General features: G+C 51.5%; 51 protein-coding genes and 1 pseudogene (1 of these 52 running past the window's edge). 22 read left to right on the top strand and 30 right to left on the bottom strand.

Annotated elements, in window-relative coordinates; translation table 11 throughout:
* Nucleotides 1-316 (bottom strand): annotated as a pseudogene (locus tag PsAD37_RS18015) (transposase); the annotation flags it as partial.
* 256 nt (nucleotides 317-572) lie between these two features.
* Between PsAD37_RS18015 and PsAD37_RS18020 the strand changes: the two are divergent.
* Both PsAD37_RS18020 and PsAD37_RS18025 read left to right on the top strand, forming a co-directional pair.
* The gene (locus PsAD37_RS18020; protein WP_063297341.1) at nucleotides 573-860 is read left to right on the top strand and encodes a hypothetical protein; all 288 of its coding nucleotides are present in this window, start codon (nucleotides 573-575) and stop codon (nucleotides 858-860) included.
* A 149-nt stretch (nucleotides 861-1,009) separates the two neighbouring features.
* Nucleotides 1,010-1,966 (top strand): ornithine cyclodeaminase family protein, encoded by a 957-nt coding sequence (locus PsAD37_RS18025; protein WP_063297342.1) that lies wholly within the window; start codon nucleotides 1,010-1,012, stop codon nucleotides 1,964-1,966.
* Nucleotides 1,967-1,987: 21 nt separating this feature from the next.
* Here the strand turns inward: PsAD37_RS18025 and PsAD37_RS18030 are convergent, their stop codons facing one another.
* Complete coding sequence (locus PsAD37_RS18030) at nucleotides 1,988-2,824, bottom strand: transglutaminase-like cysteine peptidase (RefSeq protein ID WP_208991949.1); 837 nt, start codon at nucleotides 2,822-2,824, stop codon at nucleotides 1,988-1,990.
* Nucleotides 2,825-2,830: 6 nt separating this feature from the next.
* The gene (locus tag PsAD37_RS18035; RefSeq protein WP_208991950.1) at nucleotides 2,831-4,213 is read right to left on the bottom strand and encodes an HlyD family type I secretion periplasmic adaptor subunit; all 1,383 of its coding nucleotides are present in this window, start codon (nucleotides 4,211-4,213) and stop codon (nucleotides 2,831-2,833) included.
* A gap of 132 nt (nucleotides 4,214-4,345) precedes the next feature.
* Between PsAD37_RS18035 and PsAD37_RS18040 the strand changes: the two genes are divergently transcribed.
* On the top strand, nucleotides 4,346-6,685 hold the full coding sequence (locus PsAD37_RS18040) for a type I secretion system permease/ATPase (RefSeq protein WP_063297345.1): 2,340 nt from the start codon (nucleotides 4,346-4,348) through the stop codon (nucleotides 6,683-6,685).
* 110 nt (nucleotides 6,686-6,795) lie between these two features.
* Here PsAD37_RS18040 and PsAD37_RS18045 read toward each other — a convergent pair whose 3' ends face one another.
* The gene (locus PsAD37_RS18045) at nucleotides 6,796-7,194 is read right to left on the bottom strand and encodes a hypothetical protein (protein ID WP_208991951.1); all 399 of its coding nucleotides are present in this window, start codon (nucleotides 7,192-7,194) and stop codon (nucleotides 6,796-6,798) included.
* A 13-nt stretch (nucleotides 7,195-7,207) separates the two neighbouring features.
* Entirely contained in the window at nucleotides 7,208-8,635 is a 1,428-nt protein-coding gene (locus PsAD37_RS18050) for a TolC family outer membrane protein (RefSeq protein WP_057462377.1), read from the bottom strand.
* Between the two features lie 305 nt (nucleotides 8,636-8,940).
* On the opposite strand from PsAD37_RS18050, the gene PsAD37_RS18055 reads away from it, so the two are divergent.
* A complete protein-coding gene (locus PsAD37_RS18055; protein ID WP_063297347.1) occupies nucleotides 8,941-13,368 on the top strand; it encodes a VCBS domain-containing protein in 4,428 nt (1,475 codons plus the stop codon).
* Nucleotides 13,369-13,428: 60 nt separating this feature from the next.
* On the opposite strand, the gene PsAD37_RS18060 is transcribed toward PsAD37_RS18055, so the two are convergent.
* From PsAD37_RS18060 to tpiA, 4 genes are all read right to left on the bottom strand, one after another.
* Entirely contained in the window at nucleotides 13,429-14,283 is an 855-nt protein-coding gene (locus tag PsAD37_RS18060; protein WP_208991952.1) for a VOC family protein, read from the bottom strand.
* Between the two features lie 23 nt (nucleotides 14,284-14,306).
* The gene (locus PsAD37_RS18065; protein ID WP_063297348.1) at nucleotides 14,307-15,935 is read right to left on the bottom strand and encodes a CTP synthase; all 1,629 of its coding nucleotides are present in this window, start codon (nucleotides 15,933-15,935) and stop codon (nucleotides 14,307-14,309) included.
* Nucleotides 15,936-16,114: 179 nt separating this feature from the next.
* Nucleotides 16,115-16,480: a preprotein translocase subunit SecG gene (gene secG, locus PsAD37_RS18070; RefSeq protein ID WP_063297349.1), complete on the bottom strand. Its 366-nt coding sequence runs from the start codon at nucleotides 16,478-16,480 to the stop codon at nucleotides 16,115-16,117.
* A gap of 122 nt (nucleotides 16,481-16,602) precedes the next feature.
* Entirely contained in the window at nucleotides 16,603-17,352 is a 750-nt protein-coding gene (gene tpiA, locus PsAD37_RS18075) for a triose-phosphate isomerase (RefSeq protein ID WP_063297350.1), read from the bottom strand.
* Between the two features lie 245 nt (nucleotides 17,353-17,597).
* On the opposite strand from tpiA, the gene PsAD37_RS18080 reads away from it, so the two are divergent.
* The 6 genes from PsAD37_RS18080 to lexA all read left to right on the top strand — a co-directional run bounded on the left by PsAD37_RS18080 (nucleotide 17,598) and on the right by lexA (nucleotide 24,216).
* Nucleotides 17,598-19,484, top strand: a complete 1,887-nt coding sequence (locus PsAD37_RS18080; protein ID WP_063297351.1) for a SurA N-terminal domain-containing protein — start codon at nucleotides 17,598-17,600, stop codon at nucleotides 19,482-19,484.
* 145 nt (nucleotides 19,485-19,629) lie between these two features.
* Entirely contained in the window at nucleotides 19,630-20,667 is a 1,038-nt protein-coding gene (trpD, locus tag PsAD37_RS18085) for an anthranilate phosphoribosyltransferase (protein ID WP_057465507.1), read from the top strand.
* A 13-nt stretch (nucleotides 20,668-20,680) separates the two neighbouring features.
* Nucleotides 20,681-21,472, top strand: a complete 792-nt coding sequence (gene trpC, locus PsAD37_RS18090) for an indole-3-glycerol phosphate synthase TrpC (RefSeq protein WP_063297352.1) — start codon at nucleotides 20,681-20,683, stop codon at nucleotides 21,470-21,472.
* Between the two features lie 57 nt (nucleotides 21,473-21,529).
* A complete protein-coding gene (moaC, locus tag PsAD37_RS18095) occupies nucleotides 21,530-22,033 on the top strand; it encodes a cyclic pyranopterin monophosphate synthase MoaC (protein ID WP_057465509.1) in 504 nt (167 codons plus the stop codon).
* Nucleotides 22,030-23,244: a gephyrin-like molybdotransferase Glp gene (glp, locus tag PsAD37_RS18100; RefSeq protein ID WP_063297353.1), complete on the top strand. Its 1,215-nt coding sequence runs from the start codon at nucleotides 22,030-22,032 to the stop codon at nucleotides 23,242-23,244. Before moaC ends, glp begins: the two co-directional genes overlap by 4 nt.
* 249 nt (nucleotides 23,245-23,493) lie before the next feature.
* Nucleotides 23,494-24,216 carry a transcriptional repressor LexA gene (gene lexA, locus PsAD37_RS18105; protein WP_057465511.1) on the top strand — a complete coding sequence of 241 codons (723 nt, stop codon included), beginning with the start codon at nucleotides 23,494-23,496 and terminating at the stop codon, nucleotides 24,214-24,216.
* Here lexA and PsAD37_RS18110 read toward each other — a convergent pair.
* Nucleotides 24,112-26,664 (bottom strand): ComEC/Rec2 family competence protein, encoded by a 2,553-nt coding sequence (locus PsAD37_RS18110; protein ID WP_063297354.1) that lies wholly within the window; start codon nucleotides 26,662-26,664, stop codon nucleotides 24,112-24,114. The genes lexA and PsAD37_RS18110 overlap by 105 nt on opposite strands.
* 125 nt (nucleotides 26,665-26,789) lie before the next feature.
* Here PsAD37_RS18110 and gltX point away from each other — a divergent pair, with 125 nt between their 5' ends.
* The 6 genes from gltX to PsAD37_RS18140 all read left to right on the top strand — a co-directional run bounded on the left by gltX (nucleotide 26,790) and on the right by PsAD37_RS18140 (nucleotide 32,475).
* Nucleotides 26,790-28,214: a glutamate--tRNA ligase gene (gene gltX / locus PsAD37_RS18115; protein WP_063297355.1), complete on the top strand. Its 1,425-nt coding sequence runs from the start codon at nucleotides 26,790-26,792 to the stop codon at nucleotides 28,212-28,214.
* A gap of 231 nt (nucleotides 28,215-28,445) precedes the next feature.
* Complete coding sequence (gene gltA, locus PsAD37_RS18120; protein WP_057465514.1) at nucleotides 28,446-29,738, top strand: citrate synthase; 1,293 nt, start codon at nucleotides 28,446-28,448, stop codon at nucleotides 29,736-29,738.
* A gap of 241 nt (nucleotides 29,739-29,979) precedes the next feature.
* Nucleotides 29,980-30,432 carry a hypothetical protein gene (locus tag PsAD37_RS18125; protein WP_208991953.1) on the top strand — a complete coding sequence of 151 codons (453 nt, stop codon included), beginning with the start codon at nucleotides 29,980-29,982 and terminating at the stop codon, nucleotides 30,430-30,432.
* 66 nt (nucleotides 30,433-30,498) lie between these two features.
* A complete protein-coding gene (locus tag PsAD37_RS18130; protein ID WP_063297356.1) occupies nucleotides 30,499-30,978 on the top strand; it encodes a hypothetical protein in 480 nt (159 codons plus the stop codon).
* 263 nt (nucleotides 30,979-31,241) lie between these two features.
* Nucleotides 31,242-31,727, top strand: a complete 486-nt coding sequence (locus PsAD37_RS18135; protein ID WP_063297357.1) for a hypothetical protein — start codon at nucleotides 31,242-31,244, stop codon at nucleotides 31,725-31,727.
* Nucleotides 31,728-31,989: 262 nt separating this feature from the next.
* Nucleotides 31,990-32,475, top strand: a complete 486-nt coding sequence (locus PsAD37_RS18140) for a hypothetical protein (RefSeq protein ID WP_063297358.1) — start codon at nucleotides 31,990-31,992, stop codon at nucleotides 32,473-32,475.
* On the opposite strand, the gene PsAD37_RS18145 is transcribed toward PsAD37_RS18140, so the two are convergent.
* On the bottom strand, nucleotides 32,476-32,961 hold the full coding sequence (locus PsAD37_RS18145; protein ID WP_063297359.1) for a GNAT family N-acetyltransferase: 486 nt from the start codon (nucleotides 32,959-32,961) through the stop codon (nucleotides 32,476-32,478). It abuts the gene before it with no gap.
* A 323-nt stretch (nucleotides 32,962-33,284) separates the two neighbouring features.
* Between PsAD37_RS18145 and PsAD37_RS18150 the strand changes: the two genes are divergently transcribed.
* The 5 genes from PsAD37_RS18150 to PsAD37_RS18170 are packed head-to-tail and all read left to right on the top strand — an operon-like array spanning nucleotide 33,285 to nucleotide 35,744.
* On the top strand, nucleotides 33,285-33,740 hold the full coding sequence (locus PsAD37_RS18150; RefSeq protein WP_063297360.1) for a hypothetical protein: 456 nt from the start codon (nucleotides 33,285-33,287) through the stop codon (nucleotides 33,738-33,740).
* A 12-nt stretch (nucleotides 33,741-33,752) separates the two neighbouring features.
* Nucleotides 33,753-34,262 carry a hypothetical protein gene (locus PsAD37_RS18155; RefSeq protein ID WP_063297361.1) on the top strand — a complete coding sequence of 170 codons (510 nt, stop codon included), beginning with the start codon at nucleotides 33,753-33,755 and terminating at the stop codon, nucleotides 34,260-34,262.
* Nucleotides 34,263-34,269: 7 nt separating this feature from the next.
* On the top strand, nucleotides 34,270-34,737 hold the full coding sequence (locus tag PsAD37_RS18160) for a hypothetical protein (protein ID WP_063297362.1): 468 nt from the start codon (nucleotides 34,270-34,272) through the stop codon (nucleotides 34,735-34,737).
* Nucleotides 34,738-34,784: 47 nt separating this feature from the next.
* Entirely contained in the window at nucleotides 34,785-35,240 is a 456-nt protein-coding gene (locus tag PsAD37_RS18165) for a hypothetical protein (RefSeq protein WP_063297379.1), read from the top strand.
* A gap of 54 nt (nucleotides 35,241-35,294) precedes the next feature.
* Nucleotides 35,295-35,744, top strand: a complete 450-nt coding sequence (locus PsAD37_RS18170; RefSeq protein WP_063297363.1) for a hypothetical protein — start codon at nucleotides 35,295-35,297, stop codon at nucleotides 35,742-35,744.
* A gap of 176 nt (nucleotides 35,745-35,920) precedes the next feature.
* Here PsAD37_RS18170 and lpxB read toward each other — a convergent pair whose 3' ends face one another.
* The 14 genes from lpxB to rpsB all read right to left on the bottom strand — a co-directional run bounded on the left by lpxB (nucleotide 35,921) and on the right by rpsB (nucleotide 50,530).
* Nucleotides 35,921-37,117, bottom strand: coding sequence for a lipid-A-disaccharide synthase (gene lpxB, locus PsAD37_RS18175; RefSeq protein WP_063297364.1), 1,197 nt, complete (start codon nucleotides 37,115-37,117; stop codon nucleotides 35,921-35,923).
* A 3-nt stretch (nucleotides 37,118-37,120) separates the two neighbouring features.
* On the bottom strand, nucleotides 37,121-37,987 hold the full coding sequence (locus tag PsAD37_RS18180) for an LpxI family protein (protein WP_208991954.1): 867 nt from the start codon (nucleotides 37,985-37,987) through the stop codon (nucleotides 37,121-37,123).
* A gap of 20 nt (nucleotides 37,988-38,007) precedes the next feature.
* A complete protein-coding gene (lpxA, locus tag PsAD37_RS18185) occupies nucleotides 38,008-38,808 on the bottom strand; it encodes an acyl-ACP--UDP-N-acetylglucosamine O-acyltransferase (protein WP_063297366.1) in 801 nt (266 codons plus the stop codon).
* An 8-nt stretch (nucleotides 38,809-38,816) separates the two neighbouring features.
* Nucleotides 38,817-39,293: a 3-hydroxyacyl-ACP dehydratase FabZ gene (fabZ, locus tag PsAD37_RS18190; RefSeq protein WP_063297367.1), complete on the bottom strand. Its 477-nt coding sequence runs from the start codon at nucleotides 39,291-39,293 to the stop codon at nucleotides 38,817-38,819.
* 123 nt (nucleotides 39,294-39,416) lie between these two features.
* Nucleotides 39,417-40,481: a UDP-3-O-(3-hydroxymyristoyl)glucosamine N-acyltransferase gene (gene lpxD, locus PsAD37_RS18195; protein WP_063297368.1), complete on the bottom strand. Its 1,065-nt coding sequence runs from the start codon at nucleotides 40,479-40,481 to the stop codon at nucleotides 39,417-39,419.
* A 65-nt stretch (nucleotides 40,482-40,546) separates the two neighbouring features.
* Entirely contained in the window at nucleotides 40,547-42,904 is a 2,358-nt protein-coding gene (bamA, locus tag PsAD37_RS18200) for an outer membrane protein assembly factor BamA (protein ID WP_063297369.1), read from the bottom strand.
* A 201-nt stretch (nucleotides 42,905-43,105) separates the two neighbouring features.
* Nucleotides 43,106-44,242, bottom strand: coding sequence for an RIP metalloprotease RseP (gene rseP / locus PsAD37_RS18205; RefSeq protein ID WP_063297370.1), 1,137 nt, complete (start codon nucleotides 44,240-44,242; stop codon nucleotides 43,106-43,108).
* A 39-nt stretch (nucleotides 44,243-44,281) separates the two neighbouring features.
* The gene (gene dxr, locus PsAD37_RS18210) at nucleotides 44,282-45,454 is read right to left on the bottom strand and encodes a 1-deoxy-D-xylulose-5-phosphate reductoisomerase (RefSeq protein WP_063297371.1); all 1,173 of its coding nucleotides are present in this window, start codon (nucleotides 45,452-45,454) and stop codon (nucleotides 44,282-44,284) included.
* A 56-nt stretch (nucleotides 45,455-45,510) separates the two neighbouring features.
* Entirely contained in the window at nucleotides 45,511-46,401 is an 891-nt protein-coding gene (locus PsAD37_RS18215; protein ID WP_063297372.1) for a phosphatidate cytidylyltransferase, read from the bottom strand.
* Complete coding sequence (locus PsAD37_RS18220) at nucleotides 46,401-47,174, bottom strand: isoprenyl transferase (RefSeq protein ID WP_057465532.1); 774 nt, start codon at nucleotides 47,172-47,174, stop codon at nucleotides 46,401-46,403. The genes PsAD37_RS18215 and PsAD37_RS18220 overlap by 1 nt, the downstream gene beginning before the upstream one ends.
* Nucleotides 47,175-47,197: 23 nt before the next feature.
* A complete protein-coding gene (gene frr / locus PsAD37_RS18225) occupies nucleotides 47,198-47,755 on the bottom strand; it encodes a ribosome recycling factor (RefSeq protein WP_057465533.1) in 558 nt (185 codons plus the stop codon).
* A gap of 98 nt (nucleotides 47,756-47,853) precedes the next feature.
* Nucleotides 47,854-48,573 (bottom strand): UMP kinase, encoded by a 720-nt coding sequence (pyrH, locus tag PsAD37_RS18230; RefSeq protein ID WP_057465535.1) that lies wholly within the window; start codon nucleotides 48,571-48,573, stop codon nucleotides 47,854-47,856.
* Between the two features lie 65 nt (nucleotides 48,574-48,638).
* Nucleotides 48,639-49,562, bottom strand: a complete 924-nt coding sequence (gene tsf / locus PsAD37_RS18235; protein WP_063289013.1) for a translation elongation factor Ts — start codon at nucleotides 49,560-49,562, stop codon at nucleotides 48,639-48,641.
* A 170-nt stretch (nucleotides 49,563-49,732) separates the two neighbouring features.
* Nucleotides 49,733-50,530, bottom strand: coding sequence for a 30S ribosomal protein S2 (rpsB, locus tag PsAD37_RS18240; RefSeq protein WP_057465538.1), 798 nt, complete (start codon nucleotides 50,528-50,530; stop codon nucleotides 49,733-49,735).
* A 357-nt stretch (nucleotides 50,531-50,887) separates the two neighbouring features.
* On the opposite strand from rpsB, the gene PsAD37_RS18245 reads away from it, so the two are divergent.
* On the top strand, nucleotides 50,888-51,574 hold the full coding sequence (locus PsAD37_RS18245) for a hypothetical protein (protein WP_063297373.1): 687 nt from the start codon (nucleotides 50,888-50,890) through the stop codon (nucleotides 51,572-51,574).
* Between the two features lie 105 nt (nucleotides 51,575-51,679).
* Here PsAD37_RS18245 and dnaE read toward each other — a convergent pair whose 3' ends face one another.
* The 5 genes from dnaE to PsAD37_RS18275 all read right to left on the bottom strand — a co-directional run.
* Nucleotides 51,680-55,114: a DNA polymerase III subunit alpha gene (gene dnaE / locus PsAD37_RS18250; protein WP_063297374.1), complete on the bottom strand. Its 3,435-nt coding sequence runs from the start codon at nucleotides 55,112-55,114 to the stop codon at nucleotides 51,680-51,682.
* A 505-nt stretch (nucleotides 55,115-55,619) separates the two neighbouring features.
* A complete protein-coding gene (locus PsAD37_RS18255) occupies nucleotides 55,620-56,618 on the bottom strand; it encodes a contractile injection system protein, VgrG/Pvc8 family (protein WP_057465540.1) in 999 nt (332 codons plus the stop codon).
* Between the two features lies 1 nt (nucleotide 56,619).
* Nucleotides 56,620-56,856 (bottom strand): hypothetical protein, encoded by a 237-nt coding sequence (locus tag PsAD37_RS18260; RefSeq protein ID WP_057465541.1) that lies wholly within the window; start codon nucleotides 56,854-56,856, stop codon nucleotides 56,620-56,622.
* Nucleotides 56,844-57,254 carry a phage tail protein gene (locus tag PsAD37_RS18265; RefSeq protein ID WP_057465543.1) on the bottom strand — a complete coding sequence of 137 codons (411 nt, stop codon included), beginning with the start codon at nucleotides 57,252-57,254 and terminating at the stop codon, nucleotides 56,844-56,846. Before PsAD37_RS18265 ends, PsAD37_RS18260 begins: the two co-directional genes overlap by 13 nt.
* 199 nt (nucleotides 57,255-57,453) lie before the next feature.
* Nucleotides 57,454-57,671: the end of a hypothetical protein gene (locus PsAD37_RS18275; protein WP_063297375.1), read on the bottom strand. The gene runs 625 nt beyond the window's last position; only the last 218 of its 843 coding nucleotides appear in the window; the start codon falls outside the window, past its right edge — the gene reads right to left on this strand; it ends in the stop codon at nucleotides 57,454-57,456.

Consider the following 57,671-nt stretch of genomic DNA (forward strand, 5'->3'; position numbering starts at 1 on the left):
CTCATTCGTCGGCCTCCCCATCGCCTGTCATGCTTTTTTAAAGAAGCTGCAGTTCAAGGGCCTGCTCTGCAAACACTTCTTTGAGGTCGCGAGCTTCTTTACGCAGCTGCTTAACCTCACCGGTGTTTGCCTGACGAGCTGTGTCACCGGCAAGCCGTTTCTTGCCAGTTTCAAGAAACTCTTTGGACCAGCTGTAATAGAGCCCTTCCTGCCTACACAACTCGGCAATGCTGTCCTCGCCGCGTAACCCGGCAAGTACAATGCGGATTTTGTCTTCAGTGGAATAGCGCTTGCGGGCCTTGCGCCGGATATCCATGACCGTGCGTTCTACAGCAACGCTTGCAGTCTTGGTATTCTGCCCCACATCTCACTCCTGTCGTCATGATCATGGGTCAAAACACTCCCTTATTCAATTCAATCGATCTGTCCATAAGGCGGCGACGGGGAACAGTTCGCGTTGTCAGCAAACGAGCAAGCCACTTGAGTTGAGAGGTTGCAGAGTTGAAAATGAGCTATCAAGAGTCGTCTGAGTTTCAAGACAGTCTTACCAAACCAAGCACCTGCCAAGCCTCTTGCGCAGCCAGATTGAACTGAAGCGCGCAAAACTGGAGCAAATGGGAACAACAGTGTTCTCACTGCCTCCATCTGAAGATCTGGCTGAAAAGACAGTTGATGCGATTGAAGAATTCTACCAGCAACTAGCCATGCCAATTCGTCTGTCCGATGCCAATATTACTGATCAAAACGACATCGACACGCTCATGCACATTATCGAGAGCCGCGATTTTTTTAAAGCCATCGGTGAGCATGGAAAAATTACGCCGAATGTGATCAAAGACATCGTGTACTCAGCACGCTGAGCCAAAAGACAGCCCACTGCACAAACGGCGAGCTTTTTTGTGCATACACCCCGTTTCTCGCGAAATCTCAAGTGACAAACACATTCGTCGCCCACTAGTCCTGTGAGATATCAGAGCATCTTTTCGCAAATTATAAGGGAGAAACGGATATGTTACAGTTATCCGATACCCAAACTAAAAACGCCCTGCCCTTCCGACCATTGGTCGAGGCCTTGAGAACAATGTTCAAAGAGGGCTGCGAGATGCCTGTTCGGCACCATCATACCATGGGCGTGCCAGATAAAGCTGATGCCACCTTGTTACTCATGCCTGCCTGGCAATCAGGCGCCTATTTTGGCGTAAAGCTCGCCAGTGTGTTTCCGAGTAATGCAGATATTGGGCTTCCTGCAGTCTCCGCCACTTATCTGCTTTCTGATGGCAAAACAGGCGCACAGCTTGCGTTGGTTGATGGCGGCGAACTTACGGCCCGCCGAACTGCAGCAGCCTCAGCACTTGCTGCAGACTACCTTGCTCGCAAGAACGCAACGAGCCTTACAATGGTCGGCACAGGCCGTCTCTCAGCAAACCTCATTGAGGCACATTGTTCAACAAGACAGATTGAAACTGTAACCCTCTGGGGCCGTAACTACGACAAGGCAAAGGATAATGCGCAGGACCTGAGCACAAAACTTGGCGTTAAGGTTGTCGCAGAGCAATCTCTTCCAAAAGCTGTTGAGCAAGCTGATATCGTTTCCGTTGCAACACTGTCCAATGCTCCCCTGATACAGGGTGAATGGCTGTCCGATGGATGTCATCTTGATCTTGTGGGCGGTTTCACTCCAAAAATGCGCGAAGCAGATGACGCTGCTATCTCCCGCTCACGCATTTTTGTCGACACTCGTGCAGGCGCAATGAAGGAAGCTGGAGACCTGACCATCCCGCTAGCAAACGGTACGTTGAAACCTGAAGATGTTCAGGCTGATCTTTATGACCTCACCAGAGGCGACAACATCGGCAGAGCAAGCGAAAATGAAATCACCTTCTTCAAATCTGTCGGTGCTGCATTGGAGGACTTGGCAGGAGCAATCCTCGCCTATGAGAACTCAAAAGAATTGCTAAACGCGTAGACAAATCTATGCTCAGCACAGTTATCCATTTCTGTGCTGAGCCCAAAACCGTTGCCGCATCTCTGCCGTTCTGAAGTGTGTAAAGTGTAAATCCCGCTGCATGGACACCAACGGCTGATAATGAAGCAGATCGATTTCCTTGGTCGCAACTGGCCTCAAACTATCCAGCACATAGCATGCACCTTGAAATTGAACCGTGGTCACAGCGTGTATGACCTTCCGCCTGCTATCCTTCACCACAACAAACCGCAGATCTGGTTCCTCATAGCCCAGCGCTAACAGACTGAAATATTTAGCAATCGCATAGTCCTCACAATCACCATGAAAGCCCAGAAACTGCAAAGGTGCACGCCAGACGTCCGCTTGCCCAGCGGCAATCGCCTGAGGATCATATCCAGCACTTTCATTGATATAAGAATTGAGCAGCGAAAGCTGTCGCAGTGACTTGCTGTGTCCCACACCACGAATAATGCGTGACCAATAGTCAACGGAACCTGCGCACCGCAGATTTCCAGCAAAACATTCCTTTAAGGAGGCCAATTGTTGGTCACATTCAGGCAAGACGACCTGCCATTTCCTGAAAGCCCTGCTATTGCCGCCATTAATTTCAACCGACCCAAACAACCCAAAGCTTTCCTGCTTTTTTGTGGCATTTGGACCCGTAAACCTCATCAGAGAGAACAGACGACGGCGGCGCACTTTATTTTGATAGCTAAACCGCAGATTATGGGCTTGCGCACTGGACATACTGGACACAATGCCAGTCAGAAATGCTGCTTTAACCACCATCCCTACAAAGCTTCGTCGCAAAAAACCGCGTTTCCTGCGGTGTTTGCCTCGGTATTCCGGAAGAGCCATAACGCATTACCGTTCTCTTAGCGCCTCCTCACGTGCACGATTGACTGGCTTAAGAATGTAAGAAAGCACACTCTTTTCTCCAGTGAGTATATCGACGGAGGCGACCATCCCTGGAAGGATGGGAAGACTCTTGTTGCGACTTTCTAACCCTGTTTGTTTGGTTTTGATAATTACGGAGTAAAATTGCTCACGAGTACTTTCATCGTAAACAGTGTCTGCAGAAATTCCTTCGACTTGCCCGTCCAAGCCGCCATAAATGGAAAAATCGTAAGCGCTGAGCTTAACAAGCGCTTGTTGCCCTTGATGAATAAAAGCAATGTCCTGAGGTTTGACCTTGGCCTCAACGAGCAAAACATCCTCAACGGGCACAATGGTCATAAGCTGCTGAGAAGGCGAAGCCACGCCGCCAATTGTACTCACATCAATCGTGTTGACGATGCCGTCCATGGGTGCGCGAATCTCTGCGCGATCAACCTTATCACCGGCCCCCTTGGAAGCTTCTGCAATAATGTCCAGTTGCGCTTGCACTTCGCTCAGCTCAGCGCGTGCTGTCTGTCGGAACTTGGTGTAAACACCTTCAATCTCCTGTTCGGCTTCCTCAACAGCCGCCTGCAATCGCCCCTCCGTGACCTGAAGCGTGTTGACCTGCCCTTCAAGATCGCCAATTTCACGCTGAAGCTTGAGCATGTCTGTACGGGGAATAATCTGCTTTTCGGCAAGCGGTGCTTTCAACTCTCGTTCTTCATTTGCAAGGCGCAGTAAATCAAGAACATTCCGTCTCTGGTTTTCTGAGGCTTCAAGTTCCGCCATACGCTGCGCAACACGCGAACGATTGATTGCGACTTGGCCCTCCAATCCTTCCAGATTGGCTTGAAAAAGAGACAGCTCAGACGCAACAATCTGCTCAGCATTTTCATGATAGTGATAACTATATGCCAGCTCCTCCCCACGCTCCGGCCAAACGGATTGGAACTCTAAACGTTCACGAGCAATTTCCAACGCCAGTTGTTTTGCGACCAGCTCACCCAGATTGGAAGAAAACCCCGTATCATCCAAACGGATCAGAATATCGCCTTTACTGACAAGATCGCCCGTCTTTACGAGCACCTCTTTAACGATCCCTCCTTCAAGGCTCTGAATGACCTGTATCTTTGCAGATGGAATGACACGCCCATCTCCACGTGTCACTTCTTCCAGTTGCGCCCAACCGGCCCAAAGGACGAACGAAATCAAAAGCAACCCGATCATCAGGACCAACAAGCGCGTGCGTGCAAACACGGCATTTTCCAATCCAACGGACACCTGAGCAGCTCCACGCGGAAGTCGCTTGGTTTCAACGCCTAGCCTCATCCAATTTGTGACCCGTTCCATCAGATGCAATAGGCGCAAAGATAATCCCCCTAGAAACTCCCCAACAAGTTCCAGAGGCACGCGACCAACCGGAATCAAGCTATCCTTACCAAAGGTAACCCTCCTTGGTTTTTCTGAATACTACGGGGATCTATTGCGGAGAATTGCAGATTGGAACTGACAAAAACGGCCAAGCCGAAAACAAGAAAAGAAAAGATACCGCCTTCCGTAAAAAAGGAAGACACAACGTCGACTGAAGTCGCTTCCTCACACAAAGAGAGTGTTACAGTTGTTGAAGCCACAGTTTCGGTTGCAACATCAGAAGAAAACCAAAAAGCAAAACAGGAACCTGAAAGCACAACACCTGTTAATGACACCAAATCAGATATTCACCCTACGGACTTGATCGACATCGACCCGTTACGGGGATGTCTCGAAATTTTGCTGGTTCAACATAACATGCCAGCAAACTCAGAGAACCTTATTGCAGGCCTGCCGCTAGAAAATGGTAAGCTCACCGCCGATTTGTTACAGAAGGCTCTCAAACGCGCAGGCTTTTCGACCAAGGCTTTCCGCCAGAAAATCACTGGTCTTTCTTCCCTTTTGTTTCCTGCCGTTCTGCTCCTTAAATCCGGCGGAGCATTGGTCATTCTAGAGAAGTACGATGAGAAATCCTATGCAGTCGCCCTCCCACATGCAGATGGCGGCGCCGTATTGGCGAAGCTGGATGAGCTCCAGGCGCTCTGCAGTGGAGAAATCATCGTTGCAAAACCGTTTTACAAACCAGAGGGCTCACAGGAACAAACAACGAAGGAAGACCGTTCCCATTGGTTCTTCGGTGGGATCCAAGCTGTTGCACGAGACTACGCCTTCGTTGCGCTTGCTGCAGCCTTCATCAACTTACTAGCACTGGCTTCACCACTCTTCACCATGAACGTATATGACCGTGTCTTACCCAACTCGGCCTTCCCTACACTTTGGGTTCTCACTCTTGGCGTAGCGGGCGCGTTACTATTTGACCTGCTGTTGAAGTCACTGCGTGCTTCCTTAATCTATTTTGCAGGCAAACGAGCTGATCTGATAATTTCCTCCAAACTGTTTGATCAGGCAATGCACTTGAAAATGGCGCATCGCCCTGCAAGCACTGCAGGCTTCCTCAACGAAATGCGTGAGTTCGAAACCATTCGCGAGTTCATGACATCAGCAACAATCGCAGCCATCACAGACCTTGCCTTCCTCGGCATGTTCCTTGGTCTGATCTGGTATATCGGCGGTCCCATGGTTTATCCGCTTCTTGCAGCAATCATGAGCGTGGTCACAATTGGACTGCTGATGCAGTTCCCTCTCAAAAGAGCCGTGGAAGCAACAGTTGCTGATGCTACGCTGCAAAATGCACTGCTGGTAGAAAATCTCTACGGCTTGGAAACAATCAAACTCCAACGCGCAGAAGGACAGCTTCTTGGCAAATGGGAGAGTGCCACAGCCGCAGCAGCCTCAGCGCAAAACAAAGTCAGATCGCTTTCTACCTGGGCTTTAAACCTAACGGGCTTTTTGCAGCAACTCACCACAGTCGCCCTTCTGGTCACAGGCGCATATCTGTTCTCAGAAAAGCTTATCTCCATGGGCGGGATTGTGGCCTGTGTGATCCTTGGGGGACGAGCTGTTGCCCCACTAGCAACACTTTCCAGCTTTCTCGCACGGTTCCAACAGGTCAAAGCCGCTTACAAAAGACTGGACGCCATCAATCAGTTACCACGAGAAACACCGTGGGCCTCCAGGCACCTGAGCAAAACAATTGATCACGCTCAGGTTTCGCTAAAGAATATGAGCTTCACCTATCCGCAGGCTGCAGAGCCAACATTGAAAAACCTGAACCTATCCATTTCCGCAGGAGAGCGCATCGCCATACTCGGCCCTGTCGGCTCTGGAAAATCCACTCTGGGCCGAATATTGAGCGGTCTTTATTCTCCAGAGTCAGGAAGTTACGCCATCGACAATTTGGATCATCAGCAATTTGCACCCACGGAACTGCGAAGATCCATATGTTACATCGGGCAGGATGCTAGCCTTTTCTCTGGATCCATCAGAGACAACATCAAATTAGGTCGCCCTGAAGCCTCAGATGCAGAGCTGGTCAAAGCAAGTGAGCTTTCCGGAGCATTGGAGTTTATCGATGCCCATCCGCACGGATTTGCCAGATTGATTGAGGAAGGTGGCCGTGATCTGTCATCCGGGCAAAGACAAAAGCTCATCCTGGCCAGAGCATTCATGGGCACCCCAAAACTACTGTATCTGGATGAACCAACAGGCATGATGGATGGCCAGACCGAACAGCAGTTCATCAATGCCCTCTCATCCTCGGTCACCCCGCAGCAAACCTTAATCATTGCTACACACCGCACAGCGCCACTTTCTCTGGTTGATAGGCTGATCATTCTGGATAAGGGCCGTATTCTCGCTGATGGCCCAAAGGAAAAAGTCATCCATATCCTTTCAAAAGGAACTGGATGAACTGAGGACTTAAAGTAGTTCGCATTTAAGTTGAAACATCTAAACTGCTTTAGTCTTTGTTTTTGCGTATCTTTATCCGAAAACCGGTTTCCACTTTTCGGAGATACTCTCTAGTACTCTCTCATGTATTCGCGAAAACAAAGACAGCGATTGACAGCTTCATCATCCCAAACCGCATCTTTCATGTAGCCAATGGCAACTCCACACCAGTCTCTTGTTTCCAACGCCCAATCAAATCGCAACTGCACGATTGAGCTGCGCTGCGCAGAGACAACAACGGTATTTGCCTCCTCAAAATAATCACGTACCCGAACAGAAATTTCGCTGTGCAGCTCCTCGGGGTGTCGCAGGTTGAAATTGTAGCACACACCACCGCGATAATAATCAGAGGTCGCAACGGCAAGGTCCGCGCTGACAGCATCTCCTGCCCATACCGAAAGAGACATGGCAGCCCCCCAGATGAGGAGTGCAGGACCGCTCATGCCCGTTGCAAATTTAAGTCTGCCCAAAAAATCCCCTCCCTCATTGTTTCGGTTTAGGCATGGCAACAGGTGTCCCACGCGCCCACTGAGCTGAAACGCCTGGCAACACTTTCCCCGGCAGCCAGCCCTCTGTTTCCTCATCATCCCGTACTTTACGATAGCCCGCTTCGGCTTGGGCAGGAGGTTGAACATCAAACGATTCCAGCAAACCGCCCATTGCTGCCAGCAATCGGTAGTTGGCAAAGGTTTGCGCATAGCGGGCAGAAATCTCGGAGACTTCAGTAAAAAAGACTGTGTTTTGTGTATCCAAAACATCCAGCAGAGTTCGTTGTCCAACGGTGAACTGGCCTTCATATGAAATGAGAAGCTGTTGTGATGCTGAAAGCTGTTTTTTGATGATTGCAAGCTGCTTGGAAAGCTCAACACGCCGGATCCAGGAAGCACGCGTTTCCCGCTCAACTTCACGAAAAGCCCGCGCCGTTCTCATCCGTGCCTCACCCGCCCGCTCAACCTGCTCAGCACGCCTGTTCTTCGTGATATTGCCATTAAAGAGGTTCCAACGCATGACAACCAGCGCTGTAGCCTGATTATTGACGCCAGGAAATCCGTTCAGGTTTTCACCAACACGCGAGGAAAGCTCCAGATCCAATCTTGGATAATAATCTGCCTCTGCAATCTTAATCTGCGCATTTGCAGCATCTACATCGGCTTTGCGCAACGCGATCAGTGGATTGTTCCGCCGTGCTACATTCAAAACATCAGGAAGCGTGCCAGGAATGCGTCGTGAAACACTGGGGACGCCCCCCAAGCGTCCTACAGGCTTGCCCACCACCTCAATAAATGTGGCTTCAGCAAGTTCAAGCTCTTCAACAACCTCCTGTAATGCAAGCCGTGCAGCAAACACCCTTTCACTTGCCTGCTGAACATCTGCAACGGAGACAACCCCGCGAGACAAACCTGCCCGCATATCCGAGGCAACTTTGGAGTGATAAGCAATATTGCGTTGAGCAGACTGTTTCACTTCAAAAAGACGGGAAACTTCCACATAGGCACGCACCGCACTCAGACCGATAAACTCAGACCGCTCCCAAACTCTGAAAGACGTGGCATCCAGACGAGCTCTCTGACGCTCAATCTCATAGGTCGTCGCAAATCCATCAAAAAGCTTTTGCCGACCTGTCGCTCTCACTTCATAAGGGCCATAAAAGAACTGATCCCGCTGACGGGTAAAACTGCGATCAGCCCATTCGGCACCCCCGCGAAACTCAAGATCAAGACGCGGCAACCATTCGCCTTTAGCTTGTTTCAGCTCAAAGCCAATCGCATTGCGGTCAAAAACCGCTTCTCCGATTTCAGGATTGCTATAGACAGTAAGGTTAACTGCATCTCTGAGAGACATCGCGTGGCCTGCTCCGCTCAACAAGCCAACGGCAGCAACGCCAAGAATAAGTGGCGCAAACAACTTCATACACACGCCCTCTACGCAATACTTGAGACAACCGGGCAACTGAAGCTTTAATTTACTTTATTTTAATATAATGTCATTCCTCACGCAATTAAGTGTAATAAATATCAATAACTCAAAAAGTAATAGCAACCTCAATTCAACAGACGCGGCCTCTAATATTGTCAGTTATGCGTATTGTATAATGTATATATAAATTTGAACTCCATTTGATTTAGAATTCGGCAGCACAATTTCAGCGAGACGTTGTCTTCTCACTCAGAAAAGGCGCGCTAACGTCCTGTTCCAGTTTGCAAAGGGAGCCTTGCATGCCGAATACCAAAACCGGTGAGCCTCAAGCGCTTCCAAGCAATCAAACAACGCCTGAACAGGCCCCAGGGCTGGAGAATGCATCTCAACAAGAGGCCAGTTCAACAACGTCAAATGTCAGCCAGCTCATTATCCAACTTCCTGATAACATTGAAACAACGTCAGAAACGCAGTTAGATGGCCAACCACGTGGCATGAACCTGCTTCTTAACGAAGTGGAATGGGATCCTGTCAGAGAAATTCTGCTGTTGCCATCAGGTTTGGAGCTTGCAGACATCCAGACCGCCAATGGCACCACCGAGATCACCCTGTCAGATGGCACACGTCTGATCATTGAAGGTCACAGCAACAATCCGCCTTCCATTGAGATTGAAAATCAACTCCTCACCGCGCAGGAAATTCAAACAGCATTTGCAGCTGCGCGAAACGCAGAACCAAGTGCTGGTCCAGAGACCTCATCGGGTGCACCAAGCGCTTCTGAGCCCTCAAGCGACAACCATGAGCCTCAGTCTCCGTTACCTGCCAACGATGAACTCATTGGCAGCGGAAATGACTTCGAGCCAATCTCAATCGTCGTCCAGCCAGCTTTCCCAATCACCCCACTTCTGTTGCCCTCAGAGCTCAATGAAGAGGTTCTCGAACGTGAATTTGGAGATGGCACATTCGAACCTGACCAGCAAACCACATCCACGCCAGACCTATCCAATCCGCGAGTGACACCTGCCTTTTTCGCAGGCAACACTGATGATGTGTACGAGTCCGGCCTCGCGTCTGGTACTGCAGCAGGACAGGCCGCCACTCAAACTGCTGGGCCGATGAACATCCAAAGCGGTTCCTCCCCGCTCCAGACGCTCGAAGTTTGCGATCCCATTCAAAATGTCTGGGTAGATGTCACCAATGGCGGCCAGGTCACAACCTCCCATGGGACCTACGCTATTACGGTTAATCCAGATGGAACCTACAACTGGACCTACACTCTCAGCACCTCAGGTGATCACAGCAACAGTGCGCAGCAAGACCTCCTGAAGGTCCGTGTGACCAATGAAGAAGGCAATCAGGCAACTGGTGACATCACCATCAATATCCTCGATGACACTCCTCTGATTGATATTGCGGACGCACCAGCCACCGTCGCAGAGGGCAACACGCTCGCTAGCACCTGGTCCCTTGCCTCAGGTGCTGATGGCGTCAACCATGTCACTATTTCAGTGCCCAGAGAAGCCAACCAGACCATCTCCCTTTCCAGCAACACCTCTGCCACGTTCACGCTGCCCAAAGGCATACTCACCATCAACTCGGATGGCACTTACTCCTTTGAAGCAGCGACCAATCTTGACCACGACGATCCACAAGAGCAAACCTTCACCATCACCGCAACAGATGCTGATGGAGACACCACGTCAGACACACAGACCATCACCATCATCGACGGCACATCACCAACACCACCAGACAACTTGCCCGGTGAAGCAGTAGATCTGATCCTCATCGTCAACGAAGCAGCACTCGATACAACGCAGGATCAAACTGATCTGGCAGCAAGCAACATCACTGGCTCAAATCCAACCAGCACTGCTGAGACAGACACCTCCAACACTCTGACGTTCACTGCGGGCTCTGATGACCTATCTACATTCATATTTGGTGATCCTTCAGGCATCACTATCACCAATGGAGATGCGGCCCTCAATATCAGTTGGGCAATCTCGAATGGTCAACTTATTGGTTCAATAAACGGCACCCCTGCTATCATTTTGGCATTGGATGCTTCAGCCATCCCAGCAGGTCAACAAGGCTCGGTAAAGGTCACAGCAACGCTGACAGATGCCTTTCCCCATGATGCAAGCGGAGATCCTATCAACATCAACGGCATCACCATAGACGCCTCAGACCATGACGGAGACATGGTCACAGCTGACATTCAGATCAACATCATTGACGATGCACCACAGCTGGACATTGCAGAAACACCAGCCTCAGTCGCAGAAGGCAACACCTTAAATGGCACGTGGTCGCTCACTTCCGGAGCAGATGGCATCACCCATGTCACTATCTCAGTGCCCGGAGAAGTCGACCAAACCATCTCTCTTTCCGGCAGCACATCTGCCACGTTCACCCTGCCCAAAGGCATACTCACCGTCAATCCAGACAGCACTTACTCCTTTGAAGCTGCTACCAATCTGGACAACGACGATCCACAAGAACAAAGCTTCACCATCACCGCAACAGATGCTGATGGAGACACCACGTCAGACACCCAGACCATCAAGATTACCGATGGCACGTCACCAACACCACCAGACAACCTGCCCGGTGAAACGGTAGATCTGATCCTCACGGTGAGCGAAGCAGCCCTTGATACAACGCAGGATCAAAATGATCTGGCAGCGGCTAATATCACCAGCTCTGATCCAACCAACACTACCGAGACAGATGTCTCAAATACACTCATCTTCACGGCTGGTTCTGATGACCTAACCGCATTCTCATTTGGTGATCCTTCAGGCATTACAATCACCAATGGAGAGGCGGCCCTCAATATCAGTTGGGTAATCTCGAATGGTCAGCTTATTGGTTCAATAAACGGCACCCCTGCTATCATTTTGGCATTGGATGCTTCAGCCATCCCAGCAGGTCAACAAGGCTCGATACAGGTCACAGCAACGCTGACAGATGCCTTTCCCCATGATGCAAGCGGAGATCCTATCAAGATCAACGGCATCACCATAGACGCCTCAGATCATGACGGAGACACGGTCACAGCTGACATTCAGGTCAACATCATTAACGATGCACCACAGCTGGACATCGCAGACACACCAGCCTCAGTCGCAGAGGGCAACACACTCAACGGTACGTGGTCGCTCACTTCCGGAGCTGATGGCGTTACTGACGTCACCGTTTCCATTTCTGGTGAGATCGACCAGACCGTCTCTCTATCTGGAAACACCCCTGCTATCTTTGACATGCCTAAGGGTATCCTCACCGTCAACCCGGATGGCACTTACTCCTTTGAAGCTGCTACCAATCTGGACAACAACGGTCCGCAAGAGCAAACCTTCACCATCACCGCAACGGATGCTGATGGAGACACCACGTCAGACACCCAGACTATCAAGATCACCGATGGCACAAATCCGTTCGGTGGCGACATTATCGCCTTAAGTCTTGATGAGAGTGCTTTGGGAGATCAGGTCGGTAACAATGAGCCGACAGGAGATGTAATTGGATCAAAACCAGCAAGCACAGCAGAAACACAAAGTGATACACTGAGTTTCACAGCTGGTTCTGATAATATCATAAGCTTCACGATTGGAGACACATCCAGTATCGAGGTCCGTGATGACAGCGGCGCTGTCGTCACCTCCATCAACTGGGCGCTTTCAGCTGATAAACAGACATTCACAGGCTCAATTAATGGCCAAAACATTATTCAATTGGCCCTGACAAGCGCATCCATTGCTGCAGGAACCACGGGTTCAGTTCAAGTAACTGCCACACTGCTTGCAGATTTTCCGCATGTGACCAACGGAACCAGCGATTTCACAATATTAGGTGTCCCGATTGTCGCAACGGATACAGACGGCAGCACTGCTCTGGGCATCACCAACATCTCAATCAAAGATGACAATCCAGACATCGACATCTCAGACACACAGAACGTCGTAACTGAGGGAGAGACAATCAGCGATACCTTCTCACTCAGCTCTGGTGCTGATGGATACGCGCAAGTGACTGTCTACACGGACGTAAACGACCAACACATCGTCAATCTGGCTCCTAACACACAAACCACGCTGAACACGCAGCAAGGTGAACTTACCATCCATTCCGATGGCACATGGGAGTTTACAGCCGACACGGGGCTGGACTTTCCCCAAAACCAAACACTGCAGTTTTTCATTTCAGTTGAAGATGGGGATGGCGATACAGATACGGACAGCCATCTCATTTCCATCAAGCAGGCAGCATCGCCCATACTTGGCACATCCGGGGATGATGTGCTGACAGGGACGCAAACCAGCGAGCTGATCAAAGGTCTCGACGGTGACGATCACATCTCCGGCATGGAAGGGCGAGACAAGATTGCAGGAATGGGTGGCAGGGACACACTTGAAGGTGGAGCCGACAGCGATACATTTGTGCTCGATCTCTCCAATCTCACAATTGCAGATCTCATCACTGACTACGATTCATCTGGAGATGATGCTGATCGGCTGGATGTGACAGAATTGATTGGATCAGAACAAGTCACGCAGCAAAATGTGGGAGACTACTTCCAGCTATCAGGAGGCGTTCTGAGTTTTGATCAGGATGGAGCTGGAACGACCCACAACATAGTACAGGTCATGGAGTTTTCGTCGCCTCCAGCTCAATTGGAGCTCATCGTGGATGAAAATCAGGCACCACTCATTGTCACTGCATAACTCACCAGGCTCAGCACAAATAAAAGCCCCGAAAGCGATAGCCTCGGAGTTTAAAAAGGATCAGCTGCAAATCACGGCAACACCGGCCATTCGTTCTGGCTCAATCACCCAGAAATCATTGGATTTGCGTCCACCAAGCGCTTCAGCATATTTACCAAAGCTCTCCAGATTCGCAGCCAAAAAGCCTAGGGCCACCAATTTAAGGCCTGCCCGATTAGCTGGAGCTTTAACCCCATAAAGGCTCTCATAGGCACTCGGAGAAAGAACTTTGACTACCCCGCGAGACGTTTCAATCTCGACACCAAGACTGGAGAGCCGTGCAGTACGCTCACCAATAAACGCCTTCAGGAATTCATGATGATCAGCAGGGTCGTCAGCAACAAAGATGACTTCGCTCAGATCGCGCACAGTGTTCGGGTGGGATTGATACTCTGCCTTCCAGAAGTTTTCTGGAAACTTGTTATGGCAAGTAAAAAAGCCAAGCTCCGTGCTGAGGGGATCTGCCGTAAACGTCAAATCAAAAGCAACCTGACGTTCTTCGCCCTCAGGAGAAACAGCAATCCGCTCAAAGGAGAATGGCGCATACTCAGGAAGACCGGCAGCAGTGTATGCTTCACGGTCGTCCGCCGCGCTCGTGCTATCCATCACGAACATGGAAGCACCTTCTCCCTTCAGCAGGAAATCGCGATTGAACACTCCGAAAGAGAAAACACCTTCACTTGGTTCTGTCAGTTCAGCGTTTTCGCCAATCGCCAAAACCTCAAGAAAACTGCCATTCAGCTGAACGAGGCGGTTTTCAGTACCCCAAGGATGACGCGCAGTTGGCGTCACCTTAAATCCGAGCTGTTCCCAAAGCCCTGCAGCATCCCGCAAAGAGTTTACAGCAAGAACAATATGGTCAATTCCCTTGGTCAAAGTATTTCCCCCAAAAGGTCCGATTAAACCAGACGGCTATTATCGCGCGCAGCACCTACAAAGGAGGAGAACAGCGGATGCGGTTCAAACGGGCGTGATTTCAGTTCTGGATGGTACTGAACACCAATGAACCAAGGATGGTCATCGATCTCTACCGTTTCAGGCAGAACACCATCTGGAGACGTACCGGCGAAAATCAGACCAGCTTCTTCAAGCTTCTCACGATACCCGATGTTCACTTCATAACGGTGACGGTGGCGTTCGGAGATTTCTGTGGAATCGTAGATCGCAGCAATCTTACTGTCAGCTTTCAGAACTGCATCATAAGCACCAAGACGCATGGTACCGCCCAGATCGCCTTCCGCCTGACGCTGCTCTTTCTCGTTACCGCGTGTCCATTCAGTCATCAAACCAACAACTGGCTCTTTGGCTGGACCAAACTCGGTAGAGCTCGCATCAGCAATACCTGCAAGGTTACGCGCGGCTTCAACAACAGCCATCTGCATACCAAAACAAATACCGAAGTAAGGAATGTTGTTCACACGCGCATAATGTGCAGCAGCAATCTTGCCTTCAGAGCCGCGCTCACCAAAACCACCAGGAACCAGAATACCGTTCACATTAGCAAGGAACTCGCTTGGGTCTTCCTTCTCAAATGTTTCAGATTCAATCCACTCAAGATTGACCTTCACGCCATTCGAGATTCCGCCATGTACAAGCGCTTCAATCAAGGACTTATATGCGTCTTTGAGAACAGTGTACTTGCCAACAATCGCAATGGTGACTTCACCCTCTGGATTGAACAGAGAATTGACGATGCTTTCCCAGCGGCAAAGATCTGGAGCCGGAGCACCTGTGATACCAAACGCATCCAGAACCTGCTCATCAAGGCCTTCCTTATGGTAGGCCAGCGGCACTTCATAAATGCTCTTCGCATCATATGCCGGAATAACAGCTTCTTCGCGTACGTTACAGAATTGGGAAAGCTTACGACGCTCATTCTCAGGGATCTGGCGATCACAGCGCACCATAAGAATGTCTGGCTGAATACCGATAGAACGCAGCTCTTTAACAGAGTGCTGTGTCGGCTTGGTCTTCATTTCACCAGCACTTGCAATGTAAGGCAGCAGTGTCAGGTGGATGTAAACAGCCTGTCCGCGCGGCAAATCATTGCCCAGCTGACGAATGGCTTCAAAGAACGGCAGTCCTTCGATGTCACCAACGGTGCCACCAATCTCACAAAGCACGAAATCATACCCTTCGTTGCCATCCAGCACGAAGTTCTTGATCGCGTCAGTCACATGAGGAATCACCTGCACGGTACCGCCAAGGTAATCACCGCGGCGTTCCTTCGCAATAATGTCCTGATAAATACGACCAGTGGTAATGTTGTCTTGCTTATTTGCCGGACGACCCGTGAAACGCTCGTAGTGGCCAAGATCCAGATCGGTCTCTGCGCCATCATCGGTCACATAACACTCACCATGCTGGTAAGGGCTCATAGTACCCGGATCAACGTTCAAATAAGGATCGAGCTTACGAAGTCGAACCTTGTATCCGCGCGCCTGTAAAGCCGCACCAAGAGCTGCGGAGGCAAGTCCCTTCCCAAGAGAAGAAACAACACCACCGGTGATGAATATGTACCGTGCCATGGATCGCTACCACGTTTGAAAGGGCGGAAATTATCAAAAAGGGAAGCACGCCGGGGTGGGTGCCTGATAATCCAATACCCTGGATAATTGAGTTATGTCTGAACGCACGAATGACGGACACTGCACAGGAGTGCGGTGCCGTCAGACGTATATTTCAACTGTTCCTGCTTTACAGCAGATTACTGAGCAGGTGGGACCTGCGGGCCAGATGGCTGACTTTGCTGCTGAAGCTGGTCAAGAAGACCATTGCCAGCGCCCTCTTCTGTTCCCTGTGTTGCTGAACCGGCAGGAACCTGATCAAGCAAAGAGCCTGGACGCTCGTCATAACGAGCCAACAGAGAAAGAGCGAGTGAAGTTGCAAAGAAGCAGACAGCTAGAATCGCAGTACCGCGAGTCAGCACATTAGCTGTGCCGCGGCTGCTCATCACACCGCCGCCGCCGCCGCCGCCAATACCCAATGCGCCGCCTTCAGAGCGCTGTAGTAGAACCAGTGCTACCAGCGCCACGACGACCATCAGGTGGATAACAATCAGAACGGTTTCCATAGGTATCCGTAGGTTTAATGAATTCGTTAGTCGGCCTTCTAACCGAATTTGCTGCGCCTTTCTACCCTAAAGGCGCAGCAAATTGGTGGACTGCTAAGAATATTATAAAAAACCGGCTATTATTAACCGCGATAAGCTTCGGCAATTCCAAGGAAATCCGTGGCTTTCAAGCTTGCGCCGCCAACCAGAGCACCGTCAACGTTTTCAACCGCAAGCAGCTCTTTTGCATTGGTAGGCTTAACAGAGCCACCATAAAGGATGCGCATTTTACCGCCAACATCACCACCAAATTGCTTGATGAGAGTCGCGCGAATAGAAGCATGAACCTCAGCAACGTCTGCTGGAGTTGGCGTCAATCCAGTGCCAATCGCCCAAACTGGCTCATAAGCAATTACAGTGTTTTCGGCAGTTGCGCCTGCTGGTACAGAACCCAGAACCTGCTTGGTAACCACGTCAAGCGTCGTACCCGCGCGGCGCTCGCTCTCAACTTCACCAACACAAACAATAGCAATAAGGTCAGCGCGGTAAGCAGCTTCAGCCTTCTCACAAACGTCCGCATCAGATTCGCCATGATCTTCGCGTCGCTCGGAGTGACCAACAATCACAAACTTGCCGCCAGCATCGCGGATCATTTCCGCAGAAATATCGCCAGTATGCGCACCGCTTTCTTTAGCGTGGCAGTTTTGTGCACCAATCGCAATTTTGTCTTGGGAAGCCAGCTGCGCAACCAGCAATGCAGGTGGGCAAATCAGAAGCTCTACATTTTCGGCAAGTGCTGAGTCGTATCCCGCGCCCATAGCTTCCAGCTCTACAGCTGAAGCCTTGGTACCATTCATTTTCCAGTTACCAGCAACAAGTGGCCGATTAGTCATATGATCTGTTCCCCAAATATGAATTCCAAATTCCCAAATGGAATGAGTGCTCACTAGCAGAAAAAACACTTAAGTCCCATAGCGGATTACCGCTAGTACGATGAACTTCGTATCTCCTGCCGAATCTCACAGCCTTTATGGCGTGTAAACTTGCCCCAGGGCGAAAGGAACACTATTATCCGGCGGCCTTGCATGTGTGCGCGGGGAGACTGTCCCTCGCCTTCAACAAGAGAACGGATAAAATTATGCTCGACGCGCTGCGTAATAGCGTAGGTTCCTGGTTTGCAAAACTGCTGATCGGCCTTCTGGTCCTCAGCTTTGCAGTTTGGGGGATCGCTGACGTCTTTACTGGAATCGGCTCCACACCTGTTGCCTCAGTTGGCGACAAAGAAATTTCGGCTCAGGATTTCCAACGAGCTTATTCACGCGAGCTCGACCAGCTGTCACGCCGCGTCGGCCAGCCTGTCACTCAGGAACAGGCCGCGGCATTTGGCGTACCAGCTCAGGTTCTGGGCCGCCTCATCGCCGAAGCTGCGCTTGATTATGAAGCATCACAGCTGCGCATCGGTGTATCTGATGAAGCTATTGTCAAAACAATTCAGGAAACACCGGCATTTCAGGGTGTAAATGGTTACGATCGTAATCGCTTGAGCCAGGTACTTTATAATCTGGGCATAAGCGAAGACGAATTCGTGATGCAGCAACAGCTCGTCGCAGAGCGTCAACAGCTTGCAGAAGCTGTTATCGGCGGCATCGTTGTGCCTAAAGCAATGCTCGAAGCCTTCGACAAATACGCAATGGAAGAGCGCACTGTTGAGTACCTCGTGCTGCCACAAAGCTCTTTGACAAATGTTCCAGCTCCGACTGACGAAGAACTGGCTACGTTCTTTGAAGAGAACAAAGGCAACTACAAAGCACCTGAATACCGCAGTGCCACTTTGATAGAGCTGACAGCAGACAAGATCGCAAAGCCGGAAAATGTGACTGAAGCGGAACTCGCTCAGGAATATGAGCGCACCAAAAACCGCTATCAGTCTCAGGAACAGCGCCGCATCTTCCAGATTTCCTTCCCAACCAAACAGGAAGCAGAAGCTGCTGTTGTTGAAATGGAGTCCGGCAAGACCTTTGAAGACCTCATGAATGAACGCGATCTGACCGAAAAAGACGTCGACCTCGGCCTCATGAACAAATCCGGCTTCCTTGACCAAAAAATTGCAGATGCAGCTTTTGCTCTCAAAGAAGGTCAGGCAAGCAACATGGTCGAAGGTCAGTTCACTAACGCGATTCTCTTTGCCAAAGAGGTCAAAGCAGCAGCAGTACAGCCTCTGGAAGACGTTAAAGACGAACTACGCGGTGTCGTTGCTCAGGCAAACGCAGCCGATGAAGTAGAAGACCTCTTCAACGAAGTCGAAGACGCACGCGCAGGCGGCAGCACCTTTGAAGAAATCGCTGAGCGCTTTGATCTGGCTCTGATCAACACACCTTCATTTGACGCTTCCGGTAAAAACGAAGCGGGCGAAACTGTTGATCTTCCACAAGCAAGCGCACTGACCACAGCAGTCTTTTCAACCGATGTTGGCGTTGAAAATAATCCGCTGGAAATCGGCCGTACAGGTCACCTGTGGTACGAAGTGAAAAATGTCACCCCTTCCCGCGACAGAGAACTCTCTGAAGTAAAAGAAGCCGTGACTGCTGACTGGACAGCCAACCGCACAGCGGAACTGCTGGAAGAAAAAGCCCAAGCTCTGATCGCAGAAGTCGAAGCAGGAAAGCCTCTTTCCGAAGTCGCAGCTGCCGAAGGTCTGACAACAGCCACATCCGCACCGTTCACCCGCAACGGCGGCATCGCGGAGCTTTCCGGCTCTGCTGTAACTGCAGCATTTTCCGGACCAAAAGGCACCGCCTCTCAGGTTCCTGGCAACAACGAAGACCGCATTCTTCTTGTCCTCACCGACACGACGTCTCCAGCTTTCATGACAGAATCTGAAAACGTGCAGCGCATTGACACTCAGCTGACAGGCGCACTGGAAAGCTCCTTGCTCAACCAGTTCATCTCTCAGCTGGAGCAAACAGAAGGTGTCCGAGTAAATCAGGCAGTCTTCAACCAGCTGACCGGACTGGATCGTCAGTAGACAAATCCTTGTCGAAAACAGGCCCGCCACATTTATAAGTGTGGCGGGCTTTTGTTTATCTCCTAGACAGCTCTCCGAAAGCTATCTAATAGTTAGCCCTTGTGTATGCTAAGGAATTACCTGAGAGATTGAGGGGGTTTTCGCCGTGAGCAATTTGAAAAATCTCATTGGAATTGTCGCTGACGGAAACACGTTGGACCGATCTCAGGCCCGCGAGGCCTTCGAGATCATCATGTCAGGCGCTGCAACTCCCGCACAGATCGGTGGCTTCCTCATGGCCTTGCGCTTGCGCGGCGAAACCATCGACGAAATTTCTGCAGCTGTAGAAACCATGCGCGCCAAAATGATCCCGGTGAAAGCACCAGATCACGCCATCGACATTGTTGGCACAGGTGGTGACGCATCCGGCTCCTATAACATTTCAACCTGCACAGCCATTGTTGTGGCGGGCTGCGGCGTGACCGTTGCAAAACATGGCAACCGGTCCCTGTCCTCCAAATCCGGTTCAGCAGAAGCACTTGCCGAGCTTGGCATCAACCTGGACCTGGATGCGAACGGCATCAGCCATTGCATTCATGAGGCCGGTATCGGCTTCATGTTTGCACCAAACCACCACAAGGCCATGCGCCATGTCGGCCCGGCCCGCATTGAGCTGGGCACCAGAACAATCTTCAACCTGCTAGGCCCGCTCGCCAACCCGGCAGGCGCAAAGCGCCAGATGACAGGCGTATTCGCACAGCAATGGGTTGAACCACTCGCCAACACCCTTCAGGAAATGGGCACCGAAAAAGCCTGGATCGTCAACGGCTCCGATGGAATGGACGAAATCACCACCACCGGAACCACCTTTGTCGCCGAACTGAAGAACGGAAACATCAACACCTTCACAGTGTCTCCTGAAGATGCGGGCCTGCCGCTTGCAAAGACAGAAGATCTGAAAGGCGGCGATCCAAAAGAAAATGCTCAGGCACTGCGCGAAGTGCTGCAAGGAGCAAAAAACGCTTACAGGGATATCGTCCTGCTCAATTCAGCGGCCTCCCTTATCGTCGCAGATAAGGTCTCCACCCTCGCTGAGGGTGTCCAGATGGCTGCGCATGCGATTGACCAAGGTGCAGCCCTTTCCCGACTGGACAAACTTGTTGAAGCCTCCGACGCTGCAACAGCTGCCAATATGAAACTCTAAGACCACGGATCCCATGTCAGATATCCTTAAGAAAATCGAAGCTTACAAACGTGAAGAAATTGCTGCTGCCAAAGCGCAAACTTCATTGGCTGATCTGAATGAGGCGATTAAAGCAGCAACACCAACACGCGGCTTTGCAGATGCTTTGAAAGCCAAGCATGCGAATGGTGAGTACGCCCTGATCGCAGAGGTAAAAAAAGCAAGTCCATCCAAGGGGTTGATCCGCGCTGACTTCAACCCGCCCGCACTCGCCAAAGCCTATGAAAACGGTGGTGCAGCATGCTTGTCCGTATTGACAGACACACCATCCTTTCAGGGCAAACCAGAATATCTCGTCACAGCTCGCGCTGAAGTCTCCCTGCCAGTTCTGCGCAAGGACTTCCTTTATGACACCTATCAGGTTCATGAAGCACGTGCATGGGGCGCTGACTGTATTTTGATCATTATGGCAGCTGTTGACGACCAACTGGCCAAAGAGTTGGAAGACGCCGCATTTGAACTGGGCATGGATGCGCTTATCGAAGTTCATGACGAAGCTGAGTTGGAACGCGCACTGAAGCTCTCCTCTCCGCTTGTTGGCATCAACAATCGCAATTTAAAAACCTTCGAGACATCTCTGGAAACCAGCGAGCGGCTCGCACCACTGATCCCGCAAGATCGGATCATCGTTGGCGAGAGCGGCCTGTTCACTCCGGAAGACCTCTCCCGAATGGAAAACTCCGGTATCTCCACCTTCCTCATCGGCGAAAGCCTGATGCGTCAGGAAGATGTGGAAACCGCAACCAAAGCTTTGCTTAAGCGCTAAAAATCAACTGCTTGGCAAAAGCAGACACCTGAACAAACTGTGTCCAGAGGCAAGACAATGTCAGAACTTTCTCCAAAACTCACTCACTTAGATGACAGCGGTGCGGCTCATATGGTCGACATTTCGGAGAAAGAGGTTACCTCACGCATTGCCCGTGCAGGCGGTCAGGTAAAAATGCAGCCTGAAACTCTGGACATGATCCTTTCAGGCAACGCCAAGAAAGGCGACGTGCTCGCAACAGCGCGCATTGCTGGCATCATGGCGGCCAAGAGAACTCACGAGCTGATCCCGTTGTGCCATCCTCTGGCGCTTTCCAAGGTTCAGGTGGACTTCACACCCAATCCTGAACTGCCGGGAATTGAGATCGAAGTCTTCGCAAAGGTATCCGGCCAGACTGGCATCGAGATGGAAGCACTTACAGCCGCCTCCGTTGCCTGCCTGACAATTTACGACATGGCAAAAGCCGTTGACCGTTCTATGGAGATCGGTGAAATCCGGTTGCTGGAGAAGAAGGGCGGCAAGTCCGGTCACTATCTGGCTGAGGAGGATAACTCCCAATGAGCTTGATCAGTATTGAAGAAGCGCTGGACCGCCTTCTAAAAGATGTGAGGCCAACCGGCACCGAGCAGCTTCCACTACTTGAAGCTGGAGAACGCATTCTGGCAGAAGATGTTGCTGCAACGAGAACGCAGCCTCCATTTTCGGCCTCAGCGATGGATGGATATGCTGTCAAAGCTGCTGATACGGTCGATCCAGAGACTGCTTTGAAGGTCATTGGAGAAGTAGCTGCCGGGCATAACTTCGATGGCACGCTGCAAGCCGGAGAAGCTCTGCGCATCTTTACAGGTGCACCTGTTCCAGCAGGCGTCGACGCGATTTTAATGCAGGAAAACGCCCGCCGTGACGGGGATAACCTGTTTTGCGAGGAAGCTGTTTCTGTTGGTAAGTCCATCCGTCCGGCAGGCCTCGACTTCAAAGAAGGTCAGGTCCTCCTGAAGGCAGGTGCCCCACTCGGCTTCCGCGAACTGTCTCTTGCAGGCGCCATGAACCACGCATCCCTTCCGGTACGCAAAAAGCCAGTCGTTGCGATCCTCGCAAATGGTGATGAACTCGTCGAACCGGGCCAGATACCCGGCCCGAATCAAATCATAGCGTCAAATCAGGTCGGCATTGCAGAGTTCGTCAGAAACTGCGGCGGAACGCCGATGATGCTCGGCATCGCCCCAGACCAGCCTGAGGAAATCGCAGCACGCGTGAAGCAGGCCATCCAAGCAAAAGCCGATGTACTGGTGACACTCGGCGGAGCCTCTGTTGGCGACCACGATCTCATTCAGGACGTACTGGGAGCTGAAGGCATGGAGCTTGGCTTCTGGCGCATCGCCATGCGCCCGGGCAAACCCCTCATGGCCGGCGCCCTAGGCCCAATGAAAGTCCTCGGCCTTCCTGGCAATCCAGTCTCCAGTCTTGTATGCGCACTCCTCTTCCTTGGCCCGCTTCTGGATAAGATGCTAGGCCGCACGGTCTCTGTGACAAATCAAGGCGTTACCAAAGCAACTTTGGCAGATGATTTGCCTGTAAATGATATGCGTCAGGACTACCTGCGCGCCAGTTTGGGTACAGACAAACACGGAGATCTGATAGCAACGCCGTTTGGCAAACAGGACTCTTCCATGCTTGCCTTGCTGACAAAAGCAGACGCCCTGATCATTCGCCCGCCACACGCACCAGCTGCAAAGGCAGGTGAAAAAGTGGACCTGCTCAAGCTACGCTGAATCCAGTCATCAGAAGTGGGCAACCCCTGCCCACTCACCCACCAGAAACCAAATCCCCCAGTTCTAGCAGGGCTTAACCTCAACAAACCCATTGCAGAACACAATGAGAACAGGTAGAGTACGTTCGTGTTTTGTCCTTCCAATCGCAGAAGTTGAAGTCTTTAAGCTTCTTGGAATTACAAAACCGCGATTGGTCAGGAATGGCCGCTCACTTTCAATCAGCGCCTTAGGAGCGAACGGGGATAAAAGATGCTTACACAGAAGCAACACGAGCTTTTGATGTTCATCCATCAACGCTTGAAGGAAGCCGGTGTTCCACCCTCCTTCGATGAGATGAAGGACGCGCTGGACCTCCGTTCCAAATCCGGCATTCACCGGCTGATCACAGCTCTGGAAGAGCGCGGCTTCATTCGCCGCTTGCCGAACAGAGCTCGTGCACTTGAAATCCTCAAACTGCCAGACTCTATTTCTCCGGGCCTGAAGCCTGCCGCCAAGGAAAAAGGCTTTGCACCTGAGGTGATTGAGGGCTCCCTGAGCAAGAAAGTAGCAACGCCGCCACCTCCACGCACCACATCACCAGACGAAGTGCCAACGCTGGAAATCCCGGTCATGGGCCGCATTGCTGCAGGCGTCCCAATCGAAGCAATCCAGACACAAAGCCATACCATCGCAATGCCTGCTGATCTGATGGGGCGTGGCGAGCATTATGCATTGGAAGTCAAAGGCGATTCCATGATCGATGCCGGTATCTTCGATGGAGATACCGTGTTGATCAAACGTGGTGACACGGCTGATAACGGCGAAATCGTTGTGGCGCTGATTGATGAAGAAGAAGCAACCTTGAAGCGCCTGCGCAAAAAAGGCGCCTCAGTCGCGTTGGAAGCGGCCAACCCCGCCTACGAAACTCGCATCTTCGGCCCGGGCCGCGTCCACGTTCAAGGCAAGATGATTGCGCTCTTCCGCCGCTATTAAGTCATTGGTTGCCTGAGGCAATTTTGGATTCCAAGGTCTGCGCTGAGCATCATATGCCCAGCGCACTTTTTTTATTCTTTCCCCGCCCTCAACATTAGCAGAAAGCCAGATGTAAGCTGAACCGCGCTCTCCGAAAACCTTCTGGTCAAGAACCAACTCAGCCCGACAAGCCGGAGGCGCCTGAGCCTGTGTGATGACGATGGTGGCAAGATGGCAGTCAGCCTCCAAAACTTCAGCTACTTTAGACTGTGCCAACAGGATCGGCGCAGAGCTTATCCTCCCTCCCTCCGCAGGCTGCTGAGGGAATATCTCAATCACACAGCCGCGCTCATCACAGGACCGATCTGAAGCCCTCACCTTGTGCTGCTTGAACGAACCCGCTGAAACCCCACCAGCGCGCAACAAGCTGTCAGCAGCAAACGACATACGTGAGGACGTCAGTAGAAACGCACCATCCTGCCCATAATAAGCAATGTGCTTGCCCGCATCCGCAATCATCAGATCAGGCGCCTTGCCACCGGCAAACATCAGGACACTCACCGTAAATGCCGGAAGCGAAAGCCATTTCAGGCGCAGTGGCATCACACACAGCACAACAATAGCAAAGATCACAAGCAGATAACCCGGGGCACTAGCAACCCCGAGACTGGTCAGCCCCTCACTGAGTGAGCTCACCCAGTAAGCGGCTTTCAGCACCAGCGCCAACCCAGCCTCCATCCCTTGCAGAAAGAACGCATCCGCACCAAACGGGATCGCCAACAGACTCAATAACCCAAGGGGCATAACCACAAAAGTCACCAATGGCATAGCAAGGATATTCCCCAGAACTCCATAAGGCGCAACCTGCTCAAAATGCATCGCCGCAACTGGCCCCGTGGCAGCACCTGCAATCAACGAGGTCAACGTACAAGCTAGAATCCACCTTAAGCTTACACGACTAACCTTATGAAACCATGAGACATTCCGTCTGCGCGAACTATCTCGATCACCGAGCAACCAATCCTTCCCAAGCATATAGGCTGAGAGCAAGGCGAGCACTGCAATGAAGGACATCTGAAACCCGGGAGCCAGAACTTCCTCCGGCCTCAGGCTTAAAAGAACAAGGCAAGCCAGCGCCAGACCACGCAGACTGAAGGCCCGCCGACCAAGCAGACCCGCGCATAAAATCATCGCCGCCATCAAAAAAGCCCGCTGCGTTGCCACAGAAGCTCCTGACAAACCAAGATAAACAATCGCCGCAATCAGTGCTGCCACGCTGGCATAAACGTGAATATGTCCTTTCAGCGCAAGCGACTGGCTGAGGGATAGGATCAGACGGGCACCAAGGAAGACCAGAGAGGTCACAAGACCCATATGCATACCGGAGATGGCGAGGACATGAGCAAGTCCGGCATTGCGTAACGCATCCTTGTCAGCGGTGGCAAGGTAGTCTCGCTTGCCCACCAGAAGCGCAACAGCAAACGCACTTTCCGCGCTGTTATCCAACACCCGCCGGATCCGCTGCGCAATTCCGCTACGTACACGCTCTATCCCTTGCAGAAAACTTGTACCCTCTACGGGTGCCACAACAACCGGCTTGGAAAGCGCGTAGCCAACCGCACCAATCCCACTGAAAAACGCAGTTCGGGCAAAGTCATACCCACCGGGGCGCACCGCACCTCCAGGCGGCAACAACCGAGCCTTCAGCTGCATCCTGTCCCCCATCACGGGTGCCTCTTTCATCCCCTTGATGCTGATCCGGATGCGATAAGAAAGAGGAGTTACGCTCTTCTGCGAAAGTGTTGTCACATCTGCAAAAATGACGGAGTAAGCCCCTTTGCCAGAATGCTTCACTCCAGCAACCACACCCTCCACTTTACGTGTAACCGGACGCTCCAGCGGGTCGCCGCGCGCATACTCCACGCGCAAATCAGCAAGGAAGAACCCGGCTAAAAAGAACAAAAGCGCGGTTAGACCAACCGTCAATCGCCCGCCCCTCCAACGTTGAAAAGCAAATAATACCAATAAGATAAAAGGAATTCCGCTTAAAACGCTATAAGGTTCCGCGGGGAGCGAGAAATAAACCAGCACACCAGCTAAATGGCAAAGCGCATACCAGAGGATGCCATGCCCCTTGTTCCAATCCTGCACGAGCGCAGAGCGGGCATAAGTCATGACAGCTGACCAATCCGGCCTCAGCACGAAACGCAGCAACTCACGTGTCTTTTGGACCACATCACAAAGCCTAAGGCGCTGTTTCTCTTCAGCAAACCTCGTGCTTGCGTTGCTATGTGCGTTTCTTGCGTTGACTTGCGTTTTTGTGCGTTGCTGTGTGGCTCGCCCAGCAAGCGCCGTATCGGTCTCAAACAGCACAGAAGAAAACTTATCCTCCTCAAGGCAAAGCTCACCTATTCTGGGAGCACAGCCACCAGATTGCGTCTTGTCTGAGGATGATTGCCCCTCGCGCACCCTTAAGTCCCTTTCTGCCACTTGGGAACTTTTCAATGCTATGGTACACAGCCCGCAGAGGTACGGCGCCCCGCCGTAATTACCCCAAACTATTCGAAGTAACTTGAAACTTTTCCGGAACACCTATGACTAAACCTGTTGTGACGCGCTTCGCGCCTTCTCCTACTGGCTACCTGCATATTGGCGGCGCCCGTACAGCCCTGTTCAACTGGCTTCTGGCAAAACACAGCGGCGGTAAAATGCTGCTGCGTATCGAAGACACCGATCGCTCCCGCTCCACCGAGGAAGCCGTAGATGCGCTGCTGGACGGTCTGTCCTGGCTGGGCATGGACTGGGACGGCGAGCCGATCTCCCAGTATGGCCGCGTTGACCGCCACCGCGAAGTTGCTGAGCAGATGGTCAAGGACAGCACTGCGTACTACTGCTACTGCTCCCCGGAAGAAGTGAACGAGATGCGCGAGAAGGCCCGCGCAGAAGGTCGCCCGCCGCGTTATGACGGCACTTGGCGTGATCGTGACCCATCTGAAGCACCGGAAGGCATCGCACCGGCTATTCGCCTGAAAGCACCGCTCGAAGGTGACACCATCGTGGAAGATCAGGTTCAGGGCACCGTCAAGTTCGCCAATAAGGATCTGGACGACCTGATCCTCGTGCGCTCTGATGGCAACCCAACCTACATGCTGGCTGTTGTGGTAGACGACCACGACATGGGCGTCACCCACATCGTACGTGGCGATGACCACCTGACCAACGCAGCGCGCCAGTCCCTAATCTATAAGGCTCTGAACTGGGATGTCCCGGTCATGGCGCACATTCCGCTGATCTACGGACCAGATGGCGCAAAGCTCTCCAAGCGCCACGGAGCAGTTGGTGCAGAAGCGTACCGGGCTATGGGCTACCTGCCATCCGCCATGCGCAACTATCTGGCACGCCTCGGCTGGTCCCACGGCGATGACGAGATCTTCTCTACCGATCAGATGATCGAGTGGTTCGGTCTGGACGCTGTAGGCAAATCCCCGTCCCGTTTCGACTTCAAGAAGCTGGAAAACCTGAACGCTCACTACATGCGCTCAGAAAATGAGGAGGAGCTGCTCGGCCACTTCCTCACCTATCTGATGGACGTGGAAGGCGGCGCAGACGTTATGGCGTGGATTGCGGGCGACGGAAATCAGGACAAACTGGTTGAAGCTCTGCCTGGCCTGAAAGAGCGCGCAAAGACCCTTGTCGAACTGCTGGAATCTGCTCGTTACCTCTGGGTTCAGCGTCCGCTGGATCTGGATGCAAAGGCTGAAAAGATCCTCTCTGACGAGGCACGTGCTGTTCTTGGCAAGGTTCTGGTTGCTCTGGAAGCACTGGACGAGTGGACCGTGGAAAGCACCGAGGCTGCCGTTAAGGCAGTTGCTGAAACAGAAGAGCTGAAACTCGGCAAAGTTGCTCAGCCATTGCGCGCTGCACTCACTGGTCGTGGCACATCCCCAGGCATCTTTGACGTGCTCAAAGTGCTCGGAAAAGACGAATCCTGCGCACGCATTCGTGATCTTTCAGCTTAATTCGCTGAATTCTAAAAGAAACTACCGCTGCAAATACTAGTCATTCGTAGCGGTAGTTACACTTATAGCTAAAAGCATTGGTTGCGGGCGCTTGCCCCATCGCGGCAAATGATATAGGCAGTTCCACGACAACACTCTCCTCCGGGCGGAAACGTCAGATCATGCAGTGTATTCATTTGTACACAAATGAAGCAAGTCGCATGAGGAGATACAAAATGGGGGTTGCCTGATATGAGCGACAAAACAGCGAAACTGACTATTGGAGACAACAGCTGGGACTTTAACGTCCACTCTGGCTCCATGGGCCCTGATGTTCTGGACATCGGTTCGCTTTATAAGCAAACTGATCACTTCACACTGGACCCTGGTTTCACATCAACTGCCTCATGCGAATCCAAGATCACTTACATCGACGGTGACGCAGGCGTTCTGCTTTACCGCGGTTACCCGATTGAACAGCTCGCCGAACACGGCGACTTTTTGGAAAGCTGCTATCTGCTGCTGTACGGCGAACTGCCAACACGCGCAGAGAAGGACGATTTTGTTCATCGTGTAACCTACCACACCATGATCCATGATCAGATGAGCTCTTTCTTCAAGGGTTATCGTCGTGACGCTCACCCAATGGCAGTCATGACCGGTACCGTTGGAGCTCTCTCTTCCTTCTATCATGACAGCACCGACATCTCCGATCCACACCTGCGCATGGTTGCATCCCTGCGCATGATCGCAAAGATGCCGACCATTGCTGCAATGGCCTACAAATACCACGTTGGTCAGCCATTCGTTTACCCAAGAAACGATCTGGACTACGCATCCAACTTCCTACACATGTGCTTCGCAGTTCCATGTGAGGAATATAAAGTAAATCCGGTTCTGGCACGCGCCATGGACCGTATCTTCATCCTGCACGCTGACCACGAGCAGAACGCTTCCACATCCACCGTACGTCTTGCTGGTTCTTCAGGCGCAAACCCATTTGCATGTATTGCAGCTGGCATTGCATGTCTGTGGGGTCCATCTCATGGCGGTGCGAATGAGGCAGCTCTGAACATGCTTTCCGAAATCGGTTCTGTTGACCGTATTCCTGAGTATGTGGCACGTGCAAAAGACAAGAATGATCCGTTCCGCCTCATGGGCTTCGGTCACCGCGTCTACAAAAACTACGACCCACGCGCACGCATCATGCAGAAAACCTGTCATGAAGTGCTTGCAGAGCTGGGCCACCAGGACGATCCGCTTCTTGAAGTGGCAATGGAACTGGAAAAAGTTGCCCTCACCGATCCTTACTTCGTTGAGAAGAAGCTCTATCCAAACATTGACTTCTACTCCGGCATCACCCTGCGTGCTCTGGGCTTCCCAACCACCATGTTCACCGTGCTCTTCGCACTGGCTCGTACAGTAGGTTGGATCGCACAGTGGAAGGAAATGATTGAAGATCCTTCCCAGCGTATCGGTCGTCCACGCCAGCTGTACACCGGCTATTCCGAGCGTGACTATCAGCCAATCGACCAGCGTCGTTAAAAACATTTCCCCGAAAGCGGACACCGCTGTTCGGGAAATGCAGCAAAGCTGATTGAGCTGAGAAGTTAAACTTCAGAAAAAGGAGGCATTTTGCCTCCTTTTTTATTTGAAAAGCACCATTTGCTTTCAGCACCCACAAACCATGAGGCGGCTTAATCCTGTTCATGCCTCACCACATCCCTATCCTTGATGCTTGACCAAGTGCCCAGCACTGCCACCGGCATCAGAAAAGGATGTATTGATGCGTCTTGCCCCCCTCCCTGTTTTTGCAGCCTTCACGCTCCTCTCTGCCGGTCTGGCAAGCTATTCCTCAGCAAACACCGAAACCGCACAAGCTTCCCGGGACGTTGCCTTCTCAAACCTGAGCATGCAGGACGGCACATCAGACAATTCCATCTGCGTTGAGCGTTATGGTGACGGGTACACAGTCTCCCCCTCCAAAGAAGCCCCCAAACGCACCTACATCAGCGACAAGGGACACACCGTAACGCTGGTGGATAGAAACGAGATTTTAGGACAAGGCATTTTTGCTGAACATGACCGGTTCATGATGACATTCCCCGGCAATGAAGGTGAAGAGATTGAGGTCACTCAATTCGTGACCGGCCTGATCGGCGGCGACAACTACAGTGGCGTATTCACAGACGGCACATGCACCGGAAAGGTTTCTGTTGGCCCATTGGAATACAAATAAAGACAGCTCATAGCTGCTGCGCTGGCACAAGAAGTTAGGCAAAACAGATTTGAAACGGGAGCACATATGCACCTTACTAAACTGCAACAGTCCGGCGTTGTCCTCGTCCTTGGAATGCTCGGATCAGCCAGCAGTCAAATCATCCTCCGCGAGAACAGTGCCAATCCGTTCACCGACATGAAGCGCGTCTCCCCGTCAAGACAAGTTTCAGTTCATGGCCTGACTGTTCTGACAGATGACGTGGGGATTGAGCTTTGCAAAGAACGTTATGGCGACGGCTACATCCTTTATCCCACCCCAAATGGAGGACAGAAACAGTTTGTCTCCGATAAAGGTCACACGCTCACCATCTACGCCCGAAGTGAGCTGCGCGAAGAAAGCATTTATGCTGAACACTCACAAATGCTCATCACTTTCTCCAATGATCCTGATGTGGAAGTCGAAGTCACCGTATTCATAACCGGCTTCGTGAACTCCAGACTATTCAGCGGCGTCTTTTCAGATGGCACCTGCGCCGGGCACTTTTCCATCACAGACACCAAGTGATCACTCAATAAACGTAGTGGATTAGAAACTGACTAAATCTGGACACCGCACAATACGCATTTTTCATTCTAGAGAACATCAAGTTGGGCGCAGAACAGTTACATTAAGCTAGCAGGACCATTCTTTGAGGCGCATCAGTCCTGAAAAGCAAGATGTGGCAGCACCTCATAAAGAAGTCATTGTGTGCAACAGCAAGTCGCAACGCGATCAACAGGAGCTCTGAGAACAAAATCAGACACAACAGATCCGAAGTGAGAGAATACATGCACTTTCCAAAACTGAAACAGTCTGGAGTAGTCTTCATCCTCAACCTTGCAATGCTGGGGGTAGCCAGCAGCCAAGTCATCCTCCGCGAGCACAGAGCAAATCCGTTTACCGACATGAAACGCGTGTCCCCATCACGGCACATTCTGGTCGACAACCTGACAGTCCTGACAGATGCCGTGGGCATCGAGTTCTGCAAGGAACGTTATCGCAACGGGACCACGGTTTACCCCGACCCAGACGGACGACACGGACAGTTTATCAGCCAAGAGAACGACAAGCTCACTCTCTACGATCGCAGTGAGCTGCGTCAGGACGGCATTTATACTGAACACTCGCAACTGGTCATCACCTTTAAGAACGATCCGGATGTAGAAGTCAAGGTCACCGTGTTCATAACAGGCTTCGTGAACTCTAAGATGTTCAGCGGCGTCTTCTCTGATGGCATTTGCACCGGACACTTTTCCGTTGTCGAAGCCAAGTGATCCTGCAAAACGTTGCTTCGAGAAATTGACTAAACCCAGACAATCACGCGAAACACATTCTTCATCTTAAAGAAAATCAAATTGAACCCAGAGCATTTACATTAACGCAGCAGGACTATTCTCTGCGGGTCGTGAGGCCTGAACAGCAACGAGTGGAAGCTCCCCATGAAGAAGATTTTCTGTGCAGCAGCAAGCCTCAGTCCTGTCGTCGACAGATCCGGGACGAGAGGTCAGGCACAGCAGGTCTGAAATGGGAGTAGACATGCGCCTTACAAAACTGAAACAGTCCGGTGTAGCTCTCATCCTCACCATTGGAATGCTGGGGCAAGCCAACGGTCAGGTTACCCACCGCGACAACCGGGGCAATCCCTTCATCGACCTGAAACGCCTTTCTGTATCACGGCAAATCGCCATCCAGAACCTAACAGTCCTGACTGATGCAGTTGGGGTCGAGTTCTGTAAAGAACGCTATGGCAACGGATACATTGTCTATCCCGATCCAAACGGACGGCGCGGGCAGTTTGTCAGCGACAAAGGGCACAAGTTCTCCCTCTACGCCCGCAGCGAGTTACGCGGTGACGGCATTTATGCCGAACACTCGCAAGTCCTCATCACGTTCCCCAATGATCCGGATGAAGAAGTTGAGAACACCCAGTTCATAACCGGCTTCGTGAACTCCAAAATATTCACCGGTGTCTTTTCAGATGGCATCTGCTCCGGAAGGTTTTCTGTCATCGACGCCAAGTGATCACTTCGGGACCGGCGCAGTTTCCGCAGTCAGCTCAAGGCATTTACTGACAGAACCCTCGTTTGTCTTATAGGTGCGAAAGCCAACCGCCTCATAATAACCCAGTCCTTCCGGATTGGAGGCACCAATCGTGGCGTCAATTTTCTCAAGCCCGGCTTGTCTGGCAGCATCAAACGTTTCAGCAAACAAGGCACGCCCGACACCGCGACGCCCAGCACTCGGGCGCACATGGGTGCCAATAATGCCCCAACCCGCCGTCACGCCATAAGTGTTGCCCTCTGATGCCCGTTTCAGGATCTGCAGCCCAAGCAGAGTCCCATCCACATCTTCAACCACAGAACAGCGGACTTTATCTGCATGAGCAATGTAGTGAGAGATCACATAGGCCTCATCACTCGGCAAACTGCGCTTTCCCAACGCAGCAAGCTCCTGCAAAAAAACGCTGATTTCTTCAGCATCGGCCAGAACCGCGTCTCTGACTTTCATAAAAACCTCAAAATCTGTAGCTGGCCTGCACACCCCTGCTCATACCAAACACGACAGGCAAAAAAAGAACGATGCATCAATGCAATTAAGAACATAGCCTATCATAAGCCCCGGATTTTCCAGCCCCCGCACTCCGTAAATCTTCAGTTTTCACGGATGTTTATGCATAGTGCATTAGAAACTGGCTAAATCCAGCAACATCCCCCAAACCCATTCTTCATCCTAAAGAAAATCGAAGCTCAGCAAAAACATCTACGTTAACGCAGCAGGACTACTCTTTGCGCGGTTTTAAGCCAGAAAAATAACAAATGCGGTGGCACCCTATGAAAAAACTTCTCTGTGCAGCAGCGAGCCTTGGCGCAATTGCTTATATCAGCAGCACGGCTCTGGCAGACGATCACAGTCTGGGCAGTGACAATGAAACCGTCACATTCTCCAATCTGACATTAGCAGACGGTACGCCAGACGACGGCATCTGCGCAAAACGCTACGGGACAGGTTACAAAACCGCAGACCATCCCGACACATCTTCACCAGACGCTCAGAAGACGACGGCAGAAGGCCACGACATCATCATCTCCTCCACCGGAGGCACCATTGGGGATGGCATCCTGTCCATCGAAAACGAGTACGAGATCATCTTCCCCAATGACGAACACAAAGAGACCATTGATGTGAAGATGTTCGCAACCGGCCTGATTGGCAGCGGAACAGCCTCAGGCGTGTTCTCAGATGGCATGTGCCGCGGCAAGGTCACCATTCAATCTGCCCAGCAGTAGGACCCGAGCCCAATGAAAATCGCCCTTTGCACAATGTTGAGCCTATTTATGCTTATACATGCAACAATCCCAGCTCACGCTCTTAGCAGTCGAGTTGGTCGTGGTGATAAAATCACAACGTTCTCAGACATCTCCACGACTGACAGCACAATAGATCGCAGCATTTGTCAAAACCGTTATGGGAAAGTGTTCTTAACAAAAGATCATCCTGCAACAATTGAGGGCGAACAGCTGGTAACCACATCAGAAGGCCAAAAAATTGAATTAATTTATCAGGGTGGTCACATTGGCAATGGGATTTACTCCATTGAAAATGAATATAAATTCACTTCCCCCAATAACGAGAATGGGAAATCAGTTGATCTACAGCTTGCAGCCACAGGTTTCATTGGCGGCGGACGAGCCTCTGGCGTGTTCTCAGACGGCACTTGCACTGGCAACGTCACAATTGAGTTGATCACACCAGATAACAGTAAGAAAACGTCACCTAAACACAACACTGATCCCATCACTAAACAATGACAACATCATGAGATCATTACTCTGTATCGCAATAAACCTTGCAGTGCTGGCCATCACCAGCACCTCAGCGCTGGCAATTGCAGAGAGATTGAATCCCCACAATAAGAAAGTCACGTTTACGAACTTATCCATGGCAAACGGCAACCCGGATGACGGCACATGCCAGCAGCGTTACGGCGCAAGCATTACAACACAAAGCGTCCCCAGCTCTACCAATGACATACTCAAACGTAAAACGGATAAGGGACACATCATTCAGGTTATCTCAATCGATGACAGCGTCAATACTGGAATCCTGTCTGTCCGAAACCAATACGAAATCATATTTCCCAATGACAAAAGCAAGACACCCGTTAGATTGAAACTCTTGGCAACTGGTCTGGTCGGAAGTAAGGAAGCCTCAGGCGTCTTCTCCGACGGCACCTGCCGGGGAAACCTACACATTCAGATAATAAAGGAAGATGCGCCTCAATAATATTAAGCACTGTGCTTTATTACCCAACCGCATGGACGGATAAAACAATGAAAACATTGCTCCTGACCATCTTCAGTGTTCTCGCGCTGACCATCACCAGCACAGCCGCATTGGCTGTCGCACAAAGGTTGGGTCCCGGCGACAAGACAATCACCTTCTCCAATCTTTCCATGACAGATGGCAGCCCGGATGATGGAACCTGCGAAAAGCGTTACGGCGAAGGTTTTACGACAAAAAACCACCCCGACTCCACCAATGACACTCTCAAACGCAGCACGGACAAAGGCCACGACATTCTGGTCATCGCTATAGGTGGCAGCGTCAGCGGGGGCATCTTCTCAATCGAAAACGAGTACGAGATCATTTTCCCGGGAGATGAAAGCAAAACACCTGTTGATGTGGAACTCGCCGCAACAGGTCTGGTCGGCACTCAGGAAGCGTCCGGCGTCTTCTCCGATGGCACCTGCCGCGGAACCCTGCACATCAAGGTATTGGAACCATAAGTGTAATGATACGGGCCATCTCAACTCACCAATAAAGACGTAATGGAGTGAACGTTGAAAATACTCTTCCTGACCACTTTCAGCGCACTGGCGTTGATCATCGCAAGCACCTCTGCACAAGCAATAATCGAGAAGCTGCATTTCAACGACAACATAATCACCTTCTCTAATATCTCTATGATCAATGGAAGTGCGCCAGACGACATCTGTTTGAAACGATACGGTGAGGAGTTAGCAACAAGAGATCACCCCGACTCCACAAAGTTTTCCATCAAACGTATGACCGACAAAGGCCATGACATCACAGTAGCTTCACGAAGCATCAATGTGACCGAAGGCATCTTTTCCATCGAAAGCCGATATGAAATTCTCTTTCCAGATGATGACAGCCAAACACCCGTTCACTTAACCATAACGACGACCGGACTGATCGGAGACAAAGAAGCGACTGGACTGTTCTCAGACGGCACCTGCAGAGGGGCCATCAAGGTCAAAAATAAATAAGTTGACTAATATACTCGAGAAAAACTAGATAATCCATTCGAGGCGTACTCATTCACAGCATTAAACTAGTACTGTAGAGAACACCTTACACTTAATGCATCACTTTAAGCGCAACACCAAATGACTCTTGGTTTTCAAAGAGCTACACCCATTTAATGAATCACTTTGAAAAGCATTTAAACTGAGTACTCTGCCGTCTCAAGGATGATCCTCGCAGCTTTTCCGGCCTGACTTTCGCCCTCAGGTAAACACATCTTTTCATCGATACGAGAGAACGCATCCAACTGCGCCCGGCGCTCTGGACTGTCGCAAAGCAGCGCGAGCACAGCCTGGCTGAGCGCCTCAGGATGCGCTTCGTCTTCGATATATTCTTTGATGCTGTGATCCCCAAGCACCAGATTAGGCAGCACAATGGTGTCCACCGCAACAATCTTGATGAACCGGTTGATCTGCTTCAAACGGCGGAAGAACCAATCCAGCTTGTAAGCAATGACCATAGGCACGCCAGCAATCGCAAGTTCCAAGGAGACAGTACCACTGGCCGCCAGCGCTGCATTCGCCTGTCGCAGAGCCGCAAACTTTTCCGCTTCACCCGTCACAATACGCGGCTGTACCTTCCAGGAAGCCACACCATCGCGAATGCGCTGCTCCTGATGAGGCACTGCAGGAATGATCACATCCACATCCGGATCTTGCGCGCAAATCAACGCGACCGCATCGCCAAACGGCTCCAACAACCGCGAAACCTCGCTCGTCCGGGAGCCCGGAAGCACCACCAATTGCTTTCTGCCTTCACCGAGTTCTGCGCGCTCCCCTGGAGCAGGCCGCAAATCTGCAAGCCGCTCAATCAACGGATGCCCCACATAATCACAGGAGGGACCGCCAAGGCGTTTGTGAGCCTCAGGCTCAAACGGCAACAAGGCGAGCAATTGATCCACATAAGCGGCCATCTTCTTCGCCCGCCCCGGACGCCACGCCCATACAGATGGGCTCACATAGTCCACCACCCGTATATGAGGCGCTTTCTTGCGCACGCGCTTTGCCACGTTGTGAGTGAAATCAGGAGAGTCGATGATCAACAGTAAATCGGGTTGCTCGGCAATAACCGCATCAACAGTTTGATGTACACGGCGAATAATCGTCGGCAAACGTTCCAACACCGCTGTAATGCCCATCACGGCAATATCATGCAGTGGAAAGATCGACTGTACGCCTTGTGCCGCCATACGCTCACCGCCCAGACCACAGACCTGAAGACGATCACCAATCGATGCGCGCAGGGCTTTTATAACCTCTGCACCGAGCTGGTCACCAGACTCTTCGCCAACAACAAAGAAAACCTTGAAGGGTTTGACAGCGTCCAATTCGCTCATATCTCAGCGCTCACCAGCTTCAAAATTATCATCACGCGTGCAGCCATAAAGGAAAACACCAAGTTCATCGCAAAGCCGCTCGACTTCATCGCGATGAGCAACCAGAACACGCCCCGCCTCAACACACACGCCTTTTAACTGCGCGTCAGAAGCTTTCTGTATAGTTTCCGGCCCGACAGTCGGCATATCAAGGCGAAGGTCCTGTTGCGGTTTAGAGCACTTTACAAGCACACCTGCCGCCCCTTTGGACCGGACCCGGCCATTGGCACGCAAGCCGGCCACACGCTCAAGCATGGCATCCGTGCCTTCTGCACCTTCAACAGCCACAACGCGCGCGCCAACGGCAATAGCACCCTGCCCGATATCCAATTGGCCAACGGCATCCACCGCCTCAATAGCAAGCTTCATATCTCTCAGAGCCTTGGCATCTGGCTTCGGCCCTGCCACGTGACCTGGGCTGGCAACCAGCCCCGGAGCAACTTCATGAGCACCAACCACGTGCAAACCCTCTCGTTCAAATATCCCGGCTACTTTCACCAGCAAATGATCATCACCACCAACAACAGCCTTGATGATACGCGGCAACCGCCAAATCGTTCCAAAATCGCCAAGGATCGATGTAAAATCAGGCCGCTTCTGCACAGCACCGATCAACACCACATCCTGAACGCCTCTGGATTTCAGCGTTGAGAACAGTTTGCCAATCTGCCCCCAGCCAAGTTCCACTGGATTAAACGCAGAAAGGGAGGCATCTGCCTCCCCCTTGATTGCGATGGTCACCACATCGCGACCTTGTTCCATAGCGGACCGAATGACCAGACCGGGCAGATCGCCACCGCCAGCAATCACAGCAATAGGTGCCTGTTTCATCATAAATTCAAAACAGACCCTTATTCACTGGTGTTGCGCGGCGTACAGAACCGGCGCTTTTCATCTTCCAGCATGAACGACGTCATCGTCTGCACACCTTCAAACTCAGCGTACTTGGTCCGTGCAATCTCAGCACGAGCACGCAACGTACCCTCTTCACTGTTGAAGACTTCCTTATACGCACCGCGCAGGGCGTGGATTTCTTCGCGAGAGAAGTTGCGGCGCTTCAAACCAATCAGGTTAAGGCCTGCAAGACGCGCACGATCACCAATCACAGACCCATAAGGGATCACATCAAACTCAACACCAGTCAGACCGCCAATGATGGAATGAGCACCCACACGGCACCACTGACGCACAGCAGACAAACCGCCGAAGATCACATGATCTTCAACTTCAACATGCCCGGCAAGCGTCGCGTTGTTGGCAAGAATAACGTTATTGCCAACAACGCAATCATGTCCGACATGAGTCCCCATCATGAACAGGCCGCCATTACCAACTCGCGTTACACCTCCACCGCCGGCAGTGCCAGGGCTCATGGTTGAGTGCTCACGGATCTGGTTGTCATCACCGATTTCCAGTAGCGTATCTTCGCCGGAAAACTTCAGATCCTGCGGCTGATGCCCCAAGCTGGCAAACGGGTAGACCTTCGACCGGGCGCCGATCATTGTCCGTCCAGCGATCACCACATGGGAAACAAGCTCTACATCATCGCCAAGTGTTACCTTGGGACCCACCATGCAGTAAGGACCGATCTTGACATTCCCTCCAAGTACGGCCCCATCCTCGAGGATTGCGGTGGGATGAATCTGTTGCATCAATGACCTCAATTCGCCTCGTCAGAATCGACAAGCATTGCGCTGATTTCCGCTTCAGCAACCTTCTGCCCGTCTACCATTGCAACACCTTCAAACTTCCAGATGGTCGCGCGGTTGCGGACTTTTTTCACATGAAAGTGCACCTGATCACCAGGAACCACAGGCTTGCGGAACTTACACTTATCAATGGTCATGAAGTAAACCAGAGAAGGTACATCTTTCTTATCACGACCATGGACGCAAAGCGCACCAGCAGTCTGAGCCATCGCTTCGATAAGCAACACACCTGGCATTACAGGCTGGCTTGGAAAATGTCCCTGAAAATGTGGCTCATTGATGGTTACATTCTTAATACCAACACCTGAGTTATCGCCGTCCATATCAACGATACGGTCAATCATCAAAAACGGATAACGATGGGGCAAAAGCTCCATAACCCGCATGATATCAGCGCTTTCAAGTGTTCTGGTCTCTACATCACTCATAATAATGCCTCAGCAATATCGGTTCGACTGGCATATGCCTCACTCGGAGCATCTGAGGACACGCCCTCCTCATTTACCAGCCAATCTAGTTAACTATCGGGATCAGATCCCGGGTCTAATCTGTTATTTCTTGCCACCTTGAGCGGCCAGGCGGCGAAGCGCCGTCATTTCCTTGAACCATTCACGGATTGGCCGTGCCGGTACACCACCATAACGCCCACCTGGCGCCAGATCGTCGTGTACAGCACTTACGCCAGCAACTTGCGCGCCCATTCCAATGCGAACGTGCCCGGAGACACCAGTCTGTCCGCCAAGAACCACATAATCCTCAAGACTGGAACTTCCAGAAATCCCTACCTGAGAAACAATGACGCAATGCTTGCCGATATTAACGTTGTGACCAACCTGAACCTGATTATCAATCTTGGTTCCATCACCCACAGTCGTATCACGGTTTGCTCCGCGGTCTATACAGGAGCCAGCGCCAATTTCAACATCATTTCCTAGCACAACTCGGCCCATCTGGGGAACCTTGATATGTCCACCTGGTCCCATCGCAAACCCAAAGCCATCCTGCCCTATGCTAACGTTTGGGTGAATAATGACACGATCGCCAAGCACCGCGTGCTGCAAACTGGAATTTGCTCCGATAGAGCAGTCATCACCCAGCTGACAATTGGCAGCGATCACAGCATTAGGACCAACACGAGATCCAGCACCAATCACCACATGAGCACCAATAACAGCCCCAACCTCAACAACAACGCCCTCACCCAGCTTCGCACTCTCATCAACGTAAGCACGCGAACTGATCGCGGTTTCACCAGTTACTGGAAGCGGCCGCATTGCAGTTGGGTAAAGCTCAGCCAGAACTTTCGCCAGCGAGCGGTACGGCTCTTTGGCAAGCAAAGGCACAACACCATCGGGCACTTTATCGACATGCTTTTTGCTAACGAGACAAGCTGTTGCCTTCGTGCTCTCAAGCTGATCCAGATATTTCGGATTATCGATAAACACAAGCGTTCCGGGAACGCCTTCATCCAGAGGAGCAACACCAGTAATGGCAAGCTCACTATCACCACGAACAATCTCCGCCCCAGCCCACTCAGCTACTTGTTTCACTGTTATTGATCGAGCTTCAGGGAAGAAAACCGGGCTAACTTCAGATTGATTTGATGGTTCTGTCATAGGATCCTACAAAAAAACGGCCGCCGAGGGCATCGGCGACCGATTATAATCAAATTATCACTAGATCAGAAGCGTGTACCACCACTGAGCTTGAATACCTGCGTTTCATCAACATCGTTTTTGAGCACAGGCCAAGCAAAGTCAGCACGCAGCGGCCCAAACGGCGACTGCCACAACACACCAACACCAACAGACGCACGAAGATCGAAATCTTCAGACTGGATACCGCTTCCGATTACAGAAGACAGTTCGCTATCCACACCCCAGAGAGAACCCGCATCAGCGAAGACTGCGCCCGACAATCCAAGTTCTTCAGGGAAGACTGGGAATGGGAATTGGCCTTCAACAGTACCTGCAACGTAGTATTTACCACCCAAAGCATCGCCACCGTTTTCATCACGAGGGCCATAACCATTGGTCGCAAAACCACGAATTCTGTCAGGTGAACCCTGGAACTGATCAGTTACACGCAGACGGTTACCGATAGATTCGATGTAACCGGCAGAACCCTTCACAAAGCCAACAAGACCCCATTCAGCGTAGAGCTCTTCAAACGCACTACCCTTAAACTGACCACGCAGATACTGCGACTGACCACCCAAACCAGCAATTTCCTGCTCGTAGGATGCAACGTAACCATCACGTGGGTTCAGATTGTTGTCCAGAGTATTGTAGACCAGTGAGAAGCCCGCAAGAGACGTTGTATACTCTCCAAGAGAGTCACAAACACCAAGCGAAACACCAGGCTCACAGTCACTAATACCGGTTGAGTCGCTACGCGTCAGATCACGCTGGTAAAGCTTGTAGAACAGGTTGAGCGTCAGTTCGTCTTCACGAAGCGGAAGACCAAAGTTAATCGCACCACCAGTTGTCTGCTCCTCATAAGCACGGGAGCTGTTCTGATCGTATACGCGGCGGTACACATCCAGACCTGCAGAGATACGGCGCCCCATGAAGAACGGCTCAACGAACTTGAACTCATACTTCTGGTTATCGGTACCACCACCAACAGCAGCTTTCACGTACTGGCCACGACCAAGGAAGTTGCGCTCGGTGATGGAGATATCACCAATCACACCGTCAGATGTAGAGTAACCCACACCAAATGAAACTTCACCGGTTGGCTGCTCTTCAACATCCACGTTGATGATCACACGGTCAGGTGCACTGCCCTGCTGACGCGTAATACGCACATTCTGGAAGTAACGTGTATTGCGCAGACGACGCTCAGCCTTATCCAGAAGGATACGGTTATAAGCATCACCCTCAGCGAGATCGAATTCGCGGCGGATCACGTATTCACGTGTACGGTCGTTACCACGAACGTTGATACGCTCAACATAAACGCGTGGACCTTCTTCGATCAAATAAGTGATTGAGACTGTCTTGTTCTCATAATCACGTTCACCACGAGGGCGAACCTGAGCAAACGCATAGCCTGCCTTGGAAACTTCCAGCGTCAGAGCTTCAAGTGTCTTTTCAACTTCCAGTGAGTTGTAGGTATCACCAGACTGAGTGCGCAGATACTGGCGCATCGCCTCTGGGTCAACAGCAGACAAGGATGTATCGATTTCGATATCACCGAACTCGTACTGCTCACCTTCATCAACAGTGAAAGTCACGTAGAAGATGTTTTGCTCACGGTCCAAATCTGCAACAGCAGAAACAACGCGGAAATCAGCATAACCCTTCTGGTAGTAGAACTGACGCAAAGATTCTTCGTCGACATCGAGACGGTCAGGATCATAAACATCGGTCGTACGCAACCAGCCGAGGAAGCCACTTTCGCGGGTCTGGATCTGCTCACGCAGGTAGCCGTCGGAGAAGGCTTGGTTACCGATGAAGGAAATACGGGCAACACCCGTCTTATCACCTTCTTCGATTTCAAAAACCAGATCCACACGGTTATTAGCGCGCTCAATAATCTTCGGCTCAACAGACGCACGATAGCGACCGGAGCGACGATAAGCCTCCAGAAGGTTCTGAGCATCAGACTGAACACGCGCTCGTGTCAGCATGGACCGCTCAGAAGAACGAACAACTGATTGCAGAGCTTCGTCCTTCAGTCGCTTGTTACCCTCAAAGGAGATTTTGCCGATAACTGGATTTTCTTTAACACCAACAACAAGAGTGCCGCCGCGTTGCTCGATGGAAACATCAGCAAACAGACCAGTCGCATAAAGCGTGGTCAGACTCTCGTCGATATCAATTGCAGAAAACGATTTTCCTGGACGGATAGTCAGGTAGTTGCGAACTGTTTCGCTTTCGATGCGCGTTGCACCGTTAACGACAATCTTGTTAACCACCGCGGCCTCGGCAATCCCTGCTCCGATAAACGGAACACCAACCGGAGCAACTGTACTAGTAGCTGCAACGGCCATTGCCAAAAGCGACACACGTGACAGGTTCTTAAATGACTGCATAGAACTGCTATGCCTTTTATTTTCAGCCTAAAGTTGCATTAGTCCCCTGATCCTCAGATCACTAATGCGCCTCAGGGTAATGGATAGAATCTGAAACACCTAGGAACTTTGTACAAGGTTTTCAGAGTAAAGCAAGGCGACACAACTGGATTTAATGCAATTTGCCCAATCCTTTGCCCAAGCTTTGGTTACGCAACTTACCTAAGAGCCGATTATCGACCGCAGATCATTCCAGGTCGCAAAAACCATTAGAAGCAGAACCAGAGTGATCCCTATCCGGAACCCGAAATCCTGCAGTTTTTCACTCAACGGCTTACCCCTTACAATCTCGATGATGTAGTACAGCAGATGCCCGCCATCCAGCATGGGAACAGGCATAAGGTTGAGTAAACCAATAGAAATTGACAAAACTGCGGTAAGGTTAATTAGCGGTAAAATACCATGGGTCGCAACTTGCCCGGAAATTTGCGCTACGCGAATCGGACCACCTAGTTGGTCCGGATCTTCTTTACCGAGGAAAAGACCGCCAATATAACCTAATGTCCTATCAAGAATATACCATGTCTCTTTTACCCCTTCACCCACGGCTTCCACCGGGCCAAAACGCTTGACTATGATATCTTCCTGAGAAGTATTTCGCTGAATTCCAAGAATTCCAACCTTCTGCGTATTCCCAAAACCATCATTGATTTCCTGTAGTTCTGGCGTTGCAGTAAGGCGCTCGACCGCATCCCCGCGTTCCACATCGATCTGCATGGGAACGCCCGCACTCGCCGTCACGACCCGCTGCACATCATTGAAACTTTCTACAGGATTGCCATCAATTGAGAGGATCAAATCTCCTGGCAAGATGCCCGCCATTTCAGCCGCACTACCAGGTCGAACCTGATCCACACGCGGCAATGTTTCGAATTTTCCTAAAAATCCAAACATTCCTGCAAAGATAAGAATAGCGAGGATAAAATTAGCAATGGGCCCTGCGGCCACAATTGCGGAGCGCTGCCACGGGTTCTTTGCAAAGAACGCTGTCCGGCGCATCTCCTCATCCATTTTGGCTTGCTCATCACGGTCTGGCACACTTGCAGCATTCTCATCACCTGAGAACTTCACATAGCCACCCAGCGGAATGGCACAAACCTTCCAGCGCGTCCCATGTTTGTCATTGCGACCCAACAGTTCCGGTCCAAACCCGACTGAGAATGCAAGAACCTTCACCCCGCACCAACGCGCGACGAGGAAATGCCCTAGCTCATGGAAGAAAACAACCACAGTAAGCACAGCCAAGAAGGGAATGATGACTCCGAGCGAACCACCAAGAACTGAACTCAGAACGTCCATGCGAACAGCCTTACCTTATTTTTTAAAGGAAGCGCCGGATTAGGCGGCCATCTTCCCAATAACTTCGTTTGCAACTCGACGCGCTACCTGATCCAACTGAAGAATCTCCTCCAGCTGATCTGAACAATCTAGCATATTTTGCGTATGAAGCCGATTCAGAACATCCTCAAGAAGCTCTGGGATCTGGAGGAAGCCGATCTTCCGTCCAAGGAAGGCTTCCACCGCCACTTCGTCAGCTGCGTTAAAAATCGTCCCTGCCCCATCGCCAAGTTCCATCACTTTACGTGCAAGTGACAGCGCAGGAAAACGCTCAAAATCAGGCTTTTCAAAGTCCAGACGCCCAATCATCCCCAGATCAAGATCCGCAACCGGAGCCGTCTTTCGGGTTGGGTATGCCAGACAATGAGCAATTGGCCCGCACATGTCCGGAACCGACATATGGGCCAATAATGACCCATCACAATATCTAACCATGCCATGGACAATTGATTGTGGATGGACAACCACATCCAGCTGATCAGCGGTAATAGGGAACAGATGATAGGCCTCAATCAGCTCAAGACCTTTGTTCACCATCGAAGCACTATCAATGGTAATCCGCCGCCCCATGGACCAGTTCGGATGCTTCAGCGCCACCTCAGGCGTAGCAACACGCATCTCATTCAGTGTCGATGTCCGGAACGGTCCACCGGAAGCTGTGACAATCACTTTGTCGACAGCTTTGGGGTCATCCTGCTCAAACACCTGAAAAATCGCATTATGCTCTGAATCCATCGGCAGCAGTTTGGAGCCATGCTTTTCAGCCAGCTCACACACAATCGTGCCTGCACACACCATGGTTTCTTTATTGGCAAGAGCGATATTACTGCCTGCCTTGATCCCCTCAATGGTCGGCTCCAGTCCTGCGGCTCCCACCATGGCAGAAACCAGCACATCCACCTTCTGGCTAGCCGCCTCCAGCACAGCCTCACGACCTGCGGAAACCTCTACACCAGTTCCGGCAAGTGCCGCTTTAAGATCTTCGTATTTGGAGGCATCACCAATGATCGCACGCTTTGCGCCGGTCTCCCGGCACGCCTTCGCAAGCGCATCAACATTGCGGCCTGCAACAAGTACATTGACGTCATAACGCTCAGGGCTGTGCGCAATAACTTTGAGCGTACTGGCTCCAACCGATCCGGTTGCTCCCAACACACTGAGAGATTTTGTCATATCAACAACCCTTGCAAATCAACAGAACCGTGGGCGAAGCACAAAAATCAGCAGTATCAGGATGCAAACAGCATCAACCCTGCATTTGGATCGAACAGCTGACCGCCAAATACTACACCAACCACATAGGCAAACACAGCGGCAGCGACAAGGCCATCAACGCGATCAAGCAACCCACCATGCCCGGGAATAAGGCGACTGGAGTCTTTCACCTTAAAGCGGCGCTTCATGGAGCTTTCAAACAGGTCTCCAAGCTGAGAGACTGCAGAAAGAACAACAGCAAGCCCAAAAGCCCAGACCAGCTGAGAACCACCAGCAACAGCAACAAAACCCATTCCTAAAAGCGAAGAAAAGACCACGCCACCAATAGCACCGCTCCAGGTTTTGTTTGGAGAAACAGCAGGCCAAAGCTTAGGTCCGCCAAAGCTGCGGCCACACACATAGGCCGCAATATCGGTACCCCAGACCACAAGGAAGAGATAGATGATGAAGAAAAGCCCTTCATCCCCTTCCCGCAGCGCAAGCAATGAGACAAAGGTCAGGCCAGCGTAAACGTAGCCCTCACTCACCCAGCGCGCCGTCCGGTCAAAGCCACCAGCACCGTAAAGTACCGCAGCACCAGCAATCAACGCTCCGGCAATCCAGAGCGGCTGCGCCTGAAAGTAACTAAAGCCAATGAAGAGAAGAAACAGATAGCCCAGCAGCACAACAGGTCGCTGAGCGTTTTGCAAAATGATCTTATACCATTCCCAGTAAACAATCAGCATGCCAACAAGCACGAGGCCAGCAAACCAGAAACCACCTGCCCATGTCAGCGCCAGCGCGACAGGAGCAAGAATAACTGCAGAAAGAGCGCGTACCAGCAAATCAGGATTTGCATTTAGCACGCGCCGGATAATTCCTCCGGAAGCGCCTTCAGAATTGTTCTGATTGTTTTTGTCAGGCATTACGTCCCAGTCGCGTCAGAGCTCAAACCCCCATACCGCCGGTCACGGTTAGAGAACGCCAGCAAAGCATCATCAAAAGCATCTGAGTTAAACTCAGGCCAGGGCGTCGGAGCAAAATAAAATTCGGCATAAGCAGCCTGCCACAACAGGAAGTTGGAAAGTCTCTGCTCTCCCCCTGTACGGACTATGAGGTCTGGATCCGGAATATCACGGGTATCCAGACAAGTGCTGACATCATCCTCCCCAATGTCAGCAGCTCTCAACTCACCAGCTTCCACGCGCTGCGCCAGTTGCCGTGCAGCTCGGACGAACTCGTCCCGCGCTCCGTAGTTAAAAGCAATAACCAGCACCAGCCCGGTACAATGAGCAGTCTCTCGTTCCGCATCATTAAGCAGGGTCAGCATGGATTTATCGAGATTTTCTTTGGACCCGATGACACGAACTCTCACATTAGTCTTGGTGAGTTCCTTAATGTCATCGCGTACAAACCGGCGCAGCAAGGCCAACAGGAACGAGACTTCCTGTTGCGGGCGCGCCCAGTTCTCGGAAGAAAAGCTAAAAAGCGTCAGGTAGGAGATCCCGCGCTTTTGTGCGTGTTTAACGGCTTCGCGCAGTGTTTTCACACCGCGCCGATGCCCTTCAGTGCGCGGAAGGCCCCGGCGAGTTGCCCAACGGCCATTACCATCCATAATGATGGCGACGTGACGAGGCACACTCAAAAGTCCGATTTCGGAATTTGTATCAACTGCCTCAAATTCAACGCTCGCCGCCATATAGCCCCCGCTTGCAAACAGGATTAAACCTGCTTGATTTCCTGTTCTTTTTTGGCAAGTACAGAATCAACTTCACCAATAATGTCGTCAGTCATCTTCTGAACCCTGTCAGAAGCTGACCGCGCATCGTCTTCCCCCATCTCACCAGCTTTTTCGAGCTTTTTGATGGTTTCCATGCCATCGCGGCGAACATGACGTGCAGCGATCTTCGCTTGCTCGGCAAATTTATGCGCAACTTTGACAAGCTCTTGACGACGCTCTTCATTAAGCTCAGGAATTGGCAAACGCAGCACCATGCCATCCACAACCGGGTTCAGACCAAGGCTGGATTCACGGATAGCTTTTTCAGTGGCCTGCATCATAGAACGATCCCAGACCTGAACAGAAATCATGCGCGGCTCTGGAACACTGACTGTCGCGACCTGGTTGATCGGCATTGGAGCGCCATAAGCCTCCACAGTGATTGTGTCCAGCATACTTGCAGAAGCACGACCAGTACGAAGACCAGCAAATTCATGCTTCAAAGCTGTGATCGCACCATTCATGCGGCGGTCAAGATCGTCATAGTCCAGCTCTGACATAATTTCCTCTTTCACCTATCATTTTAACGGACCGGCATTCCAAAACTAAAAACCGGCCCGGGTCAAAATCCGACAGTTAAGACACCAGTTGATGCCTGTTAGTCTTCAATGACCGTAAACAGCCCCTGCCCGCGCAGCACATTAACAAGCGCGCTGGAGGTCTTGATGGAAAAGACAACTACAGGAATAGAGTTGTCCCGGGCAAGTGCAATCGCGGTCGCATCCATGACTTTAAGGTTCTTTTCAAGAACTTCCCCCGGTGTAAGCGTGTCAAAACGCTTTGCATCAGGCTTAAGCTTAGGATCAGCGTCATAAACGCCATCAACACTGGTACCCTTGAGGAACACATCACACTGCATCTCTGCCGCACGCAGTGCCGCACCAGAATCAGTGGTAAAGAACGGATTGCCCGTACCACCGGCAAACAGAATAACGTCCCCGTCTTCCATGTAACGCTCTGCGCCGCGCTGAGTAAAGCTCTCACAAATCGACGGCACAGGAACAGCGGAAAGCACACGCGCCTGAATACCGCGCTGACGAAGCGCATCGGCAAGCGTGAGCGAATTCATAATGGTTGCCAGCATACCCATATGGTCGCCAGTAACACGGTTTGCGCCTTTGGCTGCCAGAGCCACACCGCGGAAGATGTTACCGCCACCAACAACAATGCCGAACTGGGCACCTAGATTTACAGCCTCTGAAATTTCCGCTGCTACCCGTTCAACCACCTTTGGATCGATACCAAAGTCCTGGTCGCCCATCAGCGCTTCCCCTGAAAGTTTCAGAAGAACTCGTTTCCAGCGAACACCCTCAGACATAGTAAACCTCTTTTCATGCATCCAGATACAAAGAGGGCGTCGACTGAGTCGACGCCCTCAATAAATTAGTTACCAGCAGCAGCAGCAACTTCAGCCGCGAAGTCTGATTCTTCTTTTTCAATACCTTCACCAAGGGCGATGCGAACAAAGCCGGTGAGTTTGATTGGAGAACCGATTTCTTTAGCTGTTTCTTCAACGGCCTTCTCTACAGTCAGATCAGGGTTGATAACGAAAGACTGCTTAACCAGTGTAACTTCTTCATAGAACTTACGCAGGCGACCTTCAACCATCTTCTCGATGATGCTTTCAGGCTTACCAGACTCACGAGCCTGTTCCATGTAAACAGTGCGCTCACGCTCAACAGCGTCCGCGTCCAGCTCGTCAGTGTTCAGTGCCATTGGGTTGGTCGCTGCAACGTGCATTGCAATCTGTTTACCCAAAGCTGCCAGCTTGTCTGCATCACCTGCAGATTCGAGAGCAACCAGAACACCGATTTTGCCAAGGCCGTCACCAGCAGCGTTGTGCATGTAAGAAGCAACAACACCTTCGGAAACAGACAGACCAGCAGAACGACGAAGGGTCATGTTTTCACCGATGGTGCCAACAGCTTCCTTCAGTTCGCCTTCAACGCTCTTGTCAGAACCTGGGTAAGGTGCTGCAGCAAGCTTCTCAACGTCACCATCAACAGTAAGCGCGGTTGCAGCGATATCGCGAACCAGCTTCTGGAAGTTTTCGTTACGAGCAACGAAGTCTGTTTCGGAGTTAACCTCAACAACAACAGCTTTGTTGCCATCTGCAGCAACTGCAACAAGACCTTCAGCCGCAACACGACCAGCCTTCTTAGCAGCCTTTGCAAGGCCTTTGGTACGCAGCCAGTCAACAGCTGCTTCCATATCACCGCCTGTTTCTTTCAGGGCAGCTTTACAATCCATCATGCCAGCACCGCTTGTTTCGCGGAGCTCTTTTACCATAGCAGCGGTAATGCTCATCGTACGCCTCATGGACGGGAGTGTGTCATAAAAAAATCAGAGGAAGCCGACTTCCCTGCGGATTCATCCGATTTATCGCATAGCGACCGTGACCCTTCGCAGTAAAACAGACGAAAAATCACATAAAAACTGGAGGGGAAGCGCATAAATGCGCTTCCCGAGAGAAAACCTTAGCCTTCGCTCTTGTCAGCTTCAGCTGCAGGAGCAGCTTCTTCAGCAAGAACAGGCTCTTCAAGGAGTTCTTCAGATTCGCCGAGATCGATACCCATAGAACCGGATGCGCGTGCGATGCCGTCAATAGCAGCGCGTGCGATCAGGTCTGTGTAAAGAGTAATTGCACGACCAGCATCATCGTTACCCGGTACAGGGTAAGTAATGCCATCCGGATCACAGTTGGAATCCAGGATCGCAGCAACCGGAATGCCCAGACGACGAGCTTCCTGAATTGCGTTAGCTTCGCGGTTGGTGTCGATAACAAAGATCAGGTCGGGAATACCGCCCATGTCTTTAATACCACCAAGGTTGCGCTCAAGCTTCTGACGCTCACGGTCAAGGAACAGACGCTCTTTTTTGGTCATGCGGTTCGCATCACCACCGTCGAGCAGCTCTTCAACTTTACGCAGACGCTGGATGGACTGAGAGATCGTCTTCCAGTTGGTCAGCATGCCGCCGAGCCAACGAGCGTTTACGTAGTACTGAGCAGAGTTGCGAGCAGCTTCTGCAACAGCTTCCTGAGCCTGGCGCTTGGTACCAACCAAAAGCACGCGACCACCAGCAGCAACAGTGTCAGACACAGCTTTAAGAGCCTGGTGCAGAAGCGGAACTGTCTGACCAAGATCGAGAATGTGAATGTTGTTGCGAACACCGAAGATGTAGTTGTTCATCTTTGGGTTCCAGCGGTGCTTCTGGTGACCAAAGTGGACGCCTGCTTCAAGAAGCTGACGCATAGTAAAATCAGGCAAAGCCATGCCTTTATTCTCCTTAGTTTTCCGGTTTAATCCTCCGCAGGGCAGCACAACCGTGCAACTCTCTAACCGGATGGAGCTCGCCACAAGGACAAACCCCGCCCTGCGTGCGGGATGGGGCGCTTATAGAACCCCTTTTCAAGAAGATCAAGCACTCAAGGATTAAGATCAACACATAGGCCCGAATTAGTAAATCAGATGCTCTCCAGCCCTGCTTACACAACTCTAAATTTTATCATCTCTACCACAGCAACCAGACACCAAACCAAACTGTGGGTATGCGCATTACATATTAGTAATTCCGAAAAGTTATAGTTAACAAAACATCAACAAAATGACTCAATTCGGACACATTTTAAAATGGCACCAAACAAACTGATAGTAGCAGCACTTGTGGCTTTGACATTGAGTGGCTGCGCCAAAACCGTCAAGCTCTCGGACATTGATGCAAAGACGATCTCCAAATCCTCAGTAAAGCCCATCAAAAACCGACATGTGAGAGAAGGCCACATCAACACCCATGGCATCCAGCATGGTCTGCTGGGTATTGTTGTGACCACAGCCATGAATGCAGCCTCTGGCGCCTATGGCGAGATGGCCTCCATTCCCGCAGCGAAGCACGATCCACAAACCGCCATGCGCGACCGGTTGACCAAATATCTGCAGAGCACCCACAAGTTCCGCTTTAAGGGCACGATCAAGGGCCCATATAGCAAACCGACCATCAGCGAGGAGAAACGCGCAAAAGCTCTCACAAAGCTCGCCAGAGAAACCGGTTACTATGGTTATTACTTGGATGTATCGACAGTCACCTATCAGTCAGAAATGCAGGGCGCAGGCTGGTTCGCAAATCTCGCTTATCGCTACCGCGGACGCGCACTCCTGGTTTCCGCCAAGGATGGCAAAATCCTCGCTGCCTCAACCTGCAACGTTACTGATCATGCCGATTTAACTGATCTGGCTGAGAAAGGACAAAAGAGCGTAGACCGCTTCGCCAGAAACCTTGGTTACTCCTGCGCTGAACAGGCCATACAAAAAATCTTTTAGTATCGGAGCAGCTGGCACGAACACCAATAAACACAACATGCTCTAAAATTGAAAACCCCGCCGAACATCTTCAGCGGGGTTCTTTTTTGCATATACCGAAGCATCCTAGGACATCTGAACGTCCATCACACCCGGCAGTGTCTTCAACGCGCCAGAGAGTTGTGGTGAGAGCTGGTAGTTACCAGGAAGCTTGACCTCGACTTCACGCTGACCATTATCCAGCAGCACAACGCAGCTCACTTCACCATCACCGCCGCGGCGCAGTTGGCGCTGCAGGCTCTGGATCGGTTCACTGGATCCGAGGAAAATCCGCAGGGTTCGATGCACCCTGCCCGCCACTTTCTCCAGCGGCTCTACCTGTGAAATGCGAACACTGACTTCCTCATCACGCATATCCGCCTGCACCAGCAGCACGACAGATTGCCCCGGCTCCAACAGATCACGGCATTGGTTCAGTGTCTCAGAGAACATCACCGCTTCATACTGCCCGGTCGGATCAGAAATACGAACGATGCCCATCTGGTTGCCAGTACGGGTCTTACGCTCCTGCTTTGCCGTCACAGTTCCTGCAAGGCGCCCCGCAGAAGACCCAGCTTTCACAGAGCGTTCAAAATCTTTCCAAAGCTGCACGCGCAACTTGGTAAACAGCTCGCGATACTCATCAAGCGGATGGGCGGAAATATAAAAGCCTACCGCTGCATATTCTTTTTGCAGCCGTTCGGATGGAAGCCACGGATCCGTCGGGTTGAGGATCAAAGACTCAGGCGCATTGTCTCCGCCAAAGAAGTCGTTTTGACCGGACGTCTTGTTCTGTTCTGTTCGCTGCGCCATGCCGATGATGCGATCCAAACCATCAAGCAACTGCGCACGGTTCGAATTAAGTTCATCAAAGGCACCAGCGGCAATGAGGTTCTCGATTGTGCGTTTATTGAGAACCTTTGGACTTATGCGCGTCGCAAAGTCACCCAGATCCTTAAACGGCTCATCTCCGCGCACCTCGACAATATGCTCAACCGCCTGCTCGCCCACACCTTTGATCGCGCCCATGGCGTAAACAATCTTGCCATCCAGCACATCAAAATGAACACCGGACTTATTGACGGAAGGCGGCACCACCTCGATGCCCATACGCACCGCTTCCTGACGGAAGTCACTCAGCTTATCTGTATTGCCCAGATCAAGCGTCATGATACCAGCAAGGAACTCAACTGGATAGTTCGCTTTCAGCCATGCGGTTTGATAGGCTACAAGCGCATAAGCAGCCGCGTGGGATTTGTTAAAGCCGTAGTTCGCGAACTTGGCCACCAGATCGTAGATCATCCCGGCCTGGTTTTTATCCACCTTCTGCGCAACTGCCCCCTCAACAAAGCGGGCACGCTGGATCTCCATCTCAGCGGCAATCTTCTTACCCATCGCACGGCGCAGCAAATCCGCTTCACCAAGAGAGTAACCAGACAGCACCTGAGCGATCTGCATCACCTGTTCCTGATAAACGATAATGCCGTTTGTCTCAGTCAGGATTGGTTCTAGCAACGGGTGGAGATAATCAGGCTCCTGCTCACCATGCTTCACAGCATTGTAGATCGGGATATTGTCCATCGGGCCCGGGCGATAGAGCGCCACCAGAGCAATGATATCCTCGAACCGGTCAGGCCGCATACCAGCAATGGCGCGGCGCATGCCCTGACTTTCCAGCTGGAACACGCCAACCGTCTCGCCAGCAGCCAGAAGCTTATAGGTCGCGGGGTCATCAATCGGTATTTCATCGATCTTAACTTCAATACCACGCTTCTTGATGTGCGAAACCGCAGTATCAATCACTGTCAGCGTTTTCAGACCCAAAAAGTCAAACTTGACCAGACCGGCTGCTTCAACCCATTTCATGTTGAACTGAGCCACAGGCATGTCTGAGCGAGGATCTCGGTAAAGCGGTACCAGCTGCTCCAGCGGACGGTCCCCAATCACCACACCCGCCGCGTGGGTAGACGCGTGACGATAAAGGCCTTCCAGCTTCTGCGCCATCTTCAAAAGGCGGTCGACAACCTCCTCCTGCTTAGCAGCTTCACGCAGCCGTGGTTCCTGCTCCAGCGCCTCTGGCAGTGTGCACGGATTGGCCGGGTTGCCGGGAACCAGTTTACTTAGGCGGTCCACCTGACCATATGGCATCTGCAGCACACGGCCCACATCACGCAGCACAGCCTTGGCCTGCAGCGTTCCGTAAGTGATGATCTGCGCCACCTGCTCGCGGCCATACTTGCGCTGCACATACCGGATTACTTCTTCACGGCGGTTCTGGCAAAAGTCGATATCAAAATCCGGCATGGACACACGGTCCGGATTCAGGAAGCGTTCGAACAGCAACGAGAACCGCATCGGATCAAGGTCAGTAATGGTCAGCGACCACGCAACCAGCGACCCCGCACCGGAACCACGCCCCGGTCCCACAGGAATATCTTCGTTCTTCGCCCACTTAATAAAGTCTGCAACGATCAGGAAGTACCCAGGGAACTTCATGCGGATAATGATGCCAAGCTCATAATCCAGACGGTCCCAGTAATCTTTCTCTTCAAGATCCGGCGCCAGACCATGCAAATCAAGACGCGCTTGCAAGCCTTCCTTCGCCTGCCGCGTTAGCTCTTCCGCCTCGGCACGCTCTGCTTCTCCAGCATCAGCATCCGCACCTGCAAAGCGCGGCAGAATAGGATCTCGCTTCAGCGGGCGATAATGACAACGCCGCGCAATCGTCACAGAGTTATCAAGCGCCTCCGGAAGATCGGAGAACAGCTCCATCATCTGCTCACGGGTTTTGAAACAATGATCCGGTGTCAGCTGGCGGCGATCGGTCTCGACAAGAACACGGCCTTCGGAAATCGCGATCAGCGCATCATGCGCTTCATAATCATCCGGATTGGGGAAATAAGCCTCGTTGGTCGCAACGATTGGAATATTCAGCTCATAGGCAAGGTTCAGGAGCGCAGGCTCAACATCTTCCTCACCTTTCATGTTGTGGCGCTGTAATTCCACATAAAGACGATCGCCAAATGTGGCTTGCAAAAGTGCCAGACGAGACTTGGCAAGATCAACATGGCCTTCTCGCAGCTGCGAGTTAATCGGGCCATCACTGGCACCAGTCAGCGCAATCAGACCACTGGACTTGTCCAACACACGTGAAAGAGGAACATTGGCTTTGAACCCCGGCTCTGTATCAAGAAAGGCTCTTGATACAAGGTCCATGAGGTTTTCATAACCTGTCTCATTCACGGCGAGAAAAACCAGATCACTGACAGCTTCATCTCCCACCGCGTCAGGCTGATCGCCAAAGGTCACCGATATCTGACAACCAATGACAGGCTGAATACCCGCGCCAAAAGCTTTTTCAGAAAACTCGAGCGCACCAAACAAGTTCCCGCTGTCAGTAATGGCCAGTGCCGGCTGCTCATCCTTGGAAGCCAGATCAAGCAGCTTTCCAATTGGGAGAGCTCCTTCCAGCAAAGAATAAGCCGAGTGAACACGGAGATGGACGAAACCTGGAGATGACATCTGGAGCCTTTTGGTTCGCAAGGTGTGTGCGACAGTAGCACCTCATTTGGAGGACCCAAAAGCAAAATGCAATTGTCTGGCAAATCGCACCACCGGTTATCCCGAGTTTCCCAACCTCTCTTCCTCAGTATTTTCTAAGGAAGCATCCGGGTCAGCGCATCACCCCACATCAGGCAGCTGCTTGCAAAAAGAACGATAGAACCGAATGCTGCTGCTTCACGAAGTACAAATGACATAACAAACACCCTTAATTTGAACCCTATTTGTATCTGTTATGTTCTATTAATGTTCTTATTGTTTCAACCCTTAATTTGGCTGGGTCTAACTCATAGTTAATGAGTGGTATACGCATTACCTCTCCGACATCACTGAAGCGGGACACTTCGATTTGGAGTATGGGACACTTGAATTTAGAACACTTCAGTTTTAGGGGTCTTTTTGCCCTTTAAGGGCATGAAGCGCGATTTTCCGTTCTCTTCACACCTCATGCTTCACCTTCGAAGAACTAGCTTCGAACCCTCTCCAGATCTAGCTTCGAAGTGTATCCGACGCCCTTTCGAACGCTGTGTGTTACTCTTCGAATGCTCCACGCGCCTGCTAACTCTGGTTGTACAGGTGGCAAGAGAATCGCTCCTTCAGCTCGTGCGCTGGCATCCCCGACAATTGTCACCCTGGCCGTCTGCGCTCCAGCAATCCCATCCTTCAAAGCGGCATCCGCCGCTTTTTGTGCTTCTGCCTTGCTTGCAAAGGTTTTGCAGAGCGTGTGAACAGGCTCTTCGCTTCCAGCTTCAGCATAAAGGCGCGTGGCTTGGTCCTGGTCGTGATAGGCAGCTTTTACGGTTTTGTATTCGGTCCGCTGTGCACCGCTCCATTCATAGCTGATGATTTGGGTGGCAAGCGGCTGTAGAGGTGGGATTTGAGCACCAGAAGCTTTCTTTGTAGTTCCTTTTTCAACGAACATGAGCTTGTCATGAGCGACCTTAAAGATGGCTCCCAGTTCTTTTGCCCACTCAGTCAGAAAGTGCATATCACTGACATTGGTCTGATCTTTGTGAGGGACTGAGATAGAGGCAAGGCTTTTGCTCACAACAGGCTCTAATGAATGACGGCCAGCAATCACTTCAACAACCTTCTTGAGTGTTGTGCTGTCGTAACTTTGCGTGCGCTTTTCCTTCAGTGATCCACCCATGTCAGCAGCGGTTCCGCAAAGCGTCATCAAATGCCCGCCTTGCTTGCTTCCGAAGGTTTGGGGAGCGTCGCTGTAATAGATCCCCATAGGCATCAACAAGCCGGCTGCATTGGGCAAGCTGACAATGATCTGTGCTCCTTTGGGTGGCAAGGCAATCTGATGATCCCGAACCAGCTTCAGCGTCACCTTGTCGGACTTGCCGCCCGCCTCATCATCAACCTGAATATCGATCAGAGTTGATGCGCTTTTGTCGCTTAGCAGGTTTTGCAAAAAGCCCGTGACATCCTTGCCATTGATGGAGACAAACAGGTTCATTTCAATCCCATAGGTTTATGTCTGGTGTAATGATCTGGGGTCGCTCTTGTGCGGGTAAATCCGGCATATAGACCTGTATGCGGCTATCCAGAGTGAGAGGCGCATCAGGAGCGCAAAGGTGCTTGTTTTGCTCTTGTTGCATCACCAGATCCAGCAGCTCATCACTCTGCCTGCCATAATGATCCATAATCATGCTCTCAACCGTATCCCCACGGATCGCCCGCTTTAAAACGGCCATAGTGAACTTGCTCCTGAATAGCGGCTTAAGTTGATGGAAAACTCCATGGCCGTGCCTGAGCCCGCTTTCACAAACTCGGTTTCTTTCTTGAAGATCTCCTCCACACACCAGCGCCCAAGCACCCGGCCAGAACTTAAAATAAGAGTCATGGGCTGGCCTGATCCGGCGCGTGCTGCAATGGCTTCCATTTTCCATGAGCCTGCTGGCTGGATCTCCGGCCAGATCCCGCCTTTGATAATAAGGGTCTGATCTCCTGGCCCCGTCCACTGCTTCACAGGAGCTCCGCCAATAGGGTCAGGCTTTGCCCATATGAACTTCCAGCGTCGTTCCAATTCTTCAAAGGAACCAACATCAGGCGCGAAAACAAACATTCCAAGGGCTGCAAGTGGTCTACTCATACTTCATCTCCTCACTTGGTACACCAACGGAGATAGAGTGAGATTTTTCCTGCATTCCAACGTTCACCCTTTCGGTTTGCCAGTGCCTTCCGTTTTGAGCGAAAGCATTTCATTGTGGCTCCACGCCACTTGCAGAGCGTCCAAAACTTCCCGTCCTGAGTTTCCCTGATTGCATAGCTTCTATCCATCATCAGTATCCTCAATCAGACAAAAGGTTTTGTGCATCCGTCATGGCGCGACCCAGAGCATTTGCAACAGCTTCCTCAATAACGTTTCCAATATCCGGATCTGTAGTTGTGATATTGCCGAACTGAATTGAGATCTCAAACTTCGGCCCTGTAGTTGCAGCAGGTGCCATAGCCGCTGGCATGCCTGGCAGGATTGGCGCAGCAGCAGCCACTGAAGGCATAGGTGCAG

This window comes from Pseudovibrio sp. Ad37, assembly GCF_001623075.1.
In the GTDB taxonomy this organism is placed as follows: domain Bacteria; phylum Pseudomonadota; class Alphaproteobacteria; order Rhizobiales; family Stappiaceae; genus Pseudovibrio.

Bases quoted from the DNA above. Each gene is read 5' to 3' on its own strand.
- PsAD37_RS18025 (WP_063297342.1), top strand. From the start codon at position 1,010: ATGTTACAGTTATCCGATACCCAAACTAAAAACGCCCTGCCCTTCCGA.
- PsAD37_RS18030 (WP_208991949.1), bottom strand. From the start codon at position 2,824: ATGGCTCTTCCGGAATACCGAGGCAAACACCGCAGGAAACGCGGTTTT.
- PsAD37_RS18050 (WP_057462377.1), bottom strand. From the start codon at position 8,635: ATGAAGTTGTTTGCGCCACTTATTCTTGGCGTTGCTGCCGTTGGCTTG.
- PsAD37_RS18055 (WP_063297347.1), top strand. From the start codon at position 8,941: ATGCCGAATACCAAAACCGGTGAGCCTCAAGCGCTTCCAAGCAATCAA.
- PsAD37_RS18065 (WP_063297348.1), bottom strand. From the start codon at position 15,935: ATGGCACGGTACATATTCATCACCGGTGGTGTTGTTTCTTCTCTTGGG.
- secG (WP_063297349.1), bottom strand. From the start codon at position 16,480: ATGGAAACCGTTCTGATTGTTATCCACCTGATGGTCGTCGTGGCGCTG.
- tpiA (WP_063297350.1), bottom strand. From the start codon at position 17,352: ATGACTAATCGGCCACTTGTTGCTGGTAACTGGAAAATGAATGGTACC.
- PsAD37_RS18080 (WP_063297351.1), top strand. From the start codon at position 17,598: ATGCTCGACGCGCTGCGTAATAGCGTAGGTTCCTGGTTTGCAAAACTG.
- trpC (WP_063297352.1), top strand. From the start codon at position 20,681: ATGTCAGATATCCTTAAGAAAATCGAAGCTTACAAACGTGAAGAAATT.
- moaC (WP_057465509.1), top strand. From the start codon at position 21,530: ATGTCAGAACTTTCTCCAAAACTCACTCACTTAGATGACAGCGGTGCG.
- glp (WP_063297353.1), top strand. From the start codon at position 22,030: ATGAGCTTGATCAGTATTGAAGAAGCGCTGGACCGCCTTCTAAAAGAT.
- lexA (WP_057465511.1), top strand. From the start codon at position 23,494: ATGCTTACACAGAAGCAACACGAGCTTTTGATGTTCATCCATCAACGC.
- gltX (WP_063297355.1), top strand. From the start codon at position 26,790: ATGACTAAACCTGTTGTGACGCGCTTCGCGCCTTCTCCTACTGGCTAC.
- gltA (WP_057465514.1), top strand. From the start codon at position 28,446: ATGAGCGACAAAACAGCGAAACTGACTATTGGAGACAACAGCTGGGAC.
- PsAD37_RS18125 (WP_208991953.1), top strand. From the start codon at position 29,980: ATGCGTCTTGCCCCCCTCCCTGTTTTTGCAGCCTTCACGCTCCTCTCT.
- PsAD37_RS18130 (WP_063297356.1), top strand. From the start codon at position 30,499: ATGCACCTTACTAAACTGCAACAGTCCGGCGTTGTCCTCGTCCTTGGA.
- PsAD37_RS18135 (WP_063297357.1), top strand. From the start codon at position 31,242: ATGCACTTTCCAAAACTGAAACAGTCTGGAGTAGTCTTCATCCTCAAC.
- PsAD37_RS18140 (WP_063297358.1), top strand. From the start codon at position 31,990: ATGCGCCTTACAAAACTGAAACAGTCCGGTGTAGCTCTCATCCTCACC.
- PsAD37_RS18145 (WP_063297359.1), bottom strand. From the start codon at position 32,961: ATGAAAGTCAGAGACGCGGTTCTGGCCGATGCTGAAGAAATCAGCGTT.
- PsAD37_RS18150 (WP_063297360.1), top strand. From the start codon at position 33,285: ATGAAAAAACTTCTCTGTGCAGCAGCGAGCCTTGGCGCAATTGCTTAT.
- PsAD37_RS18155 (WP_063297361.1), top strand. From the start codon at position 33,753: ATGAAAATCGCCCTTTGCACAATGTTGAGCCTATTTATGCTTATACAT.
- PsAD37_RS18160 (WP_063297362.1), top strand. From the start codon at position 34,270: ATGAGATCATTACTCTGTATCGCAATAAACCTTGCAGTGCTGGCCATC.
- PsAD37_RS18165 (WP_063297379.1), top strand. From the start codon at position 34,785: ATGAAAACATTGCTCCTGACCATCTTCAGTGTTCTCGCGCTGACCATC.
- lpxB (WP_063297364.1), bottom strand. From the start codon at position 37,117: ATGAGCGAATTGGACGCTGTCAAACCCTTCAAGGTTTTCTTTGTTGTT.
- PsAD37_RS18180 (WP_208991954.1), bottom strand. From the start codon at position 37,987: ATGAAACAGGCACCTATTGCTGTGATTGCTGGCGGTGGCGATCTGCCC.
- lpxA (WP_063297366.1), bottom strand. From the start codon at position 38,808: ATGCAACAGATTCATCCCACCGCAATCCTCGAGGATGGGGCCGTACTT.
- fabZ (WP_063297367.1), bottom strand. From the start codon at position 39,293: ATGAGTGATGTAGAGACCAGAACACTTGAAAGCGCTGATATCATGCGG.
- lpxD (WP_063297368.1), bottom strand. From the start codon at position 40,481: ATGACAGAACCATCAAATCAATCTGAAGTTAGCCCGGTTTTCTTCCCT.
- bamA (WP_063297369.1), bottom strand. From the start codon at position 42,904: ATGCAGTCATTTAAGAACCTGTCACGTGTGTCGCTTTTGGCAATGGCC.
- rseP (WP_063297370.1), bottom strand. From the start codon at position 44,242: ATGGACGTTCTGAGTTCAGTTCTTGGTGGTTCGCTCGGAGTCATCATT.
- dxr (WP_063297371.1), bottom strand. From the start codon at position 45,454: ATGACAAAATCTCTCAGTGTGTTGGGAGCAACCGGATCGGTTGGAGCC.
- PsAD37_RS18215 (WP_063297372.1), bottom strand. From the start codon at position 46,401: ATGCCTGACAAAAACAATCAGAACAATTCTGAAGGCGCTTCCGGAGGA.
- PsAD37_RS18220 (WP_057465532.1), bottom strand. From the start codon at position 47,174: ATGGCGGCGAGCGTTGAATTTGAGGCAGTTGATACAAATTCCGAAATC.
- frr (WP_057465533.1), bottom strand. From the start codon at position 47,755: ATGTCAGAGCTGGACTATGACGATCTTGACCGCCGCATGAATGGTGCG.
- pyrH (WP_057465535.1), bottom strand. From the start codon at position 48,573: ATGTCTGAGGGTGTTCGCTGGAAACGAGTTCTTCTGAAACTTTCAGGG.
- tsf (WP_063289013.1), bottom strand. From the start codon at position 49,562: ATGAGCATTACCGCTGCTATGGTAAAAGAGCTCCGCGAAACAAGCGGT.
- rpsB (WP_057465538.1), bottom strand. From the start codon at position 50,530: ATGGCTTTGCCTGATTTTACTATGCGTCAGCTTCTTGAAGCAGGCGTC.
- PsAD37_RS18245 (WP_063297373.1), top strand. From the start codon at position 50,888: ATGGCACCAAACAAACTGATAGTAGCAGCACTTGTGGCTTTGACATTG.
- dnaE (WP_063297374.1), bottom strand. From the start codon at position 55,114: ATGTCATCTCCAGGTTTCGTCCATCTCCGTGTTCACTCGGCTTATTCT.
- PsAD37_RS18255 (WP_057465540.1), bottom strand. From the start codon at position 56,618: ATGAACCTGTTTGTCTCCATCAATGGCAAGGATGTCACGGGCTTTTTG.
- PsAD37_RS18260 (WP_057465541.1), bottom strand. From the start codon at position 56,856: ATGGCCGTTTTAAAGCGGGCGATCCGTGGGGATACGGTTGAGAGCATG.
- PsAD37_RS18265 (WP_057465543.1), bottom strand. From the start codon at position 57,254: ATGAGTAGACCACTTGCAGCCCTTGGAATGTTTGTTTTCGCGCCTGAT.